The 48,748-nt window shown below is 69.3% G+C and carries 55 protein-coding genes (1 of these 55 cut by a window edge); 19 read left to right on the top strand and 36 right to left on the bottom strand.

The features are described 5' to 3' along the window. Positions 1-251 precede the first annotated feature (251 nt). The 4 genes from YWM_RS0113865 to YWM_RS0113845 form a co-directional block, all read right to left on the bottom strand. Positions 252-1,067, bottom strand: a complete 816-nt coding sequence (locus YWM_RS0113865; RefSeq protein WP_043661055.1) for a TIGR02569 family protein — start codon at positions 1,065-1,067, stop codon at positions 252-254. Positions 1,068-1,426: 359 nt separating this feature from the next. Next, positions 1,427-2,605, bottom strand: a complete 1,179-nt coding sequence (moeZ, locus tag YWM_RS0113860) for an adenylyltransferase/sulfurtransferase MoeZ (protein WP_028851236.1) — start codon at positions 2,603-2,605, stop codon at positions 1,427-1,429. Between the two features lie 134 nt (positions 2,606-2,739). Then, entirely contained in the window at positions 2,740-3,795 is a 1,056-nt protein-coding gene (locus YWM_RS0113850; RefSeq protein WP_043661053.1) for a DUF3152 domain-containing protein, read from the bottom strand. Between the two features lie 92 nt (positions 3,796-3,887). Continuing rightward, positions 3,888-4,868 carry an alpha/beta fold hydrolase gene (locus YWM_RS0113845; protein WP_028851234.1) on the bottom strand — a complete coding sequence of 327 codons (981 nt, stop codon included), beginning with the start codon at positions 4,866-4,868 and terminating at the stop codon, positions 3,888-3,890. A 183-nt stretch (positions 4,869-5,051) separates the two neighbouring features. Here YWM_RS0113845 and YWM_RS0113840 point away from each other — a divergent pair, with 183 nt between their 5' ends. After that, the gene (locus YWM_RS0113840) at positions 5,052-5,702 is read left to right on the top strand and encodes a TetR/AcrR family transcriptional regulator (protein WP_028851233.1); all 651 of its coding nucleotides are present in this window, start codon (positions 5,052-5,054) and stop codon (positions 5,700-5,702) included. Here YWM_RS0113840 and YWM_RS0113835 read toward each other — a convergent pair. Next, positions 5,699-6,628 (bottom strand): alpha/beta fold hydrolase, encoded by a 930-nt coding sequence (locus YWM_RS0113835; protein WP_425426554.1) that lies wholly within the window; start codon positions 6,626-6,628, stop codon positions 5,699-5,701. The genes YWM_RS0113840 and YWM_RS0113835 overlap by 4 nt on opposite strands. 67 nt (positions 6,629-6,695) lie before the next feature. Here YWM_RS0113835 and YWM_RS0113830 point away from each other — a divergent pair, with 67 nt between their 5' ends. Next, positions 6,696-7,442 carry a TetR/AcrR family transcriptional regulator gene (locus tag YWM_RS0113830; RefSeq protein ID WP_245566040.1) on the top strand — a complete coding sequence of 249 codons (747 nt, stop codon included), beginning with the start codon at positions 6,696-6,698 and terminating at the stop codon, positions 7,440-7,442. A 9-nt stretch (positions 7,443-7,451) separates the two neighbouring features. Here YWM_RS0113830 and YWM_RS0113825 read toward each other — a convergent pair whose 3' ends face one another. Both YWM_RS0113825 and YWM_RS0113820 read right to left on the bottom strand, forming a co-directional pair. Further along, the gene (locus YWM_RS0113825) at positions 7,452-7,688 is read right to left on the bottom strand and encodes a DUF3107 domain-containing protein (RefSeq protein ID WP_028851230.1); all 237 of its coding nucleotides are present in this window, start codon (positions 7,686-7,688) and stop codon (positions 7,452-7,454) included. 62 nt (positions 7,689-7,750) lie between these two features. Further along, positions 7,751-8,470 (bottom strand): ferritin-like fold-containing protein, encoded by a 720-nt coding sequence (locus YWM_RS0113820; RefSeq protein ID WP_084612402.1) that lies wholly within the window; start codon positions 8,468-8,470, stop codon positions 7,751-7,753. Between the two features lie 215 nt (positions 8,471-8,685). Here YWM_RS0113820 and YWM_RS23650 point away from each other — a divergent pair, with 215 nt between their 5' ends. Together YWM_RS23650 and YWM_RS0113810 are read left to right on the top strand one after the other, a co-directional pair. Continuing rightward, on the top strand, positions 8,686-10,311 hold the full coding sequence (locus tag YWM_RS23650) for a DEAD/DEAH box helicase (RefSeq protein ID WP_052344888.1): 1,626 nt from the start codon (positions 8,686-8,688) through the stop codon (positions 10,309-10,311). Positions 10,312-10,314: 3 nt separating this feature from the next. After that, a complete protein-coding gene (locus tag YWM_RS0113810; protein WP_156914775.1) occupies positions 10,315-11,700 on the top strand; it encodes an Rv3212 family protein in 1,386 nt (461 codons plus the stop codon). 4 nt (positions 11,701-11,704) lie between these two features. On the opposite strand, the gene YWM_RS0113805 is transcribed toward YWM_RS0113810, so the two are convergent. From YWM_RS0113805 to YWM_RS26460, 5 genes are all read right to left on the bottom strand, one after another. Then, positions 11,705-12,028 carry a hypothetical protein gene (locus YWM_RS0113805; RefSeq protein ID WP_028851227.1) on the bottom strand — a complete coding sequence of 108 codons (324 nt, stop codon included), beginning with the start codon at positions 12,026-12,028 and terminating at the stop codon, positions 11,705-11,707. Between the two features lie 443 nt (positions 12,029-12,471). Then, complete coding sequence (locus YWM_RS0113800; RefSeq protein ID WP_028851226.1) at positions 12,472-13,086, bottom strand: MarC family protein; 615 nt, start codon at positions 13,084-13,086, stop codon at positions 12,472-12,474. Positions 13,087-13,090: 4 nt separating this feature from the next. Continuing rightward, the gene (locus YWM_RS0113795; RefSeq protein WP_028851225.1) at positions 13,091-13,951 is read right to left on the bottom strand and encodes a PHP domain-containing protein; all 861 of its coding nucleotides are present in this window, start codon (positions 13,949-13,951) and stop codon (positions 13,091-13,093) included. Between the two features lie 124 nt (positions 13,952-14,075). Then, on the bottom strand, positions 14,076-14,636 hold the full coding sequence (locus YWM_RS0113790; protein WP_028851224.1) for a PH domain-containing protein: 561 nt from the start codon (positions 14,634-14,636) through the stop codon (positions 14,076-14,078). Between the two features lie 22 nt (positions 14,637-14,658). Continuing rightward, positions 14,659-14,799 (bottom strand): hypothetical protein, encoded by a 141-nt coding sequence (locus tag YWM_RS26460; RefSeq protein WP_169720991.1) that lies wholly within the window; start codon positions 14,797-14,799, stop codon positions 14,659-14,661. Between the two features lie 162 nt (positions 14,800-14,961). On the opposite strand from YWM_RS26460, the gene YWM_RS0113780 reads away from it, so the two are divergent. Next, the gene (locus tag YWM_RS0113780; protein ID WP_043661051.1) at positions 14,962-15,369 is read left to right on the top strand and encodes an NUDIX hydrolase; all 408 of its coding nucleotides are present in this window, start codon (positions 14,962-14,964) and stop codon (positions 15,367-15,369) included. Between the two features lie 48 nt (positions 15,370-15,417). On the opposite strand, the gene YWM_RS0113775 is transcribed toward YWM_RS0113780, so the two are convergent. Next, complete coding sequence (locus YWM_RS0113775; protein WP_028851222.1) at positions 15,418-16,509, bottom strand: DUF2332 domain-containing protein; 1,092 nt, start codon at positions 16,507-16,509, stop codon at positions 15,418-15,420. Further along, the gene (locus YWM_RS0113770) at positions 16,502-17,005 is read right to left on the bottom strand and encodes a MaoC family dehydratase (protein WP_028851221.1); all 504 of its coding nucleotides are present in this window, start codon (positions 17,003-17,005) and stop codon (positions 16,502-16,504) included. Before YWM_RS0113770 ends, YWM_RS0113775 begins: the two co-directional genes overlap by 8 nt. A gap of 198 nt (positions 17,006-17,203) precedes the next feature. Here YWM_RS0113770 and YWM_RS0113765 point away from each other — a divergent pair, with 198 nt between their 5' ends. From YWM_RS0113765 to YWM_RS0113755, 3 genes are read left to right on the top strand one after another with little or no spacing between them, the layout of a single operon-like run. Continuing rightward, positions 17,204-18,289: a magnesium and cobalt transport protein CorA gene (locus tag YWM_RS0113765; RefSeq protein ID WP_028851220.1), complete on the top strand. Its 1,086-nt coding sequence runs from the start codon at positions 17,204-17,206 to the stop codon at positions 18,287-18,289. 20 nt (positions 18,290-18,309) lie between these two features. Further along, positions 18,310-18,966, top strand: coding sequence for a metallophosphoesterase family protein (locus YWM_RS23645; protein ID WP_043661048.1), 657 nt, complete (start codon positions 18,310-18,312; stop codon positions 18,964-18,966). After that, the gene (locus YWM_RS0113755; RefSeq protein WP_028851219.1) at positions 18,963-19,799 is read left to right on the top strand and encodes a ParB N-terminal domain-containing protein; all 837 of its coding nucleotides are present in this window, start codon (positions 18,963-18,965) and stop codon (positions 19,797-19,799) included. Before YWM_RS23645 ends, YWM_RS0113755 begins: the two co-directional genes overlap by 4 nt. 565 nt (positions 19,800-20,364) lie before the next feature. Here YWM_RS0113755 and YWM_RS0113750 read toward each other — a convergent pair. The 7 genes from YWM_RS0113750 to YWM_RS23640 all read right to left on the bottom strand — a co-directional run bounded on the left by YWM_RS0113750 (position 20,365) and on the right by YWM_RS23640 (position 27,901). After that, complete coding sequence (locus tag YWM_RS0113750; protein ID WP_028851218.1) at positions 20,365-21,546, bottom strand: ABC transporter ATP-binding protein; 1,182 nt, start codon at positions 21,544-21,546, stop codon at positions 20,365-20,367. A 2-nt stretch (positions 21,547-21,548) separates the two neighbouring features. Further along, entirely contained in the window at positions 21,549-22,394 is an 846-nt protein-coding gene (locus tag YWM_RS0113745; RefSeq protein ID WP_028851217.1) for a carbohydrate ABC transporter permease, read from the bottom strand. 1 nt (position 22,395) lies between these two features. Continuing rightward, the gene (locus YWM_RS0113740; RefSeq protein WP_028848922.1) at positions 22,396-23,382 is read right to left on the bottom strand and encodes a carbohydrate ABC transporter permease; all 987 of its coding nucleotides are present in this window, start codon (positions 23,380-23,382) and stop codon (positions 22,396-22,398) included. After that, positions 23,379-24,650 (bottom strand): ABC transporter substrate-binding protein, encoded by a 1,272-nt coding sequence (locus tag YWM_RS0113735; protein WP_052344883.1) that lies wholly within the window; start codon positions 24,648-24,650, stop codon positions 23,379-23,381. The genes YWM_RS0113740 and YWM_RS0113735 overlap by 4 nt, the downstream gene beginning before the upstream one ends. 288 nt (positions 24,651-24,938) lie before the next feature. Then, positions 24,939-25,487: a YflT domain-containing protein gene (locus tag YWM_RS0113730; protein ID WP_028851215.1), complete on the bottom strand. Its 549-nt coding sequence runs from the start codon at positions 25,485-25,487 to the stop codon at positions 24,939-24,941. 154 nt (positions 25,488-25,641) lie between these two features. Then, positions 25,642-26,835, bottom strand: a complete 1,194-nt coding sequence (locus YWM_RS0113725) for an acyl-CoA dehydrogenase family protein (RefSeq protein ID WP_028851214.1) — start codon at positions 26,833-26,835, stop codon at positions 25,642-25,644. Positions 26,836-27,004: 169 nt separating this feature from the next. Next, positions 27,005-27,901 (bottom strand): slipin family protein, encoded by an 897-nt coding sequence (locus YWM_RS23640; RefSeq protein WP_084612400.1) that lies wholly within the window; start codon positions 27,899-27,901, stop codon positions 27,005-27,007. Positions 27,902-27,946: 45 nt separating this feature from the next. Here YWM_RS23640 and YWM_RS0113715 point away from each other — a divergent pair, with 45 nt between their 5' ends. Then, a complete protein-coding gene (locus YWM_RS0113715) occupies positions 27,947-29,086 on the top strand; it encodes an Mrp/NBP35 family ATP-binding protein (protein ID WP_028851213.1) in 1,140 nt (379 codons plus the stop codon). Between the two features lie 412 nt (positions 29,087-29,498). On the opposite strand, the gene tatB is transcribed toward YWM_RS0113715, so the two are convergent. From tatB to sigE, 4 genes are all read right to left on the bottom strand, one after another. Next, positions 29,499-29,891, bottom strand: coding sequence for a Sec-independent protein translocase protein TatB (gene tatB / locus YWM_RS0113710; RefSeq protein WP_028851212.1), 393 nt, complete (start codon positions 29,889-29,891; stop codon positions 29,499-29,501). A gap of 47 nt (positions 29,892-29,938) precedes the next feature. Continuing rightward, positions 29,939-31,501 (bottom strand): S1C family serine protease, encoded by a 1,563-nt coding sequence (locus YWM_RS0113705; RefSeq protein ID WP_043661045.1) that lies wholly within the window; start codon positions 31,499-31,501, stop codon positions 29,939-29,941. A gap of 70 nt (positions 31,502-31,571) precedes the next feature. After that, positions 31,572-32,249, bottom strand: coding sequence for an anti-sigma factor family protein (locus YWM_RS23635; RefSeq protein ID WP_245566039.1), 678 nt, complete (start codon positions 32,247-32,249; stop codon positions 31,572-31,574). Next, positions 32,246-32,866 carry an RNA polymerase sigma factor SigE gene (sigE, locus tag YWM_RS0113695; RefSeq protein WP_028851210.1) on the bottom strand — a complete coding sequence of 207 codons (621 nt, stop codon included), beginning with the start codon at positions 32,864-32,866 and terminating at the stop codon, positions 32,246-32,248. The genes YWM_RS23635 and sigE overlap by 4 nt, the downstream gene beginning before the upstream one ends. Before the next feature lie 241 nt (positions 32,867-33,107). On the opposite strand from sigE, the gene YWM_RS0113690 reads away from it, so the two are divergent. Then, positions 33,108-33,743 carry an O-methyltransferase gene (locus YWM_RS0113690; RefSeq protein WP_028851209.1) on the top strand — a complete coding sequence of 212 codons (636 nt, stop codon included), beginning with the start codon at positions 33,108-33,110 and terminating at the stop codon, positions 33,741-33,743. Positions 33,744-33,775: 32 nt separating this feature from the next. Here YWM_RS0113690 and YWM_RS0113685 read toward each other — a convergent pair whose 3' ends face one another. Further along, positions 33,776-35,272 (bottom strand): leucyl aminopeptidase family protein, encoded by a 1,497-nt coding sequence (locus YWM_RS0113685; protein ID WP_028851208.1) that lies wholly within the window; start codon positions 35,270-35,272, stop codon positions 33,776-33,778. A gap of 251 nt (positions 35,273-35,523) precedes the next feature. Next, complete coding sequence (locus YWM_RS25730; protein WP_005443666.1) at positions 35,524-35,691, bottom strand: DUF3117 domain-containing protein; 168 nt, start codon at positions 35,689-35,691, stop codon at positions 35,524-35,526. 138 nt (positions 35,692-35,829) lie between these two features. On the opposite strand from YWM_RS25730, the gene YWM_RS0113675 reads away from it, so the two are divergent. Continuing rightward, positions 35,830-36,642, top strand: coding sequence for an enoyl-CoA hydratase-related protein (locus YWM_RS0113675; protein ID WP_028851207.1), 813 nt, complete (start codon positions 35,830-35,832; stop codon positions 36,640-36,642). A 145-nt stretch (positions 36,643-36,787) separates the two neighbouring features. Here YWM_RS0113675 and YWM_RS0113670 read toward each other — a convergent pair whose 3' ends face one another. From YWM_RS0113670 to folP, 4 genes are all read right to left on the bottom strand, one after another. After that, positions 36,788-37,342 carry a DNA-3-methyladenine glycosylase I gene (locus YWM_RS0113670; RefSeq protein ID WP_028851206.1) on the bottom strand — a complete coding sequence of 185 codons (555 nt, stop codon included), beginning with the start codon at positions 37,340-37,342 and terminating at the stop codon, positions 36,788-36,790. Next, positions 37,335-37,802, bottom strand: coding sequence for an SRPBCC family protein (locus YWM_RS23630; protein WP_245566038.1), 468 nt, complete (start codon positions 37,800-37,802; stop codon positions 37,335-37,337). The genes YWM_RS0113670 and YWM_RS23630 overlap by 8 nt, the downstream gene beginning before the upstream one ends. Beyond that, a complete protein-coding gene (locus tag YWM_RS23625) occupies positions 37,799-38,161 on the bottom strand; it encodes a DivIVA domain-containing protein (RefSeq protein ID WP_084612399.1) in 363 nt (120 codons plus the stop codon). The genes YWM_RS23630 and YWM_RS23625 overlap by 4 nt, the downstream gene beginning before the upstream one ends. 280 nt (positions 38,162-38,441) lie before the next feature. Beyond that, positions 38,442-39,314, bottom strand: a complete 873-nt coding sequence (folP, locus tag YWM_RS0113655; RefSeq protein WP_028851205.1) for a dihydropteroate synthase — start codon at positions 39,312-39,314, stop codon at positions 38,442-38,444. A 115-nt stretch (positions 39,315-39,429) separates the two neighbouring features. On the opposite strand from folP, the gene YWM_RS0113650 reads away from it, so the two are divergent. Both YWM_RS0113650 and YWM_RS0113645 read left to right on the top strand, forming a co-directional pair. Then, positions 39,430-40,122 (top strand): lysophospholipid acyltransferase family protein, encoded by a 693-nt coding sequence (locus YWM_RS0113650; protein ID WP_043661042.1) that lies wholly within the window; start codon positions 39,430-39,432, stop codon positions 40,120-40,122. Then, positions 40,119-40,505 carry a nuclear transport factor 2 family protein gene (locus YWM_RS0113645; RefSeq protein WP_028851203.1) on the top strand — a complete coding sequence of 129 codons (387 nt, stop codon included), beginning with the start codon at positions 40,119-40,121 and terminating at the stop codon, positions 40,503-40,505. The genes YWM_RS0113650 and YWM_RS0113645 overlap by 4 nt, the downstream gene beginning before the upstream one ends. Here YWM_RS0113645 and YWM_RS0113640 read toward each other — a convergent pair whose 3' ends face one another. After that, positions 40,506-41,291 carry an LOG family protein gene (locus YWM_RS0113640; protein ID WP_028851202.1) on the bottom strand — a complete coding sequence of 262 codons (786 nt, stop codon included), beginning with the start codon at positions 41,289-41,291 and terminating at the stop codon, positions 40,506-40,508. A 49-nt stretch (positions 41,292-41,340) separates the two neighbouring features. Next, positions 41,341-42,420 carry a succinyl-diaminopimelate desuccinylase gene (gene dapE, locus YWM_RS0113635; RefSeq protein WP_028851201.1) on the bottom strand — a complete coding sequence of 360 codons (1,080 nt, stop codon included), beginning with the start codon at positions 42,418-42,420 and terminating at the stop codon, positions 41,341-41,343. Between the two features lie 34 nt (positions 42,421-42,454). Between dapE and YWM_RS0113630 the strand changes: the two genes are divergently transcribed. Continuing rightward, positions 42,455-42,871 (top strand): hypothetical protein, encoded by a 417-nt coding sequence (locus YWM_RS0113630; protein ID WP_156914774.1) that lies wholly within the window; start codon positions 42,455-42,457, stop codon positions 42,869-42,871. Further along, on the top strand, positions 42,868-43,854 hold the full coding sequence (gene dapD / locus YWM_RS0113625) for a 2,3,4,5-tetrahydropyridine-2,6-dicarboxylate N-succinyltransferase (RefSeq protein ID WP_028851199.1): 987 nt from the start codon (positions 42,868-42,870) through the stop codon (positions 43,852-43,854). Before YWM_RS0113630 ends, dapD begins: the two co-directional genes overlap by 4 nt. Before the next feature lie 36 nt (positions 43,855-43,890). On the opposite strand, the gene dapC is transcribed toward dapD, so the two are convergent. From dapC to YWM_RS0113610, 3 genes are all read right to left on the bottom strand, one after another. Next, entirely contained in the window at positions 43,891-44,991 is a 1,101-nt protein-coding gene (dapC, locus tag YWM_RS0113620; protein ID WP_043661040.1) for a succinyldiaminopimelate transaminase, read from the bottom strand. Between the two features lie 19 nt (positions 44,992-45,010). Then, on the bottom strand, positions 45,011-45,331 hold the full coding sequence (gene fdxA, locus YWM_RS0113615; protein ID WP_028851197.1) for a ferredoxin: 321 nt from the start codon (positions 45,329-45,331) through the stop codon (positions 45,011-45,013). 115 nt (positions 45,332-45,446) lie between these two features. After that, positions 45,447-45,632 carry a hypothetical protein gene (locus tag YWM_RS0113610; protein WP_028851196.1) on the bottom strand — a complete coding sequence of 62 codons (186 nt, stop codon included), beginning with the start codon at positions 45,630-45,632 and terminating at the stop codon, positions 45,447-45,449. Positions 45,633-45,721: 89 nt separating this feature from the next. Between YWM_RS0113610 and cofD the strand changes: the two genes are divergently transcribed. The 4 genes in view from cofD to YWM_RS0113590 are tightly spaced (each overlapping or abutting the next) and all read left to right on the top strand, a layout consistent with a single transcriptional unit that may run on beyond the window. Next, positions 45,722-46,711, top strand: a complete 990-nt coding sequence (gene cofD / locus YWM_RS0113605; protein ID WP_028851195.1) for a 2-phospho-L-lactate transferase — start codon at positions 45,722-45,724, stop codon at positions 46,709-46,711. Then, positions 46,708-48,057 carry a coenzyme F420-0:L-glutamate ligase gene (locus YWM_RS0113600; RefSeq protein ID WP_028851194.1) on the top strand — a complete coding sequence of 450 codons (1,350 nt, stop codon included), beginning with the start codon at positions 46,708-46,710 and terminating at the stop codon, positions 48,055-48,057. The genes cofD and YWM_RS0113600 overlap by 4 nt, the downstream gene beginning before the upstream one ends. Beyond that, on the top strand, positions 48,054-48,611 hold the full coding sequence (locus YWM_RS0113595) for an NUDIX hydrolase (RefSeq protein WP_028851193.1): 558 nt from the start codon (positions 48,054-48,056) through the stop codon (positions 48,609-48,611). Before YWM_RS0113600 ends, YWM_RS0113595 begins: the two co-directional genes overlap by 4 nt. Next, on the top strand, positions 48,608-48,748 hold the 5' portion of the coding sequence (locus YWM_RS0113590) for a GntR family transcriptional regulator (protein ID WP_425426553.1). Its footprint extends 225 nt past the window's final position; only the first 141 of its 366 coding nucleotides appear in the window; the start codon lies at positions 48,608-48,610; the stop codon falls past the right edge of the window. Before YWM_RS0113595 ends, YWM_RS0113590 begins: the two co-directional genes overlap by 4 nt.

Here is a 48,748-nt window from a genome sequence, read left to right as displayed (position 1 = left end):
CTGAAGGAGTCACCGATGGAGGTGCCGCCGTACTTCTTGCGCTGCTCCTCGAGTGACTGCAGGATGTCCGCCCAATCCCCGATGAAGCTCATTGCGGCCCTCCCGACGGCTTCCTGGTCATCGCTCCGGTCGCTACGGTAGCAACTCAGCGCAGACGGTGGGCCACTTTCCGGATACTTCACACAGGCTCGAGAACATGCCACTGACCGCGCCTGATCAGCACCAACGCAGTCGAAGCGAAGCGGCAGGCGTCAGCCGGCTTCGCCGACGAGCACGGCAGCGCGGCGGAGGCCGTCGAGGGTCTTCTCGTCGGCGGTGGGGTTCAGGGCGTGGGCGGCGAGCCGGAACAGGGTGGCCCGCAGCAGCATCTGGCGCCACTCGGGCAAGTGCGACCACTGCTGGATGAGGCTGGCCCCAGCGACATTGGCCACGACGGCGTCCACGACCACCAGCGCGGTGGCCCACTCCGCGGGCCGGTAGTACGGCCGAAAATCCAGCACGGTGGGCATTCCGTCCCCGGTGAGCCGCACGCTGCTGAAGAGGCTGCCGTGCACGACCTGGCTCGGCAGGCTGGTTTCCCGCGCTGCCCCAGCCAGGATCTCGAACCACCGGCCGCCGTTGGCCTCATCGAGTTCGGCTTCTTCCTCGCCCCAGGCGACCCGGTCGGCCTTCGCCAACAAGTCCTTGCGCTTGTCGATGAAATCCGGGCGTGGCAGGTCGATCAACGCCTGGTGGAGCTTGACCGAAACGAGCACGATGTCGTCGACCGGCGGACGCTCCCCTGGCACCTCGTCGCCTTCGTCCGGAGACAGCCGGTAAGCCATCCAGCCGCCCACGATGGCCCGTCCGTCCGTGGCCCGCGCGGGACGCGCAATCCGGACATCCGGCAGCGAGACCTTCCCGAGCGCGCCGGAAGCCCAGACCGCCTCGGCCGAGTCCGTGGCGGGCCGCAGCACGACGCCGTCGCCCCGCCAACCCGCGTCGTCGTCGAGCGGCTGCAACTGCTCAGGACTCACACCGAATGCAGCGCAAACGCGCAGCGGAGGGCGCTCGCGGGTCAGGGTCACGGCGGCAGACTAACGCGGCCACCCGTCACCCCAGTGGGTGACACTCCGCATCAGGCCCTCCAGCACTCCTTATGGTGCAATCCGACCCTCCGTACGCATCACGGTGCGCTGCGTGACAGGGCGAGTCGGAAATCGCCCTGCGCGACAGAACGGGCCGGCCCGGCATGACACGGCGCCCCGCCCCGCGTGACAGCACCGGCAGGCCTTCGCCGCGAACACTCTTCGGCCTGCGCTCGGCCAGTGGCGAGCCAGCCGGACTGCTGAGGGGCGGCCGCGCAGGGCCTCCGGGCATCCGCGCCGGCATCAGCCCCCAGACATGCGCCAGCGGGCGCCCGAAGGCGCCCGCTGGGTCCAGCGTCTCAGTACGTCGGCAGACTCGGGTCGATCTGCTTCGCCCAGGCGAGCACACCGCCGCCCAGGTGCACCGCGTCCGAGAAGCCCGCACGGTGCAGCGCCGCCAGCGCCTCCGCGGACCGGCCACCCGACTTGCAGTGCAGCACGATCGGCTTGTCCTGCGGCAGCTCGGCCAGTGCCTCGCCCGACAGGATCCTGTCCTTCGGGATCAGCTTCGCACCGTCGATCCGGACGATCTCGTACTCGTGCGGCTCACGGACGTCGATCAGCTCGAAGTCCTTGCCCGAGTCGAACATCGCCTTCAGCTCGTGCGGCGTGATCGTGCTGTTCTGCGCCGCCTGCTGCGCCTCGTCCGACACCACACCGCAGAACGCCTCGTAGTCGATCAGCTCGGTGACCTTCGGCGTCTCCGGATCCTTGCGGATCTTCACCTCGCGGTAGCGCATCTCCAGCGCGTCGTAGGTGATCAGCCTGCCGAGCAGCGGCTCACCGATCCCGGTGATCAGCTTGATCGCCTCGGTGACCATGATCGAACCGATCGACGCGCACAGCACGCCGAGGACGCCGCCCTCGGCGCAGGAGGGAACCATCCCGGGTGGTGGCGGCTCCGGGTAGAGGTCGCGGTAGTTGAGGCCCTTGCCGTTCGGCGCGTCCTCCCAGAACACCGAGACCTGACCTTCGAAGCGGAAGATCGAGCCCCACACGTACGGCTTGCCCAGGATGACCGCCGCGTCGTTGACCAGGTACCGCGTGGCGAAGTTGTCCGTGCCGTCCAGGATCAGGTCGTAGTCACGGAAGATGTCCAGCGCGTTCTCGCTGGTCAGCCGCTCGGTGTGCAGCACGACGTTCACGAACGGGTTCGTCTCGGCGATCGACTCCTTGGCCGACTGCGCCTTCGACTTGCCGAGGTCCGACTGCCCGTGGATCACCTGACGCTGCAGGTTGGACTCGTCCACGGTGTCGAAGTCGACGATGCCCAGCGTGCCGACCCCGGCCGCGGCCAGGTACAGCAGCGCAGGACTGCCCAGCCCGCCGGCGCCGATGACCAACACCTTGGCGTTCTTCAGCCGCTTCTGGCCCTCCACCCCGACGTCCGGGATGATCAGGTGCCTGCTGTAGCGGGCTATTTCCTCTTTGGTCAGCTCGGCCGCGGGTTCGACCAGCGGCGGCAGGCTGCCTGACATTCGACCTCCAGGTTCACGCCACGTGGATTGTGCGGTGGTCTCCTTCGATCCTCCCCGCACGAACGGCGTCCGTCCACATCATGACGGTGCCGTCCACACTCTGGAACAACACGAGGTCGTGGCCCGATATTCCGTCACTCCGCGCCGGGATTCGGCCACGCGTTCGGCTTGCACACCTTGCCGTCGCGCGGCACAGCGCTGTAGTTGGTCGGATCGGCCTTGTTCAGCTTCGCCACGTAGTTGTTGGCCACGCCGAACGTCTGCTGCATCATCACCGGCGCCAGCGCGCCGTTCCGTTTGCAGCCCACGTGGCCGTTGTTCAACGCGTGCCCGACCTCGTGGTTGATGGCGTACTGACGATAGGCGGTCATGTCCGAGTTGAACGCCTTCGCACCGCGCACCCAGCGCGCCAGGTTGATGATCACGCGGTCCATGCGCCGCTGGTAGCACGACGACTCGTACTTGATCTGGAAGCCGCACACGTCGGCTCGGTGCGTGGTCGCGGGCGAGGTCAGGCTGATCCGGAAGTCCGCGTCCGCGGGATCGTCCACCCGCTGGAAGCGCACCTTCCCGCCGCCGGTCCAGCTGCGCGGATCCGACAGCGTGGCCTCCACGGTCTCGGCGAACGCGTCGTCACCGGTGTAGCTCGACGGATCGAGCCCGTTCTCCACCTCGACCGTGTACTTGTACAGCCGACCGCCCGCCTTCCCTACCGGCGGGCTGGAGCCCTTCACCACATGCCAGGTGCCCCGGCCCTTCTTGGTGAACTTGCCGCCCGCAGGCAACTCGGCGGTCGGGATGCGCAGATCGACCGGCTCCGCGGGATTCTCCGTCGCGCTCGGCCCCTCGCCACCGGAGGCGGCACCCGCGGCAGGTTTCTCCGCCGCCGCAGTCTGCTCGGGCGGCTGAGCACCATCACGGGAGTCGAGCACCGCCAGCACGGTGACCACCAGCAGCACCGGGAGCGCATAGATCCGCCAGCCGTACTTCTTGACCCAGCTGGACGGGCCCGCTGACCGAGACCGCGGACGCGCACGCTCGGGCCGCTCCGGGGCCGGGCGCCACGCCGCCTCCAACGGCTCCGCAGCGATCCTCCTGCCGCCCGGCCGATAGCGCGGAACGCGGTCGACAGACCTGCGTTCGGGTGGCTGTGACGTGCGGACGCGTGCGCTCCGCGTTCGTCTCGTCACCCGATCATTCACGGTCCACAGCCTGCCACATCACGAACCGAGCACTGCACCGACAGGCTGACATCGCGCCCATCACCCATCACCCGACCGGCTCAACGCTCCGTTTCCGTCTCCTGCCACAGCTGCAGCGTGGCCTCGGCGACCCGCCGCGGCTGCTCCATCTGCGCGACATGTCCAGTATCCGGCAGCATCAAGAGCCTGCCGTTGCGGAGTGAGCGCACGGTCCGCGTGGCCTTCCGCGAGCTGATCACGCGATCCCGCGCACCCCAGACCACCAGCGACGGCGCGGTGATCTGCTCGAGCGCGCGCCACATCGACCGCGGCCCCCACGCCACCCAGCCCTTGAAGATCCCCAGGGTGGACCGGCCCATCGCAGACACCGCCCACTGGTAGCCGCTCCGCTGCTGGTACTCCTCCACCAGTTCGGCCACCCGATGCGGCGGATAGCGCGACGGGTCGTGGAAGCACAGTTCGAGCACCTGCCGCACGCGCTGCTCCGGCGTCATCTCCAGCAGCTGCTTGCGCGCCCGCGTCCCCACCACGGGCAGGTAGGCCAGCGCCAACCGGGGATCGGACAGCCGGCTCAGACTCGGCCGCAGATCCGGCACCGCGGGCGAGATCAACGTCACCGATCGCACCAGCTCCGGCCAGCGTGCCGACAGCAGGATCGCGATGGCACCGCCCATCGAGTTGCCCAGCACGTGCACCGGTCCCGTGTCCAGGCCGCGCACATACCGCGCCACCCGATCCGCATGTTGCCGCAGGCTGAAGTCGAAATCCGCCTCCGGCTCGGAGAACCCGAACCCGGGAAGGTCGACGGCGACGCCCCGCGCCCACGGCGCGAGCAGCCTGCCCATGTCGGTCCAGTTCGTCGACGACCCACCGAGCCCGTGCAGGTACACGGCGGTCGGAGCATCCGGAGGGCTCAGTTCCGGCTCGGTGCGCCGGACGTGCAACCGGACGCCGCCCGCCTCCTCCACCTTGCCCTGCCACGGCGGCCGGCGCTCGTCCAGGTCCGGCAATTCGAGGCCACGGCGGGTGGAGTCGCCGTCGGACACGGTGGGATCAGCCATAACACCAGGATGACGCACCTCGTTCACGGTGCGCCAACGGGCAGATCCCACGCACCGCGGACCAGCCGCGACACCGACGCAGCTTGCGCCACCCGTATTACCGACGGGTACTGTCGGCATCGGCGAGATCCGCCCTGAGCGAGACGACAACGCGCGACAGCGCACGACAGCGGAAGGCCGGCCATGACGGACACGACGAACGCGCAGGCCACCGGGGTTCTTGCCCAACTCAAGCGCGGCGTGCGTATGCCCAAACGCAAGCGCCGCGCCCAGCTGCTCGCGGTGGCCCGCGACGTCTTCGCCGCCAACGGCTACCACGCGACTGCGATGGACGAGATCGCCGAGCGGGCCGGGGTCTCCAAGCCGGTGCTCTACCAGCACTTCCCCGGCAAGCTCGAGCTGTACATCGCGCTGCTGGAGACCAACGTGGAGCAGCTGGTCGCCGAGGTCACCAAGGCGATGACGTCGACCTCGGACAACAAGCAACGGGTGTACAACGCGGTCGCGGCCTACTACGACTTCGTCAGCTCGGACAGCGGCGCCTTCCGGATGGTGTTCGAGTCCGACCTGCGCGGTGAGCCGGCCGTGCAGGCGGCCGTGGAGCGCGCGACGTCGGCCTGCGTGCACGCGATCACCGACACCATCACCGCCGACGCGGGTCTGCCGCCCGCCAAGGCTCAGCTGCTGGCGTCCGGTCTGGTGGGGATGAGCCAGGTCAGCGCCCGCTACTGGCAGGACAACCACTCCGCGGTCGACCGCGACGAGGCGATCGCCTTGATCGCGCAGCTGGCGTGGCGCGGTATCGGCGGTGGCTTCCCGCTGAAACAGTCCTAACCCGCCGGAACAGCCGTCCGGATCAGCGACGTCAGCCGCCGCGCGACATCGGTGGTGCGCTCGTGCATGAGCATGTGGCCCGCGCCCGGATACAACACGTAGCTCGTTCCCGGCAGCTGCTCGGCGATCACCTTGGCGTGCTCGACCGAGCAGAGCCGATCGCGGTCACCGGCGAGCACCAGGGTCGGAATGTCCCGCAGCACGCTCAACGCGACCGTGCGGTCGTGCGCGAAGATCGCGTCCAGCAGCCCGCCGATGGTCGCCGGGTGAGCCGCTAACGCCGCTCTCGCAGTCTCGACGACGTGCCGCCGCGGCGCCCGCCGCCCGAAGACCAACCAGCGCACCACCGGGCTGAGCACCTGCGGCACCGCAGGCAACGAACCGTTCTCCCGGCGTTCCAGCAGACCCCGCAGCACAGGCTCGACACGCGGCACGCTCCGCCCGAGGGCACCGCGCAAGCCCAGCGAGATGCGGTGCATGTTGCCCGAGGACGTCGCCACGAACGCCATCCCGGCCACCCTGGCGGACACCACGTACGGGTGGCGTTCGGCCAGCGCCATGAGCGTCATCCCGCCCATCGAGTGGCCCACCAGCACCAAGGGGCCCGTGGTGCGTGCGGCCAGCAGCTCCGCCAGGTCGTCGGCCAGTTGTTCCAAGGTCCGCGCGCCGCGCCGCGCCGGGTCCGATCCGCCGTGGCCCCGCAGGTCCATACGAACCACCCGCACGTCCGTGGGCAGTAGCGCGCAGACCCCGTCCCAGCAGCCGCTGTGCTGGGTCCATCCGTGCACCAGGACGACGGTGACCCGGGCGTCCGACGGCCCACTGGTCCGCACCAACAGCTGCGTGCCGTCCGCCGTCGTGAACCGGTCGACCCGCTCAGCGCCGGTGGCGTAGGACCGTTGCCGTCGAGGTTCCACCAGGCTCACGCCGTCCACCTTTCGCCGAAGTTACTGTGACGAGCAGTAACAGTTACCTCGCGGTATGGTGATCGACATGGCCGACGGTGTCAAGAACGGCAGCACGCGCTCGGACGCCCGGCGGGACCGCTGGCGACGTCATCGCATCGAGCGCCGCGCGGAGTTCGTCGAGGCCGCGCTGCGGGCGATCGACAAGCACGGCCCGGACTTCGGCATGGAGGACGTCGCGGTGGAAGCGGGCGTCACCAAGCCGGTGCTCTACCGACACTTCACCGACAAGGCCGACTTACTCGTCGCGCTCGGCCAGAAGGGCACCGAGATCCTGTTCAACCGGCTGATGCCCGCGCTGAACCAGGAACTGGCCCCGCTACCGCGCATCCGGCGGGTGATCGACGCCTTCTTCACCACCGTCGAGGAGTACCCGAACCTCTACCGGCTGCTGGTGCATCCGCCGCCGCACGCAGCCGAGCCGGCCAGCACCGACATCGCGCAGGAGGACAAGCGGCTCATCGCGTCGGCGGTGACCGCGGTGCTCGGCGACTACATGCGCGCGTTCGGGATGGATTCCGGCGCCGCGGAGCCGTGGGCGCACGGCGTGGTCGGGCTGGTGCAGAACGTCGGGGAATGGTGGCTGGAACGCCGATCGATGAGCAAAGAAGCGGTGGTGGAATACACCACCGAGATCATTTGGGCGGCCATCGACGGAGTCCTGCGGCAACACGGCCACACGGTCGATCCGAACAAGCCGCTCGAGCTGAACAAGGTCATCACAATGCGCGACACCCGCGGCGATGCCACGGGTGTCGACGAAATCGCTGAGTGATCCGGCCGGCTACTTCTTTTCCACGACCGCGAACCCGACCCGGCGGGTGTCGCTCGGCGCGATCTCCACGTAGGCGATCTTGTCGGTCGGCACCAGGTAGGTACGGCCCTTCTCGTCGGACAGCCGCAGCAGGCCATCGCCCTTGTCCAGCGTGTCGGTGACCAGCTTCTCGACCTCTTCCTGCGACTGGTTGCTGGACAACACCAGCTCGCGGGGCGACTCATCGATGCCGATCTTGATCTCCACCCGATGCCTCCTGCTTGAGCGTCCGCTACGACTGCCAGGCTATCCCACCGCGGAGGTGGCCATCAGCCCAGGCCGAGCGCCTGCATGCGTTTGTGATGCCGCTGCTGCAACCGCCGGAACAACGCGGCGATACCGCTCATGTCGCCCGAGCCGGAGACGATCAGCTCGGCCAGCCCGTCCCGCTCGGCCGCGACGTACTGCGACTGCGTGAGCGCCTCGCCCAACAGCCTGCGACCCCACAACGCCAGCCGGTCGCGCAACGTCGGATCGGCCTTGATGGCGGCCGCGACCTCACGCTCGGCGAACTCCGAGTGGCCGGTGTCGGCCAGCACTGTGAGCACGATCTCCCGCGTCGCCGGGTCCAGCCAGTCGGCCAGCTCCCGGTACAAGTCGGCGGCCAGCTGGTCGCCGACGTAGGCCTTCACCAGCGACTCCAGCCACGTCTTCGGCCGGGTGCCCGCGTGGAAGGCGTCCAGCGGCTTGATGAACGGCCGCATCGCGTCCTCCACCGATACCCCGTGCTCGGCCAGGTATCGGTCGATCAGCTGGTAGTGCGCCATTTCCGCGGCTGCCATCGCGGACAGTTGCGCGCGGCCGGACAGCGTCGGCGCTCCCCTGGCATCCTCCGCCAGCCGGTCGAACGCGGCGAGCTCGCCGTAGGCCAACACGCCGAGCAGGTCCACCACACCTTCACTGAGCGGCTCTTTGGCAGCCTCAGTACCTCGCTGTGCCTCGGCCTTCTCCTGGTCGGAGTTGGCCGTTCGGGGGGTGCCGTCGGTCATGCTTAGACCCTAACTCCGATTCGGACCGGTAGACTGCACCTCGAGAGCGATATCGCATCTCGCGCGCCGGAGGAGTTTGTGGCCGCGCGATTCGAGGAATATCGAGCGATATCGAGGCACTGTGCGTGCACGCTATGCCGACCATGATCGGCCATTGGGGATTTCCCACCGTCAGCTGTGCGCGCTGGAATGTGAGAGAGGCGATCACGCTGACCATGACCGACACGCCTGGCGAGCGATCCGAGATCACGGATACCCCCGGGCCGACCGACCCTGTCACGCTGGAGCACAGCGAGGCCGGTGTCGACGAGACCGATCCTTCCCATCCGCTGCAGGCAGGCGCCCCGGTCCGCCCGGAGGCCCCCAAGTTCAGCGACTTCGACATCAAGCCGGAAATCGTGCGTGCGCTGGCCGAAGCAGGCATCGAGCGCACGTTCGCCATTCAGGAACTGACCCTGCCGCTGGCACTGGCCGGCGACGACGTCATCGGCCAGGCGCGGACCGGCACCGGTAAGACCCTCGGCTTCGGCGTCCCGATTCTGCAGCGGCTGACGCTGCCCGGTGACGGAACGCCGCAGGCGCTGGTCGTCGTGCCGACCCGTGAGCTGTGCCTGCAGGTCACGCACGATCTGCAGGACGCGGGCAAGTACCTCGGCGTCCGGACCCTGTCGATCTACGGCGGCCGCCCGTACGAGTCACAGATCAAGGCGCTCAAGAAGGGTGTCGACGTGGTGGTCGGCACCCCGGGCAGGCTGCTCGACCTGGCCGAGCAGCGGCACCTGGTGCTGGGCAAGGTCTCCGCGCTGGTGCTCGACGAGGCGGACGAGATGCTCGACCTGGGCTTCTTGCCCGACATCGAGCGCATCCTGCGGATGGTGCCGGACGAGCGGCAGACCATGCTGTTCTCGGCCACCATGCCCGGCCCGATCATCACGCTGGCCCGCACGTTCCTGAACCGGCCGACGCACATCCGCGCCGAGGAGGTCGACCAGGGCGCGATCCACGAGCGCACCGCGCAGTTCGTCTACCGGGCGCACGCGCTGGACAAGCCGGAGCTGATCGCGCGGGTGCTGCAGGCCAAGGATCGCGGCCTGACGATGATCTTCACGCGCACCAAGCGCACCGCGCAGAAGGTCGCCGACGAGCTGACCGAGCGCGGTTTCGCTGCCGGTGCGGTGCACGGTGACCTGGGTCAGGGCGCCCGCGAGCAAGCGCTGCGGGCGTTCCGCTCCGGCAAGATCGACGTGCTCGTGGCCACCGACGTCGCGGCCCGCGGCATCGACGTCGACGACGTCACCCACGTGATCAACTACCAGTGCCCGGAGGACGAGAAGACCTACGTCCACCGCATCGGCCGCACCGGTCGTGCGGGCAAGGCGGGCGTGGCCGTCACGCTGGTCGACTGGGACGAGCAGACGCGCTGGAAGCTGATCTCCGACACGCTGGGGCTGGACAAGCCCGAGCCGGTGGAGACCTACTCCACGTCCGAGCACCTGTACACCGATCTCGGCATCCCGCGGGACGCCACCGGCAGGCTGCCGCTGGCGAAGCGGACCCGCGCCGGGCTCTCGGCGGAGAAGGCCGAGGACTTCGGGGGCAAGCGCAAGAGCGGCCCTCGGTCGCAGTCGCCCGCCAAGCGTCGGCCGCGGAAGCGCACGCGCGGCTCCCGCTCGTCCTCCGAGGCGAAGCAGGAGACCTCGGTGACGCAGTCGACCAGTGCGCCGGAGGCACGCACCAGCGATGCGGATTCCTCGGCGCCCGGAAAGTCATCCGGGGCGCGGCGTCGCCGTCGGCGCCGTCGCAGCAGCAGCGCGACCAACTCGGCGGGCGGGGACGCCTGACCCGTGCCCGCCTCGCCCGAGCCCCCGCGTGAGCCCGGCAGGCGGGCGGGAGCACGTTCGCCGTGGACGCGACCGCGGGACAGGATCGTCACCGCGGTCGTCGTCGCGGTCGTGGTTGTCGTGGGGGCGCTCGTGTGGGCGCAGAGCGACAGCAGGGCGACCAGCCGCTCCACGGCCGCGCGGGAGCAGACCGAGCTACCCGAGCCCAAGGAGCCACCAGGGCAGCTGAGGGAGCTGTGGCGGGCGCCGAGCCCCAAAACGATCTTGCCGGTCGCGCATGGCGCCACCGTGGTGACCGGTGAGGGCGGGAAGGTCACCGGACGCGACGCCGAGACGGGTGAGCAGGTCTGGCACTACGAGCGCGATCTGCCGCTGTGCACGGTCGGCGAGGCGTGGTCGAGCGCGTTGGCGGTCTATCGCAAGTCGTCCGGGTGCAGCGAGGTCTCGCGACTCGATCTCGCCACCGGGCGGCTGCAAGCGCAACGCAACGGCGACGCCGAACTCGGCACGCGCCTGCTCAGCGACGGGACACATGTGCTGGCCACCGGCCGCAAGCTGCTGAACGTCTGGAGCAGGGATCTGATCCGCACGATGGAGTACGGCCGGGTACCTGCACCGGTGGAACCGGACCGCCAGCACCGGCCGGGCTGCTCGGCCACCAGTTCGCCCAGCAAGGGCCAGGTGGAGACGTCGACCCCGCCGTCGCAGGAGCGGCGATGCCTGGCCGACACCGGTGTGCCGCCGCGCTCGGACTGCGCGTTGAATTCCATGGCGCTGCTCGCGGGCAAGATCGCCATCACCGAGCGCTGTGCGGGTGACCGGTCGGACTGGTTGACCGTCATCGGCACCACGAACGAGCAGGACGGCGAGAACAGAAGCGACGAGCCGAAGGTGTTGCTGTCGGCCGAGCTGCCCGGGGCGGATGCCCGCGTGGTGGCGGTCGCGCGCGACGAGGAACCGCGGGCCGCCGTCGTGCTGCCGCACACGCGTCAGCTCCTGATCTACGCCAAGCCCGGCAAACTGGTGAACCAGTACAGCCTGACCATGCCGACCGAAGAGCTGTTGGACGCGCACGTCGACGGGACTCCGCAGCTGACGCACGGTCCGTCTTCGGTGCTGTGGTTCAGCGGGTCGGCCACACTCGCGATGGATGCCGAGACGCTGCGGCCACGCTGGACGTTGCCCAACACTCGCGGCACCGGAATGCAGTGGGCAGACAGCATGGTCGTGCCCATCGACGGCGGGATCGCCGTCATCGACGAAGAAACCGGTGAGTCGTCGCGCACGGTCGCCATCGATCGATCCGGTTACGAGGGTCCGGTGCGGCTCAGCCACGTCGGGCCGGTCCTGCTCGAGCAGCGCGGGGACACGCTGGTCGCGCTGCGCTGACCGGTCAGGTGAGCCAGTAGAACCACAGCACGGCGGCCACGATCGCCAGCACGACCGCGATCGCCACACCGGCTGCCCGGCCTTGCCTGCGATCGGCGACGGCGGCTGCCGCGATGGCGGCCACCGAAGCCACCGCGTGCCCGACGACGGGCCCGGTCCCCGGACCGTTGAGTCCGTGCGATTCGGTGACCAGCTCGGCCACCACGAGCCCCACGGTCAGGACCGCGAGCCCGGCGGCCAATGACCCGGCGAGAAACCGCACGACGCCACCGCCCACGGCGTCGTCACGACTTGGCCGGCTCACCTCCACCACCTCATCCACCCACATACTCGCCAGGCTAACTGTCGCCGTCCTGCGGCCGGGGAGCGCCAGGTCCGGCGCGAGGAATACCCCGGTCAGCGGTCCGGAATGCGGGGCCCTGTTCGCACGGACCGGGCCTGGCAGGAGCCGCGTGCCGAGGCAGGGCCACGCAACGGCACCGGCACGAGTCGCGTAGCCGACGCGGGCCAACAGCGGCTCCCGCAGCACCTCCGCGTATCCGACGCGGGTCACGTAACGGCNCCGGCACGAGTCGCGNAGCCGANGCAGGGCCACGCAACGGCACCGGCACGAGTCGCGTAGCCGACGCGGGCCAACAGCGGCTCCCGCAGCACCTCCGCGTATCCGACACGGGTCACGTAACGGCCCCGGCGCGAGTCGCGTGCCCGACGAGGCCACACAGCGGCCCCGAAAACCTCCGCACAGTCCACTCCGGCGACAGCCATCGGTCGTCAGCTACCCGCGATGAACCCCCGCACCGCCTCGGCGACCAGCTGCACCGCGATCGCGGCCAACAGCAGACCCGCGATCTTCGCCAGCAGCGTGATGCCGCTTTCCTTCAGCAGCCTGATCAGCCCGCCGGCGAACCGCAGGCACAGGAACAGTGCGATGTGCACCAGCAGGATCGCCGCGGCCAGCGCCAGATACGCGCTGATGTGGCCCTCGGCCTCCCGGACGAACACGATGGTCGCCGCGATCGCACCGGGCCCGGCCAACAACGGGGTGCCCAGCGGGACGAGGGCCACGTTCACGTCCTCGGCTGCCTGCGGCTGCGTGCTCTCCCGGCCGGTCAGCAGGTCCAGCGCGATGAGCAGCAACAGCAGACCGCCCGCGCCCTGCAGCGCCGGGATGCCGATCCCCAGGTACACCAGGATCGCCTGGCCCGCCACCGCGAACAGCGTGATGACGAGCAACGAGATCAGCACTGCCTGCCGCGCCGCTTTGGCCCGAGCCGCGGGCGGCTTGCGGCCGGTCAGGCTCAGAAACACCGGGACCGTGCCCGGCGGGTCCATGATGACCAGCAGCGTAATCACCGCAGAGGTGAAAACCTCGACGTCGAAATACACCGCGTCAGCCTCTCACCGGTGTGCGTCCGTTCGCACGAGCGACGAGTCGTTCGTAGACCTCCGGGTCGGTGGTCTCGGCACCGATCGGGGTCGGCTTGTTGGCACCGTGGTAGTCGCTCGACCCCGTGGTGAGCAGGTCCAGCTCGGCGGCGAGCTTGCGCAACCGCTCCCTGGTGCCGGGGTCGTGGTCAGGGTGGTCGACCTCGACGCCGGACAGTCCAGCCTCGGCCAGCTCGACGATCACGTCGTCCGCCACCGTCGGGCCCCGCGAGTACGCCCACGGGTGGGCCAGGACGGCCACGCCGCCCGCGTCGGCGATCATCGCGATCGCCCGCTTCACCGGGGTGTCAGCTCGCCGCAAGTAATACGACCCCCCACTGCCCAGGTACTTGTCGAACGCCTCGCTGACCGTGCTCACCAGGCCCGCCTCCACCAGTGCGCGCGCCAGGTGCGGCCGTCCAGCCGCGCCATCGGCTGGGAGTGACGCCATGACCTCGTCCGGGTCGATCGGCAGGCCGTCCGCGGCCATGCGCACGGCCATCCGCTGCAACCGTTCCCGCCGCTCCACCCGCAGCCGTCGCTGCTCCTCGACCAGCGCAGGTGCCTGCGGATCGAACAGGTAGGCCAACAGGTGCACGCTGATCGGGCGGCCGTTTCCGGCGGTGCTGACGCACGACAGTTCGGCACCCCTGATCAGCGTCAGACCGGACGGCAGGGCGCCGACCGCTTCCTCCCAGCCGGCCGTCGTGTCGTGGTCGGTGATCGCGACGACGTCCAGCCCGGCTGAGGCCGCCGCGCGCACGAGCTCACTCGGCGTGTCCGTTCCGTCCGACATGACCGAGTGAGTGTGGAGATCGATGCGCACCCACTGAGTCTGCCCGAACCCGCCGGATTGCGCCGTCGCAGGTGGTAGAGGGTGTGCGCTGGGTCAAACGGGCCGACTGCGAAACCGGCGACGTCGCCCCGTGCCGCACCGCGGCGTTCCCGGCTCAGCCGACCGGCCGCTTGCCCTTCGCGATGCGCTGCGCCTTGGCCATCGAGAACCGCTGAGCCTGCGCCTTCTTGTCCCCGAACACCAGCTCGGAGATCGAGTCGTAGAACTCCTCCGGCCGCGGAATGAAGTCGATGTTGTTCAGCGCCTGGATCTGACCGGCCGACTCGACGATCACGGTGCCGTAGCCAAGCAGCCTGCCCACGAACGGCCGCTCGTACGTCAGGTCGGTGACCTTGCTGATCGGCATCATCAGCACCTTGGTGGTGAAGATGCCCCTGGTGAGCACGAAGCGTTTGTCGGTGACCACCAGGGTCTCGACCCACCACTCCATGACCTTCCACGCGAAGCGCAGCACCACGAACAGCGCGACGTACCAGAGGATGTTCTGGAAGATCCACTGCGACGGCGGCAGCAGGTACGACACCATGATGGTGATCGCCAGCAACGCGGCGGACTCGAACGCGTCCCAGAGCAGGACCGCCCAATGCCGACGAAGCCGGATGACGCGCCGCTCGGTGTCGAGCAGATACTCGTCTGGATCCCGAGGAGCCAGCAGCATGGTCGCTCTGCGCCCTGGGTCAGCCGTTGAACACGTTGCTGACGAAGGTGATCAACGACTCAGCGGCGTCCTGCAGCATGCCCAGGATGTTGTGCACCAGGTTCGCCGACGCGCCTGGCTGCGAGATCACGAAGAACAGCACCAGCAGGGTCCCGGCCACAGCAGCTATCTTCTTCGCGTTCACTGGCGATCAGATCCCGTCTACTCGTCGCTCACGTCACCGGTTCGTTCATACCGCACCAGGTGCGGTCTTCCGCAAGGCAAGTCCCGCAGACGGGCCAGCCCCAGCGAATATGCTACCGGGTCACTACTCTCTGTGGCTATGGCGACCGAAAAATCCACAGTGCGTTGCGTCGGCGCGGTGGTGCACGACGAGCACGGCCGGTTGCTGATGATCAAGCGCGGTCACCCGCCCGCCGCCGGAAAGTGGTCTCTACCTGGGGGAAGAGTCGAACCCGGGGAATCCGACGCGGTCGCCGTCGCGCGCGAACTGCGCGAGGAAACCGGATTGGAAATCCGCTGTGAGGGGCTCGCCGGAGTCGTGATTCGCGGCGAATTCGAGATTCATGACTACTTTTGTTCGGTCACCGGCGGAGTGCTCCGTGCGGGTGATGACGCCGCAGATGTTCGCTGGGTCACAGCCGACGAGTACACCCGGTTTGATCAGGGCGGTGCTCTGGTGGAGCAACTGACGGCCACGCTCCGTGGTTGGAACGCCCTTCCGCGCTGACGGACAGCGACCGCGCGTCCGAGCGCGCACCAATTCATCCGGCCGGGTTTAGCCCATCCAGGTCATGCGTTTGCCGTGATGAGCGTGCTGCGCGACGACCCGGCCGGTCGGTTCACCACCGGCCCATTGCATGACGGCCAGCGTGCTCAGCCCGGTGTTCTCGTAGCTGACGTCGTCGCGCCCGGGAGCGATCAGGTCCATGCCCGTCTCGTACGGGCCGCTGGCCACCCACCACACCGGTCGCTGCCGTCCGATCTCGGCCAGCCGGGCCATGAACTGCTGACGCCGGGGCACCTCGAGGTAGGCCATGGCCTGGCTGGTCAGCACCACCAGCGGCAGGTCGGCAGGCAGCCGGCCGACCGCCTCGGCCAGGTCGTCCACCGCGTCGCCGGGCATCAGCTCCGGCGGATCCTTGCGCTGCGCGGCGGCCGCGGTGTGCAACAGCCGCACTCGCTCCACCTGGTCCGGCCACACGCACGCCTCGAGCCACGCGAACTGGTCCTCGTCGGCGAGATCGACCGGTGCGATGTCCAGGCCCAGCCGGGCGCCGATGGCCAGCTTCTTCGGCGGCTGCGTGAACCCGCTGCCGTCGACGACGCAGTGCAGGCACACGGCGGCCTTCGCAGGTCCGGCGGACAGCTTCTCGCCCTCGTACAGGTACTCGTACCGGTACTTGTCCATATTCAACAGCAGGCCCGCGCTGGCACCGACCTCCAACAGAGCGATCGGCGAGCGGGCCTGCTTGGCCGCGGCCGCGATGACCGGGTAGACGACCGCGGCCCGCTGCACCTCGTTCGTCTGGGTGGAGCGCGTCGCGCACATCTCGCGCACCTCGTCGGCGCGCTCCAGCACGAACGACTTGAACAACGGCCACGTCTGGTCGTCGACCCCGTCGAAGCCGCCCATCGTCGGGTAGTACCTGCTCAGCGGGTGCACCGGCGACTTGGCCAGGAGCCGGTGCACCACCGCGAGCAGCAAGGTCGGCCGCGCCTGGTACAGCGGCGCGGCCGACAGCAGACCCGCTACCTCGTCGTCCTCGGCGGCCCGGCCCGCCAAGTGCGCGTACAGCGGCGAAGTCTGCGCTTCGGACTCGGCGAACGTCCGCAGACGCCGCCGGATCACCGAGAGATCATCATTCATGGGGCTCCGGTCGACCTGGCTGCTCTCCACCCCGCGTCTCGCCGTAGGACCGCTTCGGCACCATCACCTTGCGGCGGAAAGTGCACACGATCGTGCCGTCCTGCTTGTAGCCGCGGGTCTCCACGTACACCACGCCGCGGTCGTCCTTGGACTTCGACGGCGTCTTGTCCAGTACTTCGGTCTCGCCGTAGATGGTGTCACCGTGGAACGTCGGCTTGATGTGCCGCAGCGACTCGACTTCCAGATTGGCGATGGCCTTGCCGGAGACGTCGGGCACCGACATGCCGAGCAACAGCGAATAGATGTAGTTGCCGACCACCACGTTCTTGCCGAAGTCGGTGGTTTCCTCCGCGTAGTGCGCGTCCATGTGCAGCGGATGGTGGTTCATCGTGAGCAGGCAGAACAGGTGATCGTCGTACTCGGTCACCGTCTTGCCCGGCCAGTGCTTGTAGACGTCACCGACCTCGAACTCTTCGTAGTAGCGCCCGAACTGCACTGTTTCGGCCTCCTCAAGTGGGGGGAAATGAGCACGCAATACCACTGCAGGAGTACCCTCGATCATTGGTGCTCGTTGGTCAACGAGACCCTTGACACGCTGTGACCGGCGTCGAACGCGAGGAGGTGAGGAACCCGTGAGTACTGGCGATAGTCCCGTGCACCGAAGCCAGCCCCCTCTCCCTGGCAGGAGTTCCTCATGCCCGCGATTCCCTCTCTTGGCGCATTCCGTTCCCGTTCCAGGACCGTCCACGGTCCGGTGAAGCCGCGCACGCCGTCGCCGCTCGACTCGTGTGTGGTCGACTGTGCCGTGTACGTCAACGGGCGCCGAAAGCCCGGGCACTGGACGCACAGCGAGGCCATCGCCGAGGTGCGTGCCACAGGTGAGGGCTTCGTGTGGCTCGGGCTGTTCGAGCCGGACGAGGACCAGATGGCGGCCATCGCGCGCACGTTCGAGCTGCACGAGCTGGCGGTGGAGGACGCCGTCCAGGCGCATCAGCGGCCGAAGCTGGACCGCTACGAGGACACCTTGTTCATGGTGTTCAAGACGGTGCGCTACGTCGAGCACTCGTCGCCGACCACGGCCAACGAGATCGTGGCCACCGGCGAGCTGATGGCGTTCCTCGGCAAGGACTTCATCATCACCGTCCGGCACGGCGAGCATGCCGAGCTCGGCAAGGTGCGCAGGCAGCTGGAGGACGACCACGAGCAGTTGTCGCTCGGACCGTCGGCGGTGTTGCACGCCATCGCCGACCACGTGGTGGACCAGTACATGGACGTCACCGACGGGTTGGCCGACGACGTGGACATGCTGGAGACGCAGGTCTTCGCTCCGGACTCGCTGATCACCGCCGAGCAGATCTACTTCATGAAGCGCGAGGTGCTCGAACTGCGGCGGGCGGTGTTGCCGCTGGCCACGCCGTTGCGCAGGCTGGCCCAGGGCTACAGCAAGCTGGTACCCGACCAGGTGCGTTCGTACTTCAGCGACGTCGACGACCACCTGACGACGGTGTCCGAGCGGGTGGCCGGCTTCGACGAGATGCTCACCACGCTGGTCGACGCCACCCTGGCCAAGATCACGCTGCAGCAGAACACCGACATGCGCAAGATCACCGCGTGGGCGGCGATCATCGCGGTGCCGACCGCCATCGCGGGCATCTACGGCATGAATTTCGACTACATGCCGGAGACCCATTGGAAGCTCGGCTACCCGGCGGTGCTCCTGCTGATCGCGGTGGTTTGTGTCACCCTCTACCGGCGGCTGAGACGCAACCGCTGGCTGTGAAAGCCCCGTAACCTGGGGGTATGGCACGGGCACTGGTGGTCTCCGACGAGGTGGACCACGCGCTGTGGTCGGACATCGGCCGTGTCGGAGACGTCGACCTGCTGCTGTCCGCAGGCGATCTGCCCTTCGACTACCTCGAGTTCCTGGTCGACGCGTTGGAGGTGCCCGCCGTCATGGTGCCGGGCAACCACGACCGGGACCTGGGCGGCTATTCGCTGAGCGCAGGACTGACCATGCGGTCGGGCTTCCCCGAGCGGTGGCCGGGCCCGCGCGGCTGGTTCAACGCCGACACCAGGGTGGTCGAGGCGGCCGGGCTGCGGATCGCCGGACTCGGCGGGTCGATCCGCTACAACGAGGGTCCGAACCAGTGGACGCAGCAGCAGGCGGCCCGGCGAGCGCGGCGGCTGGTCCGCCGGGCCCGCGGCCCGGTGGACGTGCTGCTCGCACACAGCCCACCGCGCGGCGTCGGCGACGGGGACGACGACCCGCATCAAGGGTTCGACTGCCTGCACGACGTGGTGCGGCGGCTTCGTCCCCGGTGGCTGCTGCACGGGCATGTTCACCCTTACGGCGAACGGTGCAAAGACCACATACTCGGTACGACGATCGTGCGCAACGTCGTCGGCAGTCACATCATCGATCTCGTTCCTGCTGAGCATTCCGCGGAGATCACATGAGCAAGACCACCGGCTTCCCGAGGGCCGATGCCGAAAGCGACTTCCTGCGGGCCCGTCGCAAGCAAGTGCGCGCCTCACTGGCCGCATGGCTGCGCCGTGAGCCGGACGACATCAACGTCATGCTGCCCTTCGACGAGGTGGTCGAAGCGCTGGGTCGCAAGGGTGAACGTCGCCTCGGCCTGCGCGTCATCCGGATCGACACGATCGTGGGCAGCGTCGACCGCAGCCGTGATTTCGACCGTTGGTTCCGGCCGACCAGCGGCCGGGTGCGCGCGCGGTGGGAGCGGCTGGCGGCGGCCCACCGGCGTGGCGAGACCATTCCGCCGATCGAGGTCTACCGGGTCGGCGAACTGCACTTCGTCAGCGACGGCCACCACCGGGTGTCGGTCGCCTGCGCGCTCGGGCTGAAGGAGATCGAGGCGTACGTGACGCTGGTGGAGACGGTGCTGGACGCAGACGGCATCCGCTACCGCGGCGATCTGATCGTCAAGGACTACCACCGGATCTTCCAGGAGCGGGTGCCGCTGATCCCGGAGGCCCGCGCCGACATGAAGCTGTCCGACCCCGAGCAGTACGCCGAGCTCGGTGAGGCGATCGAGGCGTGGGGATTCCGGCTGATGCAGGACGAGGGCGAGTTCATGGACCGGGAGACGGTGGCCAACCGCTGGTACGCCGAGGAGTATCTGCCCGCGGTGCGGCTGCTGCGGGATGCCGACCTGATCGGCGACCGCACGGACACGGAGGCGTACCTGGACATGGCGGGCAAGCGCTACAAGCTCATGCGCACGCACCGCTGGGACGACGAGGTCATCGACACCCTGACCAAGAACTGACCGGCGAGGGTCCGACGCTCGTGTCCGGCGCGGGCCACCGCTGTGGAGAGGCTGACGGCCGCGGGCGGTGATTTCCGCTAGGCCCGGGCTCCGCTGGGTATTGCCGCCGTCGCGCGAAGCGAACCGGGTTCCTCGGCTGCGACCGAAGTTCGCTGGAAGGCGGTGGCGACGGCCGGCTCTGGTGCGACGCCGCGGCCGGCGGCAGCGGCGGGCCCTGGTGAGCGGAGGGGCGCACGGCTGCGTGGCGCAAATCCCATGGGCCGGCGTCGGCGACGGCGTGCGGCGCTCATCCGCTGCTGGGCGATGGCCGGACCCGCTGCTTCTGATGCGGCGGCCGAACCCCCGCTGGTTGCGCAGCGGCCGGAGCCCGCTGGTGGTGCGGCGGCCGAACCCCCGCTGGTGGTGCAGCGGCCGCTGGCGGCGGACTGGGCTCGTGCGAGGCCAGCACGGTCGGCGACCGGCCAGGCGTGCGAGAGACGACGGCCGGGCGCTCGGGCGTGACGCTCCCACGCACACAGCAAACGGGCCGTCGCACCCGTGGCGCGACGGCCCGTTTCGCCTGCTCCTACTCGACCGAGACCAGGTTCTTACCCGAGGACGGGTCGAACAGCTGCAGCTTGTCGGTGTCGAACCACAGCTCGATCGGCTCGCCGGCCCTGGCCGTGGTGGCCGCCGACAGCCGCGCGGTGAACCCGGTGTCCGACCCGGTGTCGGTCCGGCCCGAGTCCGCGGCCAGCTCGGCCAGTTCGGCGGATTCGATCGCCTCGGACTGCTCGACGGTGAAGTGCGCGTAGGCGTCCGAGCCCATTGACTCCAGCACGTCGACCTTCACCGTCACCAGCCCGCCACGCTCGCGCGACGCGTCGTCCATCAGCGAAGCGTCCTCGAAGTGCTCCGGCCGGATACCGACGATGACGTCCCGCTGCCCGGAGCCTGCCTGCACGGCGTCCTTCAACCGGTCCGGCAGCGGCACCGTGCCGAGCGGGCTGCGCACGCTGCCCTCGGCGATCTGGCCCGGGAAGAAGTTCATCGAGGGCGAACCGATGAAGCCCGCGACGAACAGGTTCGCCGGGTTGTCGTACAGGTGTTGCGGGGACCCGATCTGCTGCACGTGGCCGCCGCGCAGCACCACGACCCGGTCGCCCAGCGTCATCGCCTCTGTCTGGTCGTGCGTGACGTACAGCGTCGTGGTGCCCAGCTGCTTCTGCAGCTTCGACACCGACGTCCGCATCTGCACCCGCAGCTTGGCGTCCAGGTTGGACAGCGGCTCGTCCATCAGGAACGCCTTCGGGTTTCGCACGATCGCACGGCCCATCGCGACCCGCTGACGCTGACCACCCGACAGGTTGGCCGGCTTGCGGTCCAGGTGCGCGGTCAGGTCGAGGATCTCCGCCGCCTCGTTGACCTTGCGGTTGACCGTCGCGTCGTCCACCTTGGCCAGCCGGAGCGGGAAGGCCATGTTCTCCCGCACGCTCATGTGCGGGTACAGCGCGTACGACTGGAACACCATCGCGATGTCCCGGTCCTTCGGCGCCTTCTCGTTGACCCGCTCGCCGTCGATGCGCAACTCACCGCTGGAGATGTCCTCCAGGCCGGCGACCATGTTCAGCGTCGTCGACTTCCCGCAGCCGGACGGGCCGACCAGGATGATGAACTCGCCGTCGGCGATGTCGATGCTGACCTCGGAGACCGCAAGGGCGCCGTCCGGGTACCGCTTGCTCACCTTGTCCAGAACGATCTCAGCCATAACTACCCCTTCACAGCACCCGACGTCAGCCCCGCAACGATGCGGCGCTGGAAGAACAACACGAACACGATGATCGGAATGGTGATGATGACCGCGGCAGCGGACAGCGAGCCGGTCGGTGTTTCGAACTGCGATGCCCCGGTGAAGAATGCCAGCGCGGCGGGCACCGTGCGAGCGTTCTCGGTCGAGGTCAACGAGATGGCGAACAGGAAGTCGTTCCAGCAGAAGATGAACACCAGGATCGCTGTGGTGAACACCCCTGGCGCCGCCAGCGGCGCGATGACCTTCCGGAACGCCTGACCGGGCGTGGCCCCGTCCATCTTCGCCGCCTTCTCCAGCTCCCACGGGATCTCCCGGAAGAACGCCGACAGCGTGTAGATCGCCAGCGGCAGGGCGAAGGTGACGAACGGCAGGATCAGACCCGGCCACGTGTCGAACAGCCCCAGCGCCCGCTCCATCTCGAACAGCGGCGAGATGAGCGAGATCTGCGGGAACATCGCGATCAGCAGCGAGACGCCGACCAGTGCCCGCTTACCGGGGAAGTCCAGCCGCGCGATGGCGTAGGCGGCCATCGTGCCGAACACCACCGCGATCAGCGTCGCGATCACCGAGATGCCGATCGAGTTGATCAGCGGCCGGATGAACAGGCTGACGTCGGCCGAGAAGATCGTCTCGTAGTGCTCGAAGCTGATGTCGGTCGGGAAGAAGCTCTTGTCCGCCAGCGTCTCCGACGACTTCAGCGACAACGACAGGATCCACAGCACCGGGAAGAGCGCGTAGACGATGACGAAGATGTCGACCAGCGTCCACGCGGTCTTCTTGCCTGCCGGACTCTGCAGGATCGCCATGTCAGCGCCTCCCCTCGGTGTCACTGCCCGGGGCAGCCGTGCCGAACAGCTTGATGAAGACGAACGCGATGATCGCGACCGAGATGAAGATCAGCACCGACATGGTCGCGCCGATGCCCAGGTTCAACCCCTTGATCAGGTTGTTGTAGGTGATCATGGACACCGACGAGGTGTCGTTCTGCCCCTTGGTCAGCACGAAGATGTTGTCGAAGATGCGGAACGCGTCCAGGGTGCGGAACAACAGCGCGACCAGGATGGCGGGCTTCATCACCGGCAGCATCACCTTGGTGAACCGCTGCCAGGCGTTCGCCCCGTCCATCGCCGCCGCCTTCAGCAGGTCGTCCGGCACCAGCGCCAGGCCCGCCATCAGCAGCAACGCCATGAACGGCGTGGTCTTCCACACCTCGGCCAGCACGATGATGAGCAGCGACGGGATGGTCTGGGTCAGCGGCGCGTCGTCCGGCCCGGTGAAGTAGCCGTACACCTGGTCCCAGGCGAAGTACCAGGAGAACGCCGCCACCACGGTGACGATCCCGTACGGGATCAGCGAGACCGTGCGCACCAGGCCGCGGCCGACGAGCGCCCGGTGCATGACCAAAGCCAGCACCATGCCGAGCACCAGCTCGATGGCCACCGACACGACGGTGATCGCCAGCGTCACGCCGAAGGCGGTCCACCAGTAGCCGCTGGACAGCACCGCCACGTAGTTGTCCAGCCCGACGAACTCGGTGTCGTCCGGGAACCGCAGGTCGTAGCGCTGCAGCGACAGCCACAGCGAGTAGATGATCGGCCATGCGGTCACCGCCACCATGACGATCACCGCGGGCGCGCACAGCAGCCAGGCCAGCCTGCGCTCGGCCCGCTTGCCCTCGCTCAGTGCCGACTTGCCGTTCTTCTTGCCGTTACCGCGCTTGGCGTCCTCCGCCGGCTCGGCGACGGCGGTCGAACCAGCGGCCGTCTCGGCCGGGTTGGGCCCTTGTGTCGTCATGGCAGCACCCCTTGCGACTGGACCGCGTTGTTCAGCTCTTCCCGCAGCTCCTCAAGGGTGGCCTGCGGATCGATCGATCCCGGTGGCGACAGGATCTTCGACGTCACCGTGGACAGGTTCTGGTACACCGGGGTCAGCGGCCGGACCGCCGCCGTCTCCAGCGACTTCAGGATGTCGTCGCGCATCGGGTAGGCGTCCACCATCGACTGGCGCTTGCCGCTGGTGTCACCGTCGCACGGCGCGATCGGCTCCTCGTCCTTGTACAGGCTTTCCAGCGTCGGCGGCACACCACCGCAGATCGCCGCGTACTTCTGGTTCTTGGCCTGCCGCAGGCAGCGCGCGGCCTTGAACGCCAGGTCCTTCTTCTCCGAGTAGGCGCTGACCGCGATGTTGAAGCCACCGACGGTCACCCGGCCCGGGTTGTCGCCCACCCCCGGGTACGTGGTCCACGCCAGGTTCTCGAACCGCGGCGACTTCGCGTCCCGCGTCGCCGCGTAGACGAACGGCCAGTTGATCTGGAAGGCGGCCTGGCTGTCGCCGGGCGAGAACGAGTCGACCACCTGCTGCTCTTGCGCGTTGCTCAGCGACGGGCTGTTCAGCCCCTCGTCGACCATCTGGCGCATGATCTCCAGCGCCCGCCTGGCCTTGTCGTCCAGCGTCACCTCGGTGCCGTCGTCACTGAGCACCTGGCCGCCCGCGGAGTTCACCAGGCTGTTGAACGCCACCACCAGGCCCTCGTACTGGGCCCCGGTGTAGAGGATCTGGTACGGCTTGCCCTGCGCCTTCAGATCGCGGGACATCTCGATCATTTCTTCCCACGTCTTCGGCGGCTCCGGCGTGAGCGACTTGTCGTACCAGAGCAGCTGAACGTTGGTGTTCATGGGCGCCGCGTACAGCTTGCCGTCCCATGTCGCGGTCTTGAGCGGCACTTCCAGCGTGTCCTCTTCGACCGACGCCTTGTCCTCGCCCGTCCATTCGGCCAGCCACTTGGCCTCGGCGAACTCGGGGACCCAGGTCACGTCCAGGCCGAGCAGGTCCAGGTCGGTGTCACCCGCCGCGAGCCTGCGCACCATCTGTTCACGCTGTCCGTCGGCGTCTCGTGGCAACTGGCGATGCACGATCTGGTACTCGCCGTTGGCTTCCTCGTTACACGTCGCCACGATGTGCGGCACATACTGCTCCAACGCGTAGTACAGCGTTACGACGTTGTCAGCTTCCGAGCTGCAACCAGCCACCACCCCCGCCGCGGTCAGCAATGACCCGGCCATCGCCGCCGCTCGGGTGCGTGTGCGATCTCGGCGCACCGGTCCCTCCTTTTCCCGTGCCGCACGCAGTGCGACCACGGGTCCGGTGGTGGGGCGCCCGGGTTCGCACCGCAACGTGCGTCAGATCGGAACCCGGACCACGCTGCTGTATCGATCCGGGCAACACGGAACTTATTCCCGGTGATCAGCCGTCCGCAAGGGTTTCGCAGGAATAGGTAGAAGGTCTAGACACGACTGGTGCCGAAATTGCGACAACAGGCCTAGCGGCCGGTGTCCGCAAATTGCCAAACGCTAGTCGTTTCGTTCTTCGTTTGCCTGCGCGGGACGATCACCGGTGCCCAGCGCGAGCTTGGCCAGCAAATCCCGGCCGCGCTCGGCAGAACGTGGCAGACACAGCACGTCGTAACGACCCGCGACGAGTTGACTCGCCGAAGAAAAGTCGCGTTTCCCCTTCGTCATGGCGTAGCTGATGGCGGCGAACACCGCCCCGAACAGCACGCCCGCGCCCAGGCCGACCAGCACGGGTGCGGCGGAGAAGCCGCGCTGGCTGTCGAACGCGCCGAGCAGCAACCCGACGAGCAGGCCGAACCAGGCACCGGACAACGCGCCGGTGGCGACCACCTTGCCCCAGGACAACCGGCCCATGACCCGCTCGACCAGCATCAAGTCGACCCCGACGATCGTCACGTCACCGACCGGGAAGTCGTCCTCGGCCAGGTAGTCGACCGCGCGCTGGGCGCCCTGATACGTGTCGTAGGAACCGATCGGCCAGCCGGTCGGCGGCGTCGGCAGGCGCGGCGGCAGCTGTGCTCGCCCCCGACCGGAGAACTGTCCGCTCATCGCCCCNCCTGCCGCTGACGTCGCTGCATCCATCCATCCTGCCGCACGTTGCGTGTGACATGCGAACGGCCCGCGACCTGGGGGCGCGCGGAATCAGCTGTCAGTCAGGGGATGGCACCGCCGGGCGGCACCCCGCGACCCGGGGCGCGCGGAATCAGCGGTTGCGGTACTCGCGCAACAGACCCCGGCTGATGATCGTCTTCTGGATCTCCGACGTGCCCTCGCCGATCAGCAGGAACGGCGCTTCCCGCATCAACCGCTCGATCTCGTACTCCTTGGAGTAGCCGTAGCCGCCGTGGATGCGGAACGCCTCCTGGGTGACCTCGGCGCAGTACTCCGACGCCAGCAGTTTGGCCATGCCGGCTTCCACGTCGTTGCGCTGGCCGGAGTCCTTCAGCCGGGCGGCGTTGACCATCATCAGGTGGGCCGCCTCCACCTTGGTGGCCATCTCGGCCAGCTTGAACGCGATCGCCTGGTGCTGCGCGATGGGCTTGCCGAACGTGGTGCGCTCCTGGGCGTACTGCACGGCCAGCTCGAACGCCCGGATCGAGATGCCGCAAGCGCGCGCGGCGACGTTCACCCGGCCGACCTCGACACCGTCCATCATCTGCGCAAATCCCTTGCCGGGCGCGTCACCGAGGATCTTGTCGGCGCCGATGCGGTAGCCGGAGAACACCGCCTCGGTGGTGTCGACACCCTTGTAGCCCATCTTGTCGATCTTGCCGGGGATGGTCAGCCCGGGCGCGACCTCGCCGAAGCCCTCCGGCTTGTCCACCAGGAACGCGGTCAGGTTCTGGTGCGGCTTCTCCGCTCCCTCGTCGGTGCGCACCAGCAGCGCGATCAGGTTCGAGGTGCCGCCGTTGGTCAGCCACATCTTGCTGCCGTCGATGACGTACGAGTCGCCGTCCTTGACCGCACGCGTCTTGATGGCCGCCACGTCCGAGCCCAGGTCCGGCTCGCTCATCGAGAACGACCCGCGAATCTCCCCGGTGGCCATCTTGGGCAGGTAGTACTGCTTCTGCTCCTCGGTGCCGTGCTGCTTGATCATGTGCGCCACGATGAAGTGGGTGTTGATCACCCCGGACACGCTCATCCACCCGCGCGCGATCTGCTCGACGACCAGCGCATACGTCAGCAGCGACTCGCCGAGCCCGCCGTATTCCTCCGGAATGGTCAGGCCGAACAGGCCCATCTCCTTCATGCCCTCGACGATGTCCGTCGGGTAGGTGTCGGAGTGCTCCAGCTCCTGGGCGTGCGGGATGATCTCCTTGTCCACGAAGTCGCGGACGGTCGCCAGGATTTCCTGCTGGATGTCGGTCAGGCCTGCGGTCTGGGCAAGGCGGGCCATGCGGCACTCCTTCGGGCTCGAGCCTGCTGGTCGCGGTTGATTACCCCGCAGTATCCATCGCCTACCCGGTGGCGAGAAGTGATCCACGCCGCTGAGTGACGGGTCTAACGTCGCCACACATCACGCGGGTCGCGGCGGCAACAAGCGGCCACCGAAGGTTATCCATGCGTTACTCATCAGCAGCTTGGTCATTTTCGCGTTGCGGCAATCCGTCCGTTGACGCTGGTAGCCGTCCTTCTTTCGGGGTAGGCGCAGAATTGGGCTGCTCCGCCGCTTTATTACGTTCGGATTTCGTTTCCGGCTCGGCTTGCTCGGTGTGTGCGTCCAGGTATCGCAACAACTCCACCGGAAATGGCAGCACCAGGGTGGAATTCTTCTCCGCGGCGACCTCCACCACGGTTTCCAGCAGGCGCAGCTGCAGCGCCGCAGGGGTGTCGGACATCTGCCGCGCGGCCAGCGCCAGCTTCTCCGACGCCTGCAGCTCGCCCTGGGCGGCGATGACCCGCCCCCGACGGTCCCGCTCGGCCTCCGCCTGCCGGGACATGGCCCGTTTCATCGACTCGGGCAGGGCGACGTCCTTGATCTCCACCCGGTCGATGTGGATGCCCCAGTCCAGTGCCGGGCTGTCGATCATCAGCTCGAGGCCCTGGTTCAGCCGCTCGCGGTTGGACAGCAGGTCGTCCAGGTCGCTCTCGCCGATGATGCGCCGCAGCGACGTCTGCGCCACCTGGGACACCGCGAACCGGTAGTTCTCCACACCGACGACGGCCTGCACCGGGTCGATCACCTTGAAGTAGACGACCGCGTCGACCCGGACGGTGACGTTGTCCCTGGTGATGCCGTCCTGCGCGGGCACCGGCAGCGTCACGACCTGCACGTTGACCTTCCGCATGCGGTCGACGACCGGGATGATCCACGCCAACCCGGGTTCACGCGGGGGTCGGATGACGCGGCCGAACCGGAAGACCAGCCCACGTTCGTACTGGGCGACGGTGCGCAGCCCGCTGGCGGCCGCGCCGGCGAGGAGCACTACGAGGCCGATGAGAACGTACAGGATGACGTCCATCTCACCACCTGCTTCGATGCTACGCCCGGCTCGTAGCATGGGCCTATGACCAGCACCCAGCTGCCCAGCGACGACGACGTACGCCGGGCCCTCTCCGCGGTCAAGGACCCGGAGATCGGCAAACCGATCACCGACCTCGGCATGGTGAAGGACGTCCGGATCGACGCCGACGGGACCGTCACGGTCGGCATCTACCTCACCGTGGCGGGCTGTCCGATGAAGGACCGTCTGACCAGGGACACCACCGAGGCCGTACAGCGGCTGGGCGTGCCGGACGTGCGGGTCGAGCTGGACGTGATGAGCGACGAGCAGCGCACGGAGCTGCGTCGCAAGCTGCGCGGGGACGTCAAGGACCCGCTGATCCCGTTCGCGCAGCCCGGTTCGTTGACTCGCGTGTACTGCGTGGCCTCCGGCAAGGGCGGCGTCGGGAAGTCGTCGGTGACGGTGAACCTGGCGGTGGCGATGGCCCAGCGCGGGCTGTCGGTCGGCGTGGTCGACGCGGACATCTACGGTCACTCGATCCCGCGCATGCTGGGTACCAGCGAGAAACCGACCAAGGTCGACGACATGATCATGCCGCCGCAGGCGCATGACGTGAAGGTCATCTCGATCGGCATGTTCACCCCGGGCAACACGCCCGTGGTGTGGCGCGGGCCGATGCTGCACCGCGCGCTGCAGCAGTTCCTGGCCGACGTGTTCTGGGGCGATCTGGACGTGCTGCTGCTCGACCTGCCGCCCGGCACCGGTGACATCGCCATCTCGGTGGCGCAGCTGATCCCGAACGCGGAGATCCTGGTGGTGACCACCCCGCAGCAGGCGGCCGCGGAGGTGGCCGAGCGGGCCGGCGCGATCGCCTTGCAGACCCGTCAGCGGGTGGCAGGCGTCATCGAGAACATGTCGTGGCTGGAGACCGAGGACGGCCAACGCATCGAGGTGTTCGGCTCCGGCGGCGGCCAGCGGGTGGCTGATTCGTTGTCGAAGTCGGTCGGCGCCGAGGTGCCGCTGCTCGGCCAAGTTCCGTTGGACCCGCGGCTGCGGGAGAACGGCGACAACGGCACGCCGATCGTCCTGGCGAACCCGGACGCTCCCGCGGCCCAGGTGCTGCGCACCGCGGCGGAAAAGCTGTCGGTGCGGGCGCGGGGTCTGGCCGGGATGATGCTGAACGTGACTCCCGCCGGACGCTGAGTCTGGTTCCGCGGGTCGGACACTGAGGCTGAGCCGCCCGGCTTCGCGGCCCGGACGCTGAGGCTGGTTCCAGGGCCCGGGCACTGAGGCTGGTTCCAGGGCCCGGGCACTGAGGCTGGTTCCAGGGCCCGGGCACTGACGCCGAGCCGTCCTGGTTCCGCGAGCTGCGCCGGCGATGCTTGGCCACCGCAGGCTCAGTGCGACGCGGGCTGGGCATGCTCGCTGACGCACCGACGGCCGCTTCCGCACATGATCACGGCAAGAGCCGGGTTCGCGGTGCCGCGACTTCCGTTTGGCGCGACGGCACGAGACAGGTCGAGCGGGCAAGGACTTCGCTCAGCGCGTTGCAGACCGGTCGCTGAGGCCACGTCCGGATCTACCGCGACTTCTCAGCGCGTTGCAGGCCGGTCTCCTAGGTCGCGTCCGGATCCACCGGCGGCTTCTCGCCAGGGCTCAGCGGCTCGGACTCCTTGCGCCGCGTACCCGACGAGCCGTTGCGGCCGTTGTTCACCGGTTCGTTGAACCCGAGCGGGTCGTCGTCGCCGTCGAACAAGTGCTGCGTGACCACCCGGCGCGGGTTGAAATTCCGCAGCTCACGCAGATCCTCGATGGGTTTGCGGAACTGTTCGTACTCCGGGCCGATCTCCTGGCGCAGCTGCTCGCGCGCGCCGGTGGCGAACTCCCGCACCTTGCGCACGGTGCGGCCGACCCACGACATGGCCTCCGGCAGCCGCTCCGGACCGAGGATGAACAGCGCGGCGACGATCAACACCAGGACTTCGCCCCAGCTCACACTCTCGAACATCGACGTACCATCCTCAGCAGGAAATGGCTGCCCCAGCCAGCTCTAGCCTAGCGGCCGGTGTCCGGGTCGTCCGACCCCAGTTTGACAGTCGTGACGATTTCCCGGCCCTCCCGTACCAGTTTCACCGGTACCTGCTGGCCGACGTCGTGGGCCCGGACCGCGACGGTCAGCTCGGCGGCGTTGCGCACCATCCGCTCGCCGACCCTGATGATCACGTCGCCTTCCTTGATGCCGGCCCGTGCGGCAGCGCTGCCCGGGACGACGTTCTGCACGCGCGCGCCCTCCGAGGTGTTCGCCGCAACGGAAGCCGCCTGCACGCCCAGCTCGGGGTGCGCCACCTTGCCGTTCCGCATCAACGACTCGGCGATCTCGATGGCCTGGTCGACCGGGATGGCGAAGCCGAGACCGATGCTGCCGCCTTCCTGCCGCTCGTTGGTCACCGTGCGGATCAGCGAGTTGATGCCGACCAGCGCGCCGCGCGAATCCACCAGCGCCCCACCCGAGTTACCGGGGTTGATCGCCGCGTCGGTCTGGATCGCGTCGTAGACCACCGTGCCCTCACCGCTCTCCGACGGTGCGCTGATGGGCCGGTTGACCGCACTGACCACGCCGACCGTGACGGTGTTCTCCAGTCCGAACGGGGACCCGACCGCGATCACCGGGTCACCGGGCGCCAGGTCGGCCGACTTGCCGATCTGGATGACCGTCGGATTGCGCACGTTCACCTTGATCACGGCCAGGTCGGTCTTCGGGTCCCGCCCGACGATCTTGGCGGGCGCCCGGGTGCCGTCGGTGAACACCGCGGTCAGTTTGGCCTGCGAATTCTCCGCCGCCGGGGCCACGACGTGGTCGTTGGTGAGGATGTAGCCGTCCTCCTCGATGACCACACCGGAGCCGAAGCCGCCGCCGGAGCCGGACTGGATCTCGATGGAGACCACGGCGGGCACGACTTCCTCCACCGTCTTGGCGACCGTGCCTGGCGGACGTTGCTTACCGGAGCCGATCTGCGCCAGCGTGACGTCCTTGCCCAATTCGTTGCCCTGGTCGGCGATGTACCAGCCGACGAAGCCACCGAGCGCCCCGACCAACAGCACGACGACCGCACAGATGACAGCCGAACTGCGGCGCAGGCGCCCGCCGAGCACGACCTCGGTCAGCGACAGCGCGACGCCGCGCCGCCGTTGCGGCTTCTCGTCGTCGTCCTCGGGCTCGTCCCGCAGCGCGGGCTCGCTCAACGCCACTGGTGCGCCGGGATCCCGCCAGGGATCTCCTTGCTCGCCCCACAGCGGCTTCTCGGCGTCGTCGTCGGCCTGCTCGTCGTCGCCCGGGGGACGCTGCAGAATGACGCCGGCGTCCTCGGGACTGCGCCCGAAAGCCTCGGTCAGCGCGGGTGGCGGAGCGGCACCCCGCGTGCCGCCGGCATGCTGCACGCCTTGCGCGGACCGCCTGCGTTGCTCGTCATCGAAAGAACCGGTGACCCCCGCAGGCCTGCCGAACACTTCTGCGGCCTGAGGATCCACCGGTGGCCGGTCCAGGCCGCGCGGCTGCAGGCGCGGCCCTCCGCCCCGGGCGGGGTCGCCGCGCCTCGGCTCATACGGGTTCTCCGACATCACTGATCAGTGTGCCGGGATGGGGGTGAAGTCAGCGTTGCACACGCTCCCCACCTCACCCATCGACTGCTTACCGCGAAACGCCGAGCTGGACCACGTTGTTGAGCCCGGACGCGGGCGCCGAGTGCAGGCTCGGCACGGTACGCGCGGCGTCCTGCACCGGACGCGGACCGGGCGCCTCGTTCGACACTCCCTCGTCACCGTCGTCGACCCCGAGGGCCAACGCCAACGCGGACAGCATCAGTCCGGACATCACCATGCCTGCGCCCTGCACGGCGCGGCGGCTGTACTTGCGGCCCCCCAGGCGGTTGGCGCCCGCCCCGAGCGGCGTGGAGGAACCGAGCGGCTGGGTCGAACCCAGCGCGGCGGCCTGCTCGGGCCGCTGGACCGCGACCAGGCGACCGGATTCGTCCACGGCCAGGTTGTCCGGCACCGTGGAAAGTTCGGTGGTGTTGGGGATCGAGTGCAAGCTCGCCAGCAAGCCCGCGGGCACCGAGGGTGCGTCACACGACGTCATGGCCGCGCGGACCTGGCGCTGGGCCTCGACCTCCGCGGCACAGCTGCTGCAGCGCATCAGGTGGCCTGCGGCGCGCTCATGAGCGGCCAGCGACAGCTCGCCGTCGACGAAAGCGACGATGGCGTCCGGCAACAGGTGCGATTCGGGCAACTGCCAGCCCGGCGACAAGCGCACAGTGGGACCGGATCGGCGCGGACGGCGCTGACCCGGCTTCTGGCGGGCATCGCTCATGCTGTCGACCTCACGGTGCTCTGCTCGGCTCGGCGCCGTTCGAGTGCTGCGCGCAGCTGCTGGCGCCCCCGGTGGATCCTGCTCCTTACGGTACCCAGTTTCACGCCGAGCGTGGCACCGATCTCCTCGTAGGACAATCCCTCGACGTCACACAGCACCACGGCGGCACGGAACTCCGGCGGCAACTCGTCGAGCGCGGCCTGCAGATCGGGGTCCAGATGTGTGGCGGAATAGACCTGCTCGGGGCTCGGGTCGTCACCCACGATGCGGTCGGTGTCCTCCGGCAGGCCCTCCATGCGCACCCGGGAGCGGCGACGGGCCATGTCCAGGAACAAGTTGGTGGTGATGCGGTGCAGCCAGCCCTCGAAGGTGCCCGGCTTGTAGGACGACAGCGAGCGGAAGACCCGGATGAACGTCTCTTGCGTCAGATCCTCGGCATCATGCGGATTGCCGGTCAGGCGATAGGCCAACCGATACACGCGCGGGGCGTGCGTGCGCACGATCTCGTCCCACGACGGCGGCGTCCAGGCCGCGTCGTCGGCGATCTCCGCGACTTCGCCGGTCGGCGTGGTACGGGCGTCCTGCTCACTTACGGTCTGCAGTTGAGGCACCTCCATCGGGCTTGTCACTCGGGACAACGCCGGTCGATCCGTTTCTGTTCCCACCTGTGAGGTAGTTCCCACTCCGTGCACGGCGCACGCCTCCCCCTCGGTTCTCTCTGTGTCGTTCACTGTGACCGTTGTCGTTACGACTCTGGTGAGAATCGGCTGAGAGCAGCCTGAGAAGCCGGATGCGCTCGAGATGTGCTTTGCGTCGTGCCTTCACCGGTTTGCCCGGGCTCGGCGCTAGCCTGCACGAGTGACCAGTGCCGCCGAGACTGTCGACGACTACCTTCCGGATGACGACGTGGTGCTCGCCGCCCGGGCCCGGGCGGCCGAGCTCGGCTGCCCCGCGGTCGCGCCGTCCACCGGCGCGGCGCTACGGTTCCTGGCGACCACGGTCGGCGCGAAAGCCGTCGTGGAGCTGGGCACCGGCGCCGGGGTCAGCGGCCTGTACCTGCTGCGCGGCATGGCAGGCCGCGGTGAGGGCGGGGTACTGACGTCCATCGACATCGAGCCGGAGTTCCATCGCGCTGCGCGCCTGGCGTTCCGCGAAGCGGGATTTCCCGCGGGCAGCACACGGTTGATTCTCGGCCGGGCGGTCGACGTGCTGCCTCGGCTGACCACCGGCGGCTACGACATGGTGTTCGTCGACGCCGCCAAGGTGGAGTACGCGCACTACTTCGAGCAGGGCGTGCAGTTGCTGCGGCCCGGCGGGGTGATCGCGTTCAACGACGTGTTCGGCCAGCACCGTCCTGGCGACCGCGCTCGGCGCGATGCGGAAGCCACGGCGTTGCGCGACGTCGCGCGGGCGGTGGCGCTCGACGAGCGGCTGATGCCCGCGCTGCTGCCGGTGGGCAGTGGGCTGCTGGCCGCCGCGCGGCTCGAGGTCTGACCTCTACCGCGCGGCCCGCCTTCGGTGGCCTCTTACGCGTAGCCCGCCGCGAACTCCACCAGGGTGCGCGCGGCGAAGCCGGTCCCTCCCGGCGTCACTTCGTCGTACGGCTTGTCGGCGCGGGCCGTGCCCGCGATGTCCAGGTGCGCCCACGGCAGGCCGTCGGTGAATTCACGCAGGAACAGGGCCGCGGTCACTCCGCCTGGGCCGTCGGGCGCCTGCTTGACGTCGGCGATCTCGCTGCGCACCGCCTCGGCGTGGTCCTCGATCAGCGGCATCCGCCACCACGATTCACCGACCCGCTCCCCTGCCTCACGCAGCCGCTTGGCCAGCTCGTCGTCGCTGGCGAACACCGCGCCGTTGCGCAGGCCGAGCGCGACCTTGATGGCTCCGGTCAGCGTCGCGACGTCCACCACGACGTCCGGCTTGAACTTGTCCACGCCGTAGGCGAGCGCGTCGGCCAGCACCATGCGACCTTCGGCGTCGGTGTTGCCGACCTCGGTCGTGATGCCGCCGTAGTGCCGGACCACGTCGCCCGGGCGGTAGGACGAGCCGGACACGTGGTTCTCCGCGGCCGGGACCAGACCGGTCACCCGCACCGGGAGCTTGGCCTGCGCGATCGCCCGGACCGCCGCGATGACCGCGGCACCACCGGACATGTCGGTGCGCATCAGGTGCATGCCGTCGGCGGGCTTGAGGGAAATGCCGCCCGTGTCGAACGTGATGCCCTTGCCGACCAGCAACACGTGCGTGCCCGCGTTGCGCGGGCGGTAGGCCAGCTCGATGAGCCTCGGTGGCCGGGCGGAGCCGCCACCGACCGCCAGGATCCCGCCGAACTTGTTCTCGGCCAGCCACGCTTCGTCCCGCACGGTCACGCGCAGCCCCGCGACGTCGTCCGCGACGCGCTCGGTCGTGCCGGCCAACCATGCCGGGTCCTTGACGTTCGACGGGCTGTTCGCGAGGTCGCGCGCCAGCGCCGTGGCCGCGGCCAACCGCTCGGCCTCCCGCACCGTCTCGGTCAGCTCCGCGCCGCCGAGCAACACGACACTGCGCAAGGTGGGCTTGGGTTCCTCGCTGCTGACGGTGAACCGATACCCGCCGAGCAGGACGCCGAGCACGAACGCGCGCACGCAGTCGGCCGACGGCTCGGGCGGCAGCGCGACCTGGACCGACCGCTGCGCGCGGGACACCGACTCGGAGCGCTGGGAGAGGCTGGAGTTGACCGCGCGAGCCAGCGCCCCGCCCGCGGTCCGCCACGCCGACGGCTTCTCCGGGTCCGCGCCGATGCCGAGCAGCCAGCGCGCCGGGTTGCTCAGCGCGTGCACGTCGCCGGCTTTGCCGGTCACCTGGCCGCCGGGAGTCCACTCGTCGGGGAGTTGCTGCGCTGTCCAGAGACCGTCTTCGGCGAACTCCGCCGCATCGTCGTCGGTCGCTCGGACCAGTCGGACCAGCGGGACGCCGCGGCGTTGCTGGTCAACGACACTGATCTCCGGCAGCCGGGTAGGAACCGTGGGCACGGGCACGCGCACGATCGAGATCCACTTCCTTTCGCCACGCGGTGGGGGCCGGGCTCGGCGAATCTACCGCCCTTGCTGATCGACGGGGGCCGGCGGTGTCTCTCCCGGCGCACTGAGGAGGCGAAGCTGCTGCCCGCGCGCGTACGCCACGCGGGCGGCGGCTCCGCCTCCTCGCCGCACCGAGCCCAGGCCACCACCGCCGCAGCTCCCCGCACGGTCGCCGCGGCGCGCGCCATGCCCGCGCGGCAGGCCGTGACCGGCCGTCAGCTGGTGGCTTCTTGCAGGGCCGCGCCGAGGTCCTTGGCCTCTTCGGCGGTGAGTTCGACGACCAGCCGGCCGCCGCCCTCCAGCGGTACCCGCATCACGAGGCCCCTGCCCTCCTTCGTCACCTCGAGGGGACCATCTCCGGTCCGGGGCTTCATGGCCGCCATAGCGTGCTCCCTCCGTCTCAACCACGTCACCGGTTCGCCCGCTGCGCACGGGCTGTGCCGGGTGTGCGCCTTATTCTCCCCTATTGCTGATCTAGCCTTCCACTGGAGGTAACTACCGACCGACGCAGGAGGCGCGCAGTGTCCACCGCCCACGATGTAGCCGCCGACGAAGTGCTGACCACGTCCGATGCCGACGGCGTCCGGACGATCACGCTGAATCGGCCCCAGGCCTACAACGCGCTCAACATCGCACTGAAGGAGGCACTGCGCGACGCGCTGATCGCCGCGGCCGCGGAGGAGGAGATCCGGGCGGTCGTGTTGACCGGTGCGGGCAAGGCGTTCTGCGCCGGGCAGGACCTCAAGGAGCACGTGGGGTTGCTGCAAGCGGAGGACCCCGCGCCGCTGCGCACGGTGGAAGAGCATTACAACCCGATCGTGCAGGCGATCGCCGACATGCCGAAGCCGACCATCGCGGCGGTGAACGGCAGCGCGGCCGGTGCCGGGGCGGCGTTCAGCTACGCGTGCGACCTGCGCGTCGCCGGTAAGAGCGCATCGTTCACCGGCGCCTTCGCAGGCGTCGGGCTCGGACCGGACTCCGGTGCGTCGTGGACGCTGCAGCGCTTGGTCGGGTTCGGTCGCGCCACCGAGCTGATGCTGCTCGGCCGCAAGGTCGGCGCGGAGGAAGCGCTGCGCATCGGGTTGGTCAACGAGGTGGTCGACGACGACGCGGTGCTGTCCCGCGCTCAGGAACTGGCGGCTCGGCTGGCCGCAGGCCCGACGGCGGCGTTCCGGGAGATCAAGCGGGTGCTGGCCGCGGCGAGCACGTCGACGTTGGCCGAGGCGTTGGAGAACGAGAAGGCGGCGCAGACGCGGCTGGGCGCCACGCACGACCACCGGGAGGCCGTCGACGCGTTCGTGAACAAGCGGGCGCCGCGGTTCACGGGCAAGTAGCGGCTGGTCGACGCGCGGCTGGGTCGGCCCGCCCGCCGCGTGCGGCCCTGTCCCCCGGAAGCTGATCGCCGGGCCACGTCGGCGCGCGACCATCGGGCTCCGGCGGACGCGCGCCGGCGTGCGGCCGTCTCGTTCCGCAAGCGCGTCAGCGTGCCGCCACCCCGGCCCGCCAGCAATCCGCCACGTGGTCGTCCACCATCCCGGTGGCCTGCATCAGCGCGTAGCACGTCGTCGGGCCGAGGAACTTGAAGCCGCGGCGCTTCAGTTCCCTGGCCATGGCGTGCGACTCCGGGCTGGTAGCGGGCACGTCCTGCATGGCACGAGGGTTCGGCCGCGGCGGTGGGGCGAACGACCACAGCAGGTCGTCCAGCGGTTCGTCGAGCTCGAGCACCGCCCGGGCGTTGGCGATCGCCGCCTCGATCTTGGCCCGGTTGCGCACGATGCCGCTGTCGGCGAGCAGGCGCTGCACGTCCTCGTCCCCGAACGCGGCGACCTGCTCGGGGTCGAACCCGGCGAACGCCGCCCGGAAGTTCTCCCGCTTGCGCAGGATCACCAGCCAGGACAGACCGGACTGGAACGACTCCAGGCACATCCGCTCGAACAGGGCCTGCTCACCGCGCAGCGGCACGCCCCACTCGTTGTCGTGATAGGCCACGTAGTCCGGCGTGGTCGCCCACGCACACCGCACCAGCTCAGTCACTTTCACCCCGCTGCCATTGCCGTTCGACGGAGCGCGCCAGTGTGGCCAGCGAGCGGCGGAAACCAGCCCGCACCAGCGGGGACACCGCGCGCCAGCCGAACCTGCCGACCGCGCCGAACGGTTGCTCGAGGTCTTCCGACCAGCGCAGCACCGACCCGTTGCCTGCCTGCTGCACCTCGATGACCCCTGGGCCGCGGATCAGCTTGCCGTCGTGCATCACTTCGACTCGGTGGGGCGGCTCCCACGCCGTGATCACCATGGTGTCCAGGAAGCCGATCGGCCGCCTGCCCGTGTAGGCATGCACGCGCGAACCAACGCTGCGGCCGTCGCCTTCGACCACCTCCACCGTCGTGCCGAGGATCCACTGCGACTGCCGCGGCCAGTCCGTCACCGCCGCCCACACCTGCGGCACCGGCGCCGCGACCGGCATCTCGACGCTCAGCCGGACCCTGCTGCTCACCGCTGCTCGCCGCGGTCTGCGGACGGCACGCCGTACGTCGACCGGCTACCGGGCTCCGCGGCTGGCACGCCGTACGTGGGATCGAGCTGGGCCAGCCTGGTCCGCAGCTCGTCCAGCTCGGCACCGACCCGCTGCAGCACCCAGTCGACCTCGGACATCTTGTAGCCGCGCAGCACCGGCTGGAACCGCACCTGGGCGAGATCGGCACCGGTGATGTCCCGCTCGGGCAGCCGCGTGGGCGAGACGCCGGGCGGCAGCGGCTCGAGCTCCTCGCCACGCCCGAACACCACGGAGGCGAGCAGGAAGACGACGGCCGCCACCAGCAGCATCACGACCAGATACACCAGCGCTGTTCCCACACCCCGATCGTGGCACATTCCCCCGACGATGCGGGGCGGGGAAGGTCAGCGGGGCTGTCCGGGAAAACAGATCGCCGCCGAATCGGCTCAGACCGGGGGCAAGGCGCAGGCCGCGTGCCTCCGCAAGGCGCCGTCCCGAATGTCTCCCGGCGCAGCGTGCCTGCTGTATGCCTGCCACGCCCCCGACGCTGTGCCCGCCACGGACCTCCCGACGCCGTGCGTCCGCCCCGTGCCCTTGACAACGACGCCGTCGGGAGCACGCGCGGGCGGGCGCACCGCGTCAGGCCAGCGCGCGTAGCACCCGCCCCGGCGGCCGATCGCCCCGGATACTCGCCACCGTGTCCACCACCCGCCGCGTCGGCAGCACCTGGTGCGCCCGGAACACCCGCGCACCGGCCATCGCCGCCACCGCGGTGGCCGCCAGCGTTCCTTCCAGCCGCTCCTCGGGCGGCAGACCGCCGAGCGTCTCGCCGATGAAGTCCTTGTTCGACAACGCCATCAACACCGGCCACCCGGTCTCCACCAACCGGTCCACGTGCCGCAGCAACGCCAGCCCGTGCCAGGTGTTCTTGCCGAAGTCGTGCGTCGGGTCGATCAGCACCCCGTGTCGCGGCACGCCGATCGACACCATCCGCTCGGCCCCGGCACACAGCTCCTCCACGACCTGGGACACCACGTCTTCGTAGTGCACCCGGTGCGGGTCGGTGCGCGGCTGCACTCCGCCGGTGTGCGAGCACACCACCCCGACCTCGAACTCCGCGGCCACCTCGGCCAGCCGGGGATCCGCACCACCCCACGTGTCGTTGAGCAGGTCCGCACCCGCGGCGCACACTTCCCGGGCGACCTCGTGCCGCCACGTGTCCACGCTGATCACCAGATCCGGATGACGCTCCCGCACCGCGGCGACGAACCCCACGACCCGCCGCGTCTCCTCGGCCACGTCCACGTCCTCGCCGTGCGAGCCGGCACGCACTCCCCCGATGTCGACGATGTCCGCGCCTGCCTCGACCGCCCGGTCGACCGCAGCGAGCGCCGCCGCTTCCTCGAACGTCGCGCCGCGGTCGAAGAACGAGTCCCGCGTACGGTTGACGATGGCCATCACCGCTGGCCGGTCGGCAGGCAGCACCCGCGTGCCGAGCTGGACGTGCTTCATAACGGCGATGCTAAGCGCCGTCAATGCTGTGTTACTGCTCGGCCGGACGCTGTGGCGACGGCGTCATTCGTGCCATCCTGGAATACGTATCCCTGAAGCCGCAAAGGATGTGGTCATGGACGCGCGCAGCGCGCTGCAGCAGGTCATCCGGAAAGTTCTCGCGCCCATCGCCCGGTTCGTCTACCGGCCGGTCGTCGAAGGAGCGGACCGGGTCCCGCGCACCGGCCCACTGATCGTGGCGGCCAACCACCGAGCGGCGATCGACACGTGGGTCATCCCGTTCGTCGCACCGCGTCCCGTGCGATTCCTCGGCAAGGCGGAGTACTTCCGCGGCAAGGGGCTGCGCGGGCGCATGTTCGCGGCGTTCCTGTCCGCGCTGGGCTTCATCCCCGTCGAGCGGGGCAACGCCTACGCCGGGCTGGAGGCGCTCAACGCCGCTCGGAAAGTACTCGAGGACGGGGAGGCGTTCGGCATCTATCCGGAGGGCACCCGGTCCCGGGACGGCAAGCTGCACCGCGGGCACACCGGGGTGGCGCAACTGGCCCTGGTCACCGGCGCGCCGGTGATTCCGGTGGCGCTGATCGGCACGGAGAAGGTGCTTCCGGTCGGCAAGCGCATCCCGCGCCTGGCGAAGGTGACGGTCCGGTTCGGCGAGCCGCTGGACTTCTCCCGCTACCGCGGGTTGGAGTCCTCGCCCGCCGTGCGCCGGTCGGTCACCGACGAGATCATGTACGCCATCCTCGAGCTGTCCGACCAGGAGTACGTCGACCGCTACCACAAGCGGCCGGACGAGACCGCCGCCGCGTGACGGGCGAGGAAACCACCCGGCGTGCCGTCGACGAGTGGCACGCCAGTGTCAACGCGCGCGATTTGCCGCGTGCCGCCAACGCCGTCGGCGACCCGATCGTGGTGCTGGGGCCGCGCGGCGCGGGACGGATCACACCCGATCAGTTCGCCGAGTGGGTGAGGCGATCCGGCATTCACCTCGAGCCGCGCGCATGGCACCAGGTCGGCGACCGGCTCGTGGTCGTCGAGCAGGACGCCACGTGGCCGGAGAGCCCGGAGCCGACCCGCGTGGCCACGGTGTTCCGCGTGCACGACGACAAGGTCACCGCCGCGCTGCGTTTCCCGGACGTCGACTCGGCGCTGCAGCTGGCGCACATCCACCAGGAGCTGGCCGCCACCGAGTGATCAGTGGACCTCTTCCCAGGCCCGGTAGGCCTCCTGGACCACGCGCACGGCGTCGTCCACGTCGTCGGTCAGGTGCAGCAGGTCGAGGTCCTTCGGGCTGATCTTGCCCTCGGCCAGCACGGTGTTCTTGATCCACTCGTACAGGCCGCCCCAGTAGTGGGTGCCGAACAGCACCACCGGGAACTTGGTGACCTTCTTCGTCTGCACCAGGCACAACGCCTCGAACAGCTCGTCGAGCGTGCCGAACCCGCCGGGCAGGCAGATGAACGCCTGCGAGTACTTGACGAACATCGTCTTGCGGGCGAAGAAGTACCGGAAGTTCACGCCGAGCTCGACCCACGGGTTCAGGCCCTGCTCGAACGGCAGCTCGATGCCCAGGCCCACGGACAGCCCGCCGGCTTCCGACGCGCCCCGGTTGAGTGCCTCCATGGTGCCGGGGCCGCCGCCGGTGATCACCGCGAAACCCGCTTCGGCCACTGCGCGGCCGATCCGCATGCCCAGCTCGTACTCGGGCTCGTCCCGCTTGGTGCGGGCGGAGCCGAAAATCGTCACCGCGCGGGGTAGTTCGGCCAGTGCGCCGAAGCCCTCGGTGAACTCCGCCTGGATGCGCAGCACGCGCCACGGGTCGGTGTGCACCCAGTCCGACGGCCCGCGCTGGTCGAGCAGCCGCTGGTCGGTCGTGGTCGCCTCCCTGCGCTGCGCACCGCGCAGCACGACCGGGCCCTTGTGCTTCTCCCGCGGGTGTTCCGGATAGGTGTAGTCGGCGTTCGCACCTGGATCTGCCACGGGTGCGAGCCTAGCTCCGCTCCCGCCGCAGCCCGCACAGAGTACGGGATCAGCCCCCGGTGAGGAACGTGCGCAGCACGTCGGCGACCTGGGTGATCTCCGCAGCCCGGACGTGCTCCTCCTTGGTGTGCGCCAGGGTGGGGTCGCCCGGTCCGAAGTTCACCGCGGGCATGCCCAGCGCGGCGAACCGCGCCACGTCCGTCCACCCGAGCTTGGCGACGGGCTGCCCGCCTGCCGCCCGTACCAGCTCGGCCGCGGCCGGTTCGCTCAGTCTGGGCAGGGCCCCGGCGGCCTCGTCGACCAACGTCAGGTCGTAGCCGTCGAACACCTTCCGCACGTGGTCCAGTGCCTGCTGCGGGGTCCGATCGGGTGCGAACCGGTGGTTGATCGTCACGGTGGCCTCGTCCGGCACCACGTTGCCCGCCACACCACCGCCGATGGCCACCGCCTGCAAGCCTTCGCGGTACTGCAGGCCGTCGATGTCGACCTGTCGCGGCTGGTACTCGGCCAGGCGGCGCAGCGGCTCGGCGAGCGCGTGGATGGCGTTGCTGCCCATCCACGCCCGCGCGGTGTGCGCCCGCTTGCCGGTCACGGTCAGCTCCACACGCAGCGTGCCCTGGCATCCGCCCTCGATCACGGCGTTGGACGGCTCACCGACCACGGCGAGGTCGCCGCGCAGCCACTCGGGCCGGTTCGCCTGGATGCGGTTGAGGCCGTTGCGGGCGGCGTCGACCTCTTCGCAGTCGTAGAACACGAACGTCACGTCGTGCCTGGGCTCGGTGACCGTGGCCGCCAACGACAAAAAGACCGCGTCGCCGCCCTTCATGTCCACGGTGCCCAGGCCGTGCAGGATCTCCTCCTGGCCGCTTCCGGTGCGGCGCAGCGGCAGGTTGTCGTTCTTCGGCACGGTGTCCAGATGCCCGGCGAAGATCACCCGCCGCGGCCGCCCGAGCTGCGTGCGCGCCAGCACCGCATCGCCGTCGCGCACCACTTCCAGGTGCCCGGCCTGCGTGCGCAGAGCGTTCTCGACGAGGTCGGCGATGGCGCGCTCGGAACCCGATTCGCTGGGGACGTCCACCAACGTCGCGGTGATCTCGACCGGATCGGCGCGCAAGTCCAACTCGGGCATAGCCGCACACTACCGGCGGGCTACGGTTGGGGCTGTGAAGCCCGTTGGACGTCTGCTGGCCTGCGCCGTGGCGCTGGGGTTCGTACTCGCCGGGTGTGGCGAACAGAGCGCAGAAGAAGAGCCCGTCGACCTGCAATCGTTGCAGCTCAAGGTGCGCGCGCTCGCGGTGGACACCTGCCACACCCGGCCGCGCGACCAGGCGCCGCGCAAGTGCGAGAAGTACATCACGCAGATCGCCAATGCGGCCCGCACGGTGTCCACGGCGGGCCGGATCAACCACGAGGGGCTGCGTGATCCAGGACGCGAGATGACCCGCGCGGTGCGCGACTACAACCAGGGCGGCTGCGACAATCAGCGCCCGAAGTCCGTCTCGGCCTGCTACCGCGCGTTGGAGACGATCGCGCAGGCCGTCAAGGATGTGGAAGCCGAGCTCGAGGAGATCGTTCAGTGACCCAGCTGCCGCCCGACCCGCAGACCACCGGCGCCACCGGCGTCGGCATCGCCACGGTGACCACCGACGGCACGGTGCTGGACACCTGGTACGTCCAGCCGAAGCTGGTGGACGCGTCCGAGGAGTCCGGAACGCAGCGCCTGTCGGCCGAGGAGGCAGAGAGCGCGCTGGGCTCGTCGGTCGCAGGCCTGCTGGGTCCGGACACCGACCGAGGCGTCGAGGTCGTCGCTGTGCGCACCACCATCGGCAAACTGGACGAGCCACCTGCCGACGCGCACGACGTCTACCTGCGGCTGCACCTGCTGTCGCACCGCCTGGTCCAGCCGCATGGGCAGAACCTCGACGGCGTGTTCGGTCTGCTCAGCAACGTCGTGTGGACCAACTTCGGCCCGTGCCCGGTGGAGGGCTTCGAGGCCACGCGCATGCGGCTGCGCGCCCGCGGACCGGTGACCGTCTACGGCGTGGACAAGTTCCCGCGCATGGTCGACTACGTCGTCCCGACCGGCGTCCGGATCGCCGACGCCGACCGCGTGCGGCTGGGCGCCTACCTCGCCCCCGGCACCACGGTGATGCACGAGGGTTTCGTCAACTACAACGCCGGGACGCTGGGCGCTTCCATGGTCGAGGGCCGGATCTCCGCCGGTGTGGTCGTCGGCGACGGCTCCGATGTCGGCGGTGGCGCGTCGATCATGGGCACGCTGTCCGGCGGTGGCAAGGAGGTCATCTCCGTCGGCGAGCGCTGCCTGCTCGGCGCCAACGCGGGCATCGGCATCTCGCTCGGTGACGACACCGTGGTGGAGGCCGGCCTGTACGTCACCGCGGGCACCAAGGTGAACGTCAACGGCACGACGCTGAAGGCGCGTGAGTTGTCCGGCATCTCCGGTGTGCTGTTCCGGCGCAACTCCGAGACCGGCGCGGTCGAGGTGGTTCGTCGCGAAGGTGCGAGCATCGAGCTGAACGAGGCCCTGCACGCCAACGACTGACCTGCGCCGGCGGGCGCGGTAGCCGCCGCGCCCGCCTTACGCGGCCAGCCGGGCTGCGGCTGTCTGCGCGCCTTCGTCGGTGACCGTCAACGAAATCCGCACGTGATGCTTGCCGCGGGGACCGTAGAACGTGCCCGGAGCGACCACGATGCCGCGCTCGGCCAGCCAGTCGACCGTTTCCCACGTGTCCTCGCCTCGGGTCGCCCACAGGTACAGACCCGCCTCGGAGTGGTCGATCGAGAAGTCGTTGGCCAGCAGCGCCGATCGCAGCACCTCGCGCCGCTTGGCGTAGCGCTCCCGCTGGGTACGCAGCGACTCGTCGTCGGTGAGCGCGACCTTCATCGCCTCTTGCACCGACCGTGGCACGATCATTCCCGCGTGCCTGCGCAGCTCGTGCAGGTCACGCACCAGCTCGGCGTCGCCGACCACGAACCCGGCGCGATAGCTGGCCATGTTCGCCGACTTCGACAGCGAGTGCACGGCCAGCAGCCCTTCGTGCGAGCCACCGCAGACGTCCGGGTGCAAGATCGACAACGGCTCGGCCTCCCAGCCCAGCGCCAGATAGCACTCGTCGGAGACCACGACGGTGCCGCGCTCGCGCGCCCATTCGACGACCTTGCGCAGATGATCCACCCCGAGCACGCGCCCGGTCGGGTTCGCCGGGGAGTTCAGCCACAGCACCGCGGGACGCTGCGGCCCGATGCCGAACAGGCTGTCCGACCGCTGCACCTTCGCGCCGGCCAGCACCGCCCCGACCTCGTAGGTGGGGTAGGCCAGCTCGGGGATGACGACCACGTCGTCCCGGCGGACACCCAGCAACGTGGGCAGCCACGCGACGAGTTCCTTCGAACCGATGGTAGGTAGCACCGCGGCCGGATCGACGCCGGTGACGCCGTGCCGCCTGGCCAGCGCCTCGACCACGGTCTGACGCAGCTCAGCCGTGCCGTAGGTGTACGGGTAGCCGGGGATCTCGGCCACCGAGGACAGTGCGGCCTGGACACCGGCCGGGACCGGATCGATCGGGGTCCCGATGGCCAGGTCGACCACCCCGTCGGGATGCTGCGCCGCCTTGTCGCGATACGGGCGCAGCTTGTCCCACGGGAAGTCGGGCAGACTCGGCGCGGAGCGGCTCACCATTCGGCCCACGCAGCCGGGGTCACTCGCCCTGCGGCGGCAGGTCCTTGATCCACTGCGGGTCGTCGGCCACCTTGCCGACCTTCGCCGCGCCGCCAGGCGACCCCAGCTTCTCGAAGAAGTCCACGTTGGCCTGGGTGTAGGCCGCCCACTCGTCGGGCACGTCGTCCTCGTAGTAGATGGCCTCGACCGGACAGACCGGCTCACAAGCACCACAGTCGACGCATTCGTCCGGATGGATGTAGAGCATCCGCTCGCCCTCGTAGATGCAGTCCACGGGGCACTCGTCGATGCACGCCTTGTCGAGCACGTCGACGCAGGGCTCGGCGATCACGTAGGTCACTGGGCTCTCCTTGAGTCACTGCGGAGTGCGGCACGTCCGGGTTAGCGGCAGATTACGCCGACCGCCGTGCCGGTGCGGTAGGTGGTCGGCTTTACCCGCCCTGGGCCCAGGCTGTTTACCCAGGTCGGCCGCGGGTGTCACGTTGATCACCCGTGACCAGGAAACGCGGCGTGGCCTTCTTCTCCTCCGCTTCGTGAGCCTCCTCACGCCGCTGCTTGCGTTGCATGGCCCGGTTGAAGCTGTCGGAGATCTCGTCCACCAGGTCCTCGTTGACCCGGTCGTCCTTGCGGAACAGGCTCATACCGCCACCGTACTCACGCTGGGGCCGCTGTCAGGGCCGATCGCACGCTGGTCGCCACGGACGGCGTCACCCGTGCAAGGATCGGCAGAGTGAAGGTCACAGTCATCGTCGGCGGCGTCGGCGGAGCGCGTTTCCTGCTCGGGGTGAAGGCGGCGCTCGGGCTGCCGCCCGTCGGCGCAGCGGAATCGGAGACAAAACACCAGGTCAGCGCGGTGGTGAACACCGGGGACGACATCTGGCTGCACGGTTTACGTATCTGCCCGGACCTGGACACCTGCATGTACACCCTGGGCGGCGGTATCGACACCGAGCGCGGCTGGGGCCATGCGAACGAGACGTGGACGGTGTCGGAGGAACTGAAGGCCTACGGGGCGGACCCGGACTGGTTCGGCCTCGGCGACAAGGACATCGCCACCCACCTGATCCGCTCGCGGATGCTGCGTGCGGGCTATCCGCTGTCGGCGATCACCGAGGCGCTGTGTGACCGGTGGAAGCCGGGCGTCGCGCTGCTGCCGATGAGCGACGACCGGGTGGAGACGCACGTGGTGGTCGACCTGGCGCAGTCCGGCGAGCGGCGCGCGATCCACTTCCAGGAGTGGTGGGTGCGCCATCGGGCCAAGCTGCCCGCGCACGCGTTCGTCCCGGTCGGCGCCGAGGAGGCGAAGCCGGGGCCGGGCGTGCTGGAGGCCATCGCCGAGGCCGACATCATCCTGCTGGCGCCGTCGAACCCGGTGGTGTCGATCGGTTCGGTGTTGTCCGTGCCCGGGTTGAAGCAGGCGGTGCGCGCGGCGTCCGCACCGGTCGTCGGCGTCTCGCCCATCGTCGGCGGACGCCCGCTGCGCGGGATGGCCGACGCGTGCCTGGCCGCGATCGGTGTGGACAGCACCGCGGAGGCCGTCGGACAGCACTACGGCTCCCGCAAGGACGAAGGCCTGCTCGACGGTTGGCTGATCGCCGAGGGCGAGCGGGCCGACGTGCCCGGGGTCGAGGTCCGCGACATTCCGCTCATCATGTCCGACCCGGACGCCACCGCGGCCATGGTGCGCGCGGCGTTCGAGCTCGCGGGAGTACGGCCATGAGCGACCACGCCGCGGAGAAGGTGGAGATCCTGCCGGTCACCGGGCTGCCGGAGTTCCGTCCGGGCGACGACTTGACCGGCGCGATCGCGCACGCGGCGCCCTGGCTGCGATCCGGCGACATCGTCGTGGTGACCAGCAAGGTCATCTCGAAGGTGGAGGGCATGGTGCACCGAGTCTACGGCGACGCCGACGAGCGCGAGGTGGTACGCCGACGGCTGGTCACCGAGGAATCCCGCCGCGTGCTGGCCACGTTCCGGCAGACCCAGATCACCGAGAACAAGCTCGGCATCGTGCAGGCAGCCTCCGGCGTGGACGCCTCCAACGTTGACAAGGGCGAGATCGCCGTCCTGCCGGAGGACCCGGACGCCTCGGCGAAGGCGCTGCGCAACGGTCTGCGCGAGCGGCTGGGCGTGGAAGTGGCCGTGCTGGTGACGGACACGATGGGCCGTGCCTGGCGGATCGGCCAGACCGACACCGCGATCGGGTCGTCCGGGCTGCGCGTGCTGCACTCCTACGCGGGCGAAGTGGATTCGCACGGCAACGAGCTCGCCGTCACCGAAGTCGCCGTGGCCGACGAGCTGGCCGCGGCGGCGGATCTGGTCAAGGGCAAGCTGCGCGGCGTGCCGGTGGCCGTGGTGCGTGGGCTGCAGATCGTCGACGACGGCTCGTCCGCCCGGGATCTGATCCGCCCGGCCGAGGAGGACTTGTTCCGCCTCGGGACGGCCGAGGCTCTTGCGGAGGGGCGCAGGCAAGCCGTGCTGGTGCGGCGTTCGGTGCGGGCGTTCAGCGACGAGCCGGTCGACTCGGAGGCGGTGCGTCGCGCCGTCGGAGCGGCGTTGACCGCGCCGGCGCCGCATCACACCAAGCCCGTGCGGTTTCTGTGGCTGCGTGACGCCGAGCGGCGCACCAGGCTGCTCGATGCCATGCGTGAGGTGTGGCGATCGGACTTGGAAGGCGACGGGTTCACACCGCAGCAGATCGAGAAACGGCTGGCCCGCGGTGACCTGCTGCGCCGGGCGCCCGAACTGATCGTGCCGTTCCTGGTGCCTGACGGGGCGCACAAGTACCCGGACCAGCGGCGGGCCGCCTGCGAGCACACCATGTTCACCGTGGCCGGGGGCGCTGCGGTGCAGGCGCTGCTGGTGGCGCTGGCGGCCGAAGGCCTCGGGTCGTGCTGGGTCGGTTCGACGATCTTCGCGGCGCCCACGGCCCGGGAGGTGCTCAGGCTGGACGACGGCTGGTATCCGCTCGGTGCCGTGGCGGTCGGCAGGCCTGCTCCCGAAGCCGGAGACCTGACGCAGCCACGGCCGCCGCACCCGGTGGACGAAGGGCTGATCGAACTGTGAGCTTGCACGCCGCCGCTGCCGACCTGCTCGCGTCATGGCGCCCGCCGACACACGAGCAGGAGTCGCTGCGCCAGGCCTACTTGTCGTTCCTGGCCGCCCGCACGGACGCCTGCGCTCGCTCGTGCGCGCCCGGGCACCTCACGGCCTCGGCGGTGGTGCTCGACCACGACGGCAGCAACGTGCTGCTCACGCTGCATCCGCGCGTCGGGCGGTGGCTGCAGCTCGGCGGTCATTGCGAACCGGACGACGAGTCACTGAATGCGGCCGCGGCCCGCGAGGCCGCCGAGGAGTCCGGGATCGCCGGCCTGCGGTTCGCCCCCGAGCCGGTTCACCTCGACGTCCACCCCATCACCTGTTCACTCGGCGTGCCGACGCGCCACCTGGACGTGCGGTTCGTCGCGTGGGCCCCGGTAGGCGCGCAGCCGGTGTGCAGCGACGAGTCGGACGATTTGCGCTGGTGGCCGGTCGACGCCCTGCCGGAGGGCAGCGAGGACCTCGTGCCGCTGATGGCGGCGGTGCGGGCCGCACACCGCACGGTGGGAGCGGTCGGATGACGGTGCGTCTGCGGATCGACCCGAGTTCCTCGGTTCCACCGTTCGAGCAGGTCCGCAACGGCCTGGCGGCCCGGATCAACGACGGACGGCTGCCGGTCGGCACCAAGCTGCCCACCGTGCGCGCGCTGGCCGCTGAG

Origin of the sequence: Thermocrispum municipale DSM 44069 (genome assembly GCF_000427825.1) — a bacterium.
In the GTDB taxonomy this organism is placed as follows: Bacteria; Actinomycetota; Actinomycetes; order Mycobacteriales; family Pseudonocardiaceae; genus Thermocrispum; species Thermocrispum municipale.
Note: the sequence above shows the minus strand (reverse complement) of the source record. Positions and strands in the feature narration are given on the sequence as shown.

What these genes read in the sequence shown, in the direction of transcription:
- YWM_RS0113805 (WP_028851227.1), bottom strand. Translation starts at nt 12,028, where the DNA reads ATGTGGGTGGATGAGGTGGTGGAGGTGAGCCGGCCAAGTCGTGACGAC.
- YWM_RS0113705 (WP_043661045.1), bottom strand. Translation starts at nt 31,501, where the DNA reads ATGTCGGAGAACCCGTATGAGCCGAGGCGCGGCGACCCCGCCCGGGGC.
- YWM_RS0113745 (WP_028851217.1), bottom strand. Translation starts at nt 22,394, where the DNA reads ATGGCGATCCTGCAGAGTCCGGCAGGCAAGAAGACCGCGTGGACGCTG.
- moeZ (WP_028851236.1), bottom strand. Translation starts at nt 2,605, where the DNA reads ATGTCAGGCAGCCTGCCGCCGCTGGTCGAACCCGCGGCCGAGCTGACC.
- YWM_RS0113840 (WP_028851233.1), top strand. Translation starts at nt 5,052, where the DNA reads ATGACGGACACGACGAACGCGCAGGCCACCGGGGTTCTTGCCCAACTC.
- YWM_RS23650 (WP_052344888.1), top strand. Translation starts at nt 8,686, where the DNA reads ATGACCGACACGCCTGGCGAGCGATCCGAGATCACGGATACCCCCGGG.
- YWM_RS23635 (WP_245566039.1), bottom strand. Translation starts at nt 32,249, where the DNA reads ATGAGCGATGCCCGCCAGAAGCCGGGTCAGCGCCGTCCGCGCCGATCC.
- dapC (WP_043661040.1), bottom strand. Translation starts at nt 44,991, where the DNA reads ATGGTGAGCCGCTCCGCGCCGAGTCTGCCCGACTTCCCGTGGGACAAG.
- YWM_RS0113610 (WP_028851196.1), bottom strand. Translation starts at nt 45,632, where the DNA reads ATGAGCCTGTTCCGCAAGGACGACCGGGTCAACGAGGACCTGGTGGAC.
- YWM_RS0113830 (WP_245566040.1), top strand. Translation starts at nt 6,696, where the DNA reads ATGGCCGACGGTGTCAAGAACGGCAGCACGCGCTCGGACGCCCGGCGG.
- tatB (WP_028851212.1), bottom strand. Translation starts at nt 29,891, where the DNA reads ATGTTCGAGAGTGTGAGCTGGGGCGAAGTCCTGGTGTTGATCGTCGCC.
- YWM_RS0113755 (WP_028851219.1), top strand. Translation starts at nt 18,963, where the DNA reads ATGAGCAAGACCACCGGCTTCCCGAGGGCCGATGCCGAAAGCGACTTC.
- YWM_RS0113735 (WP_052344883.1), bottom strand. Translation starts at nt 24,650, where the DNA reads ATGGCCGGGTCATTGCTGACCGCGGCGGGGGTGGTGGCTGGTTGCAGC.
- YWM_RS23645 (WP_043661048.1), top strand. Translation starts at nt 18,310, where the DNA reads ATGGCACGGGCACTGGTGGTCTCCGACGAGGTGGACCACGCGCTGTGG.
- YWM_RS0113775 (WP_028851222.1), bottom strand. Translation starts at nt 16,509, where the DNA reads ATGAATGATGATCTCTCGGTGATCCGGCGGCGTCTGCGGACGTTCGCC.
- YWM_RS0113740 (WP_028848922.1), bottom strand. Translation starts at nt 23,382, where the DNA reads ATGACGACACAAGGGCCCAACCCGGCCGAGACGGCCGCTGGTTCGACC.
- YWM_RS0113730 (WP_028851215.1), bottom strand. Translation starts at nt 25,487, where the DNA reads ATGAGCGGACAGTTCTCCGGTCGGGGGCGAGCACAGCTGCCGCCGCGC.
- YWM_RS0113765 (WP_028851220.1), top strand. Translation starts at nt 17,204, where the DNA reads ATGCCCGCGATTCCCTCTCTTGGCGCATTCCGTTCCCGTTCCAGGACC.
- folP (WP_028851205.1), bottom strand. Translation starts at nt 39,314, where the DNA reads ATGAAGCACGTCCAGCTCGGCACGCGGGTGCTGCCTGCCGACCGGCCA.
- YWM_RS0113725 (WP_028851214.1), bottom strand. Translation starts at nt 26,835, where the DNA reads ATGGCCCGCCTTGCCCAGACCGCAGGCCTGACCGACATCCAGCAGGAA.
- YWM_RS0113715 (WP_028851213.1), top strand. Translation starts at nt 27,947, where the DNA reads ATGACCAGCACCCAGCTGCCCAGCGACGACGACGTACGCCGGGCCCTC.
- YWM_RS0113650 (WP_043661042.1), top strand. Translation starts at nt 39,430, where the DNA reads ATGGACGCGCGCAGCGCGCTGCAGCAGGTCATCCGGAAAGTTCTCGCG.
- YWM_RS23640 (WP_084612400.1), bottom strand. Translation starts at nt 27,901, where the DNA reads ATGGACGTCATCCTGTACGTTCTCATCGGCCTCGTAGTGCTCCTCGCC.
- YWM_RS0113845 (WP_028851234.1), bottom strand. Translation starts at nt 4,868, where the DNA reads ATGGCTGATCCCACCGTGTCCGACGGCGACTCCACCCGCCGTGGCCTC.
- dapE (WP_028851201.1), bottom strand. Translation starts at nt 42,420, where the DNA reads ATGCCCGAGTTGGACTTGCGCGCCGATCCGGTCGAGATCACCGCGACG.
- YWM_RS25730 (WP_005443666.1), bottom strand. Translation starts at nt 35,691, where the DNA reads ATGGCGGCCATGAAGCCCCGGACCGGAGATGGTCCCCTCGAGGTGACG.
- YWM_RS0113750 (WP_028851218.1), bottom strand. Translation starts at nt 21,546, where the DNA reads ATGGCTGAGATCGTTCTGGACAAGGTGAGCAAGCGGTACCCGGACGGC.
- YWM_RS0113780 (WP_043661051.1), top strand. Translation starts at nt 14,962, where the DNA reads ATGGCGACCGAAAAATCCACAGTGCGTTGCGTCGGCGCGGTGGTGCAC.
- YWM_RS0113600 (WP_028851194.1), top strand. Translation starts at nt 46,708, where the DNA reads ATGAGCGACCACGCCGCGGAGAAGGTGGAGATCCTGCCGGTCACCGGG.
- sigE (WP_028851210.1), bottom strand. Translation starts at nt 32,866, where the DNA reads ATGGAGGTGCCTCAACTGCAGACCGTAAGTGAGCAGGACGCCCGTACC.
- YWM_RS0113820 (WP_084612402.1), bottom strand. Translation starts at nt 8,470, where the DNA reads ATGACCGACGGCACCCCCCGAACGGCCAACTCCGACCAGGAGAAGGCC.